General features: G+C 72.5%; 41 protein-coding genes and 1 tRNA gene. 16 read left to right on the top strand and 26 right to left on the bottom strand.

All coding sequences use genetic code 11. The features are described from left to right. Positions 1 to 272 precede the first annotated feature (272 nt). Positions 273 to 788, bottom strand: coding sequence for a DUF3145 domain-containing protein (locus VFJ94_RS16525; RefSeq protein ID WP_414654631.1), 516 nt, complete (start codon positions 786 to 788; stop codon positions 273 to 275). Between the two features lie 201 nt (positions 789 to 989). Continuing rightward, on the bottom strand, positions 990 to 1352 hold the full coding sequence (locus tag VFJ94_RS16520) for a bifunctional 3-phenylpropionate/cinnamic acid dioxygenase ferredoxin subunit (RefSeq protein WP_325005322.1): 363 nt from the start codon (positions 1350 to 1352) through the stop codon (positions 990 to 992). Positions 1353 to 1596: 244 nt separating this feature from the next. On the opposite strand from VFJ94_RS16520, the gene VFJ94_RS16515 reads away from it, so the two are divergent. The 3 genes from VFJ94_RS16515 (at position 1597) to VFJ94_RS16505 (ending at position 4059) form a co-directional block, all read left to right on the top strand. Next, a tRNA-Ile gene (locus VFJ94_RS16515) sits at positions 1597 to 1670 on the top strand. Between the two features lie 266 nt (positions 1671 to 1936). Continuing rightward, complete coding sequence (locus tag VFJ94_RS16510) at positions 1937 to 3397, top strand: FAD-dependent monooxygenase (protein ID WP_325005321.1); 1461 nt, start codon at positions 1937 to 1939, stop codon at positions 3395 to 3397. Positions 3398 to 3612: 215 nt separating this feature from the next. Next, positions 3613 to 4059, top strand: coding sequence for a VOC family protein (locus tag VFJ94_RS16505; RefSeq protein ID WP_325005320.1), 447 nt, complete (start codon positions 3613 to 3615; stop codon positions 4057 to 4059). 91 nt (positions 4060 to 4150) lie between these two features. Here VFJ94_RS16505 and VFJ94_RS16500 read toward each other — a convergent pair whose 3' ends face one another. From VFJ94_RS16500 to VFJ94_RS16475, 6 genes are all read right to left on the bottom strand, one after another. Further along, positions 4151 to 4489, bottom strand: a complete 339-nt coding sequence (locus tag VFJ94_RS16500) for a DUF4760 domain-containing protein (RefSeq protein ID WP_325005319.1) — start codon at positions 4487 to 4489, stop codon at positions 4151 to 4153. 226 nt (positions 4490 to 4715) lie between these two features. Continuing rightward, a complete protein-coding gene (gene katG / locus VFJ94_RS16495) occupies positions 4716 to 6911 on the bottom strand; it encodes a catalase/peroxidase HPI (RefSeq protein ID WP_325005318.1) in 2196 nt (731 codons plus the stop codon). A gap of 46 nt (positions 6912 to 6957) precedes the next feature. Then, positions 6958 to 7365 carry a Fur family transcriptional regulator gene (locus VFJ94_RS16490; RefSeq protein ID WP_325005324.1) on the bottom strand — a complete coding sequence of 136 codons (408 nt, stop codon included), beginning with the start codon at positions 7363 to 7365 and terminating at the stop codon, positions 6958 to 6960. 108 nt (positions 7366 to 7473) lie between these two features. After that, on the bottom strand, positions 7474 to 8289 hold the full coding sequence (locus tag VFJ94_RS16485) for a class I SAM-dependent methyltransferase (RefSeq protein WP_325005317.1): 816 nt from the start codon (positions 8287 to 8289) through the stop codon (positions 7474 to 7476). Next, on the bottom strand, positions 8286 to 9974 hold the full coding sequence (locus VFJ94_RS16480) for a CDP-alcohol phosphatidyltransferase (protein ID WP_325005316.1): 1689 nt from the start codon (positions 9972 to 9974) through the stop codon (positions 8286 to 8288). The genes VFJ94_RS16485 and VFJ94_RS16480 overlap by 4 nt, the downstream gene beginning before the upstream one ends. Before the next feature lie 5 nt (positions 9975 to 9979). After that, positions 9980 to 10726: a CDP-alcohol phosphatidyltransferase family protein gene (locus VFJ94_RS16475; RefSeq protein ID WP_325005323.1), complete on the bottom strand. Its 747-nt coding sequence runs from the start codon at positions 10724 to 10726 to the stop codon at positions 9980 to 9982. A gap of 95 nt (positions 10727 to 10821) precedes the next feature. Here VFJ94_RS16475 and VFJ94_RS16470 point away from each other — a divergent pair, with 95 nt between their 5' ends. Continuing rightward, the gene (locus VFJ94_RS16470) at positions 10822 to 11697 is read left to right on the top strand and encodes a class I SAM-dependent methyltransferase (RefSeq protein ID WP_325005315.1); all 876 of its coding nucleotides are present in this window, start codon (positions 10822 to 10824) and stop codon (positions 11695 to 11697) included. Between the two features lie 181 nt (positions 11698 to 11878). Here VFJ94_RS16470 and VFJ94_RS16465 read toward each other — a convergent pair whose 3' ends face one another. From VFJ94_RS16465 to VFJ94_RS16395, 15 genes are all read right to left on the bottom strand, one after another. Continuing rightward, positions 11879 to 12586 carry a RibD family protein gene (locus tag VFJ94_RS16465; protein WP_325005314.1) on the bottom strand — a complete coding sequence of 236 codons (708 nt, stop codon included), beginning with the start codon at positions 12584 to 12586 and terminating at the stop codon, positions 11879 to 11881. Next, the gene (locus tag VFJ94_RS16460) at positions 12579 to 13601 is read right to left on the bottom strand and encodes a lysylphosphatidylglycerol synthase transmembrane domain-containing protein (RefSeq protein WP_325005313.1); all 1023 of its coding nucleotides are present in this window, start codon (positions 13599 to 13601) and stop codon (positions 12579 to 12581) included. Before VFJ94_RS16460 ends, VFJ94_RS16465 begins: the two co-directional genes overlap by 8 nt. Positions 13602 to 13661: 60 nt before the next feature. After that, positions 13662 to 14726 (bottom strand): glycosyltransferase family 4 protein, encoded by a 1065-nt coding sequence (locus VFJ94_RS16455; protein ID WP_325005312.1) that lies wholly within the window; start codon positions 14724 to 14726, stop codon positions 13662 to 13664. Then, a complete protein-coding gene (locus VFJ94_RS16450) occupies positions 14723 to 15121 on the bottom strand; it encodes a 6-carboxytetrahydropterin synthase (RefSeq protein WP_325005311.1) in 399 nt (132 codons plus the stop codon). The genes VFJ94_RS16455 and VFJ94_RS16450 overlap by 4 nt, the downstream gene beginning before the upstream one ends. A gap of 4 nt (positions 15122 to 15125) precedes the next feature. Then, on the bottom strand, positions 15126 to 16115 hold the full coding sequence (locus VFJ94_RS16445) for a dehydrogenase (protein WP_325005310.1): 990 nt from the start codon (positions 16113 to 16115) through the stop codon (positions 15126 to 15128). A gap of 86 nt (positions 16116 to 16201) precedes the next feature. After that, positions 16202 to 17410 carry a CoA transferase gene (locus VFJ94_RS16440; RefSeq protein WP_325005309.1) on the bottom strand — a complete coding sequence of 403 codons (1209 nt, stop codon included), beginning with the start codon at positions 17408 to 17410 and terminating at the stop codon, positions 16202 to 16204. Further along, positions 17407 to 18894, bottom strand: coding sequence for a dihydroorotase family protein (locus VFJ94_RS16435; RefSeq protein WP_325005308.1), 1488 nt, complete (start codon positions 18892 to 18894; stop codon positions 17407 to 17409). Before VFJ94_RS16435 ends, VFJ94_RS16440 begins: the two co-directional genes overlap by 4 nt. Next, positions 18891 to 20291 (bottom strand): FAD-dependent oxidoreductase, encoded by a 1401-nt coding sequence (locus VFJ94_RS16430; RefSeq protein ID WP_325005307.1) that lies wholly within the window; start codon positions 20289 to 20291, stop codon positions 18891 to 18893. Before VFJ94_RS16430 ends, VFJ94_RS16435 begins: the two co-directional genes overlap by 4 nt. After that, on the bottom strand, positions 20288 to 20917 hold the full coding sequence (locus VFJ94_RS16425) for an aspartate/glutamate racemase family protein (protein WP_325005306.1): 630 nt from the start codon (positions 20915 to 20917) through the stop codon (positions 20288 to 20290). The genes VFJ94_RS16430 and VFJ94_RS16425 overlap by 4 nt, the downstream gene beginning before the upstream one ends. 12 nt (positions 20918 to 20929) lie before the next feature. Then, positions 20930 to 22321, bottom strand: coding sequence for an MmgE/PrpD family protein (locus VFJ94_RS16420; RefSeq protein WP_325005305.1), 1392 nt, complete (start codon positions 22319 to 22321; stop codon positions 20930 to 20932). Positions 22322 to 22326: 5 nt separating this feature from the next. After that, positions 22327 to 23028, bottom strand: coding sequence for an ABC transporter ATP-binding protein (locus tag VFJ94_RS16415; RefSeq protein ID WP_325005304.1), 702 nt, complete (start codon positions 23026 to 23028; stop codon positions 22327 to 22329). Continuing rightward, positions 23015 to 23749, bottom strand: coding sequence for an ABC transporter ATP-binding protein (locus tag VFJ94_RS16410; RefSeq protein WP_325005303.1), 735 nt, complete (start codon positions 23747 to 23749; stop codon positions 23015 to 23017). The genes VFJ94_RS16415 and VFJ94_RS16410 overlap by 14 nt, the downstream gene beginning before the upstream one ends. Continuing rightward, entirely contained in the window at positions 23746 to 24786 is a 1041-nt protein-coding gene (locus tag VFJ94_RS16405; protein WP_325005302.1) for a branched-chain amino acid ABC transporter permease, read from the bottom strand. The genes VFJ94_RS16410 and VFJ94_RS16405 overlap by 4 nt, the downstream gene beginning before the upstream one ends. After that, positions 24783 to 25829: a branched-chain amino acid ABC transporter permease gene (locus VFJ94_RS16400; protein ID WP_325005301.1), complete on the bottom strand. Its 1047-nt coding sequence runs from the start codon at positions 25827 to 25829 to the stop codon at positions 24783 to 24785. Before VFJ94_RS16400 ends, VFJ94_RS16405 begins: the two co-directional genes overlap by 4 nt. A gap of 7 nt (positions 25830 to 25836) precedes the next feature. Further along, positions 25837 to 27075: an ABC transporter substrate-binding protein gene (locus VFJ94_RS16395; protein ID WP_325005300.1), complete on the bottom strand. Its 1239-nt coding sequence runs from the start codon at positions 27073 to 27075 to the stop codon at positions 25837 to 25839. A gap of 281 nt (positions 27076 to 27356) precedes the next feature. On the opposite strand from VFJ94_RS16395, the gene VFJ94_RS16390 reads away from it, so the two are divergent. From VFJ94_RS16390 to VFJ94_RS16345, 10 genes are read left to right on the top strand one after another with little or no spacing between them, the layout of a single operon-like run. Then, complete coding sequence (locus VFJ94_RS16390; protein ID WP_325005299.1) at positions 27357 to 28184, top strand: IclR family transcriptional regulator; 828 nt, start codon at positions 27357 to 27359, stop codon at positions 28182 to 28184. Further along, positions 28181 to 29047 carry a CoA ester lyase gene (locus VFJ94_RS16385; protein WP_325005298.1) on the top strand — a complete coding sequence of 289 codons (867 nt, stop codon included), beginning with the start codon at positions 28181 to 28183 and terminating at the stop codon, positions 29045 to 29047. The genes VFJ94_RS16390 and VFJ94_RS16385 overlap by 4 nt, the downstream gene beginning before the upstream one ends. Then, positions 29044 to 29883, top strand: coding sequence for a cyclase family protein (locus tag VFJ94_RS16380; RefSeq protein WP_325005297.1), 840 nt, complete (start codon positions 29044 to 29046; stop codon positions 29881 to 29883). The genes VFJ94_RS16385 and VFJ94_RS16380 overlap by 4 nt, the downstream gene beginning before the upstream one ends. Then, positions 29880 to 31289, top strand: coding sequence for an MmgE/PrpD family protein (locus VFJ94_RS16375; protein WP_325005296.1), 1410 nt, complete (start codon positions 29880 to 29882; stop codon positions 31287 to 31289). Before VFJ94_RS16380 ends, VFJ94_RS16375 begins: the two co-directional genes overlap by 4 nt. Continuing rightward, the gene (locus tag VFJ94_RS16370; protein ID WP_325005295.1) at positions 31286 to 32779 is read left to right on the top strand and encodes an MmgE/PrpD family protein; all 1494 of its coding nucleotides are present in this window, start codon (positions 31286 to 31288) and stop codon (positions 32777 to 32779) included. The genes VFJ94_RS16375 and VFJ94_RS16370 overlap by 4 nt, the downstream gene beginning before the upstream one ends. Further along, positions 32772 to 33335, top strand: a complete 564-nt coding sequence (locus VFJ94_RS16365) for a hypothetical protein (protein ID WP_325005294.1) — start codon at positions 32772 to 32774, stop codon at positions 33333 to 33335. The genes VFJ94_RS16370 and VFJ94_RS16365 overlap by 8 nt, the downstream gene beginning before the upstream one ends. 22 nt (positions 33336 to 33357) lie before the next feature. Next, positions 33358 to 33732, top strand: a complete 375-nt coding sequence (locus VFJ94_RS16360) for a hypothetical protein (RefSeq protein WP_325005293.1) — start codon at positions 33358 to 33360, stop codon at positions 33730 to 33732. Further along, on the top strand, positions 33729 to 34406 hold the full coding sequence (locus tag VFJ94_RS16355) for a hypothetical protein (RefSeq protein ID WP_325005292.1): 678 nt from the start codon (positions 33729 to 33731) through the stop codon (positions 34404 to 34406). Before VFJ94_RS16360 ends, VFJ94_RS16355 begins: the two co-directional genes overlap by 4 nt. Further along, positions 34403 to 35389, top strand: a complete 987-nt coding sequence (locus VFJ94_RS16350; RefSeq protein ID WP_325005291.1) for an LLM class flavin-dependent oxidoreductase — start codon at positions 34403 to 34405, stop codon at positions 35387 to 35389. Before VFJ94_RS16355 ends, VFJ94_RS16350 begins: the two co-directional genes overlap by 4 nt. Beyond that, positions 35386 to 36837 carry an MmgE/PrpD family protein gene (locus VFJ94_RS16345; RefSeq protein WP_325005290.1) on the top strand — a complete coding sequence of 484 codons (1452 nt, stop codon included), beginning with the start codon at positions 35386 to 35388 and terminating at the stop codon, positions 36835 to 36837. The genes VFJ94_RS16350 and VFJ94_RS16345 overlap by 4 nt, the downstream gene beginning before the upstream one ends. On the opposite strand, the gene VFJ94_RS16340 is transcribed toward VFJ94_RS16345, so the two are convergent. The 3 genes from VFJ94_RS16340 to VFJ94_RS16330 all read right to left on the bottom strand — a co-directional run bounded on the left by VFJ94_RS16340 (position 36809) and on the right by VFJ94_RS16330 (position 39301). Beyond that, positions 36809 to 37612 (bottom strand): sulfite exporter TauE/SafE family protein, encoded by an 804-nt coding sequence (locus VFJ94_RS16340; protein WP_325005289.1) that lies wholly within the window; start codon positions 37610 to 37612, stop codon positions 36809 to 36811. The genes VFJ94_RS16345 and VFJ94_RS16340 overlap by 29 nt on opposite strands. A gap of 75 nt (positions 37613 to 37687) precedes the next feature. Beyond that, positions 37688 to 37867, bottom strand: coding sequence for a hypothetical protein (locus tag VFJ94_RS16335; RefSeq protein ID WP_325005288.1), 180 nt, complete (start codon positions 37865 to 37867; stop codon positions 37688 to 37690). A gap of 48 nt (positions 37868 to 37915) precedes the next feature. Continuing rightward, positions 37916 to 39301 carry an MBL fold metallo-hydrolase gene (locus VFJ94_RS16330; RefSeq protein WP_325005286.1) on the bottom strand — a complete coding sequence of 462 codons (1386 nt, stop codon included), beginning with the start codon at positions 39299 to 39301 and terminating at the stop codon, positions 37916 to 37918. Between the two features lie 343 nt (positions 39302 to 39644). On the opposite strand from VFJ94_RS16330, the gene VFJ94_RS16325 reads away from it, so the two are divergent. Together VFJ94_RS16325 and VFJ94_RS16320 are read left to right on the top strand one after the other, a co-directional pair. Continuing rightward, positions 39645 to 40046, top strand: coding sequence for a DUF302 domain-containing protein (locus tag VFJ94_RS16325; protein ID WP_325005285.1), 402 nt, complete (start codon positions 39645 to 39647; stop codon positions 40044 to 40046). A 55-nt stretch (positions 40047 to 40101) separates the two neighbouring features. Beyond that, positions 40102 to 40368 carry a metal-sensitive transcriptional regulator gene (locus tag VFJ94_RS16320; RefSeq protein WP_325005284.1) on the top strand — a complete coding sequence of 89 codons (267 nt, stop codon included), beginning with the start codon at positions 40102 to 40104 and terminating at the stop codon, positions 40366 to 40368. Positions 40369 to 40648: the final 280 nt, after the last annotated feature.

Here is a 40648-nt window from a genome sequence, read left to right as displayed (position 1 = left end):
CGGCGGCGCCTGGCATCTCCATGGGCCGCAACAAGACGGCAGAGGCCCGAGCGCACGAACCGCCCGGGCCTCTGCCAGTCCGCCGCACAGCGACTCTCAGCCAGCTCCGCTGTCGGCTGGTCTTTCCGCTGAGCCGAACCGGGGCTCCGGTCCTTCCTCGCTGGCGCTCGGTCGATCCTCACGTCTTGGCTCAGCCGAACTAGTTCTCGGCTGCGCCGAACCGGGGCTCCGGTCCTCCCTCGCTGGCGCTCGGTCGATCCTCACGTCTTGGCTCAGCCGACCTTGTGGAGCCAGCGCACCGGTGCCCCCTCACCGGCATACCGGAACGGCTCCAGCTCTTGGTCCCAAGGGACTCCGAGCAGCCGGTCGATCTCCTCCTGAAGCGCCAGCCCGTCGCCCCGCGTGCGCTCGACGGCGTCGCGGAGGCGGTCCTCGTGGATGACGGCGTCACCTGAGACGGACGTCCACGTGTGGTGGATCCCTAGGCGTGGGGTGTGCGCCCAGCGGGAGCCGTCGGATGCCGCGGTCGGCTCCTCGGTGACCTCGTAGCGCAGGTTGTCCCAGCCGCGCAGGGCGGAAGCGAGCTCGGCTCCGGTGCCAGCCGGTCCGGTCCACGACAGTTCCGAGCGCACCAGGCGCGGCGCGGCCGGCTGAGGGGTCCACGCCATCGCCACCCGGCGGTCGAGGACGGCCTCGACTGCCCAGGTGACATGCGGGCACAGCACGGTCGGGGCCCCGTGAATGAACAGGACCCCTCGAGTCATGGTGCGCGACATCACGGCAGACATCCGAGACCTCCTGTGTGCGAGGGACGTCTTCCCCAACGACCTCTGCACCGGCGGACCCGGTCGTGCGACCGCGAACGTTGGTCCATTCTGCACCATCAATCACAACCGCACCAGTGGCGTGGCGGAGAGACCCGGGCCGCGTGGGATGTCGAAGCGGCGGCGTGATCGATCGAGGTCTTCCGGCACCTGGCGCCGGAAGACCTACGTCGTTCGCGCCTCAACCCCCGGCATCACGAAGACGTCGTCCCCCCGGACCTCGACCCGGTGGGCCCGCACCGGCTTCGTCGCCGGAAGGCACAGAGCCTCACCGGTCCGGAGGCAGAAGCGTGCGGAGTGCAGGGGGCACTCGACCTCGCCGGCCTCGATCCAGCCGTCGGCCAGTGATGCCTCCTCGTGCGAGCACGTGTCGTCGAGGGCATACCAGCTGCCGTCGTCGTCTCGGAAGAGGGAGATGGGCTCCGCCGTGCCCGTCAGCTCCGTCGGCAGGACGAGCGCCTCTCCCGGCTCCACGTCGTCGACGGATGCCGCGCGGATGCCGTCCGTCGCGCGGGTGCCCTCGGTCATGCGGATCTCCTCGTGTGAAGCTCTTCAGGTAGCCGTTTCCCCCGACCGGTGGAGGGCCGTTCGCAACCCCTTGCGGGACACAGCCGCCCTCTGGAGGCGCATCGCGTCGCCGCCGTCCCCGCCGTCACCCGGCCCGGCGGTGTTGTCGAGCGTAGACGCCCGGCCACCCGGAGCCATCCACCGGGTGTCATAGACTTCGGGCGGCTACGGTCCCGGGCCGGATCACCGCGGGACCCGGTCGATCGGGGCAGTAGCTCAGCCGGTCAGAGCAGCGGACTCATAATCCGTCGGTCCAGGGTTCAAGCCCCTGCTGCCCCACTCCCGTTTAGGCAGGCGACGGCCCTCATGCCCGAGTTGTGGGCAGGAGCGCAGGGTGTCGGCGCGAACCACTCGCCGCACTTCTGACTGAGGGTCGGGCCCAGCTGACGCGCAGGCCCGGCCAGCGAAAAGCGGACGCCGGACACGAGAAAGGCAAGGAGCCAACATCCCCTTGCCACTCTCAAGATACAGCGCGGCAGGGGGCTTGCGGCAAGGCCCCAGCCATGCCCCAGACTGCTCAGTCGCGCCCACAGAACGGGGATCACATGGACGACGTACTCATCGTCGGAGGCGGGCCGACCGGCATGATGCTCGCCGGAGAGCTCAAGCTGGCGGGGGCCCAGGTCGCGATCCTCGAGCGGCGCACGACCGCAGAACTGGTCGGCTCGCGGGCGGGCGGGTTCCACTCGCGCACGCTCGAGATCCTCGACCAGCGTGGGATCGCAGGGCGGTTCCTCGCTGAGGGGCGGATCGCGCAGGCAGTCGGTTTCGGTGGCATGATGCTCGACCTCAGCGACTTCCCCACGAGGTACCCGCACTCGCTCGCCCTCTTCCAGAACCACATCGAGCGGATCATGCTCGGCTGGGTCGACGAGCTGGGAGTCCCGATCCACCGAGGAGTCGAGGTGACCGGCTTGGCGCAGGACGACACCGGTGTCGACGCCATCGTTGCAGAGGGCAGGCCGCTGCGGGCGCAGTACCTCGTGGGTGCCGACGGGGGCAGCAGCGTGATCCGCCGCGCAGTCGGCATCGACTTCGTCGGCGAGGACGCCACCCGCAGCAACCTGATCGCCGAGGTCGAGGTCACCGAGGACATCCCGACGGGCGTGCGGTTCGACGCCATCGGGATCCACGGCATGCACCTCATGGAGAACGGTCACACCGTCCGCGTCGTCGCCACCGAGCCCGAGATCGGCCCCGCCATCGAGCCGACGCTGGCAGACCTGAGCCGGACGCTGACGACCGTCTACGGCACCGACTTCGGCGTCCACGAGCCGACCTGGATCTCCCGTTTCACCGACGCCACCCGGCAGGCGACCTCCTACCGGGCCGGCCGGGTGCTGCTCGCCGGCGACGCCGCGCACGTCCACGCACCCTCGGGCGGGCAGGGGATCGGCATCGGCGTGCAGGACGCGGTCAACCTCGGCTGGAAGCTCGCGCAGGTGGTCCACGGCAGCTCGCCCGACGACCTCCTGGACACCTACCAGGCCGAACGTCACGCGGCAACGGCCCGCGTTCTCAAGCACACGATGGCGCAGAGCTTCGTGCAGCGCTCCGGCCCCCGCATCGACGCGGTCAAGGACCTCATCACCGAGATGCTCGCCTTCGACGGTCCGCGCAGGCTCGTCGCCGGTTTGCTGTCAGGCCTTGATGTCGCCTACGGCGGCGGCGACCTGGACGGCCCCCACCCCCTCCTCGGCCGACGGATGCCCGACCTCGACGTCACGACGGCCGAGGGCGAGGTCCGCGTCTACACCCTGCTCCACGCCGCCCGTCCGGTGCTGCTCGACCTGCAGGACGGCCTCGACGTCGGCCCGTGGGCGGACCGCGTCAGGCGCGTGGAAGCGGCATACGACGGAACGTGGGAGCTGCCGGTGATCGGTGTGGTCGACGCCCCGACCGCGGTGCTGATCCGCCCGGACGGCCACGTGGCCTGGGTCGGCGCCGGGTCGGACGAGGGCCTCGCCAGGGCGCTCACGCGGTGGTTCGGGACAGCGGGTGACTAGGTCCGTGGGCCCGGAGTCCGTCCAGGTCCGTGGGCGACGGTTCCTGCCACCGCAGCAGGCGAGGGCCGCCCATCGCTGGAGCGGCCACGCGGACGTCTCGTGAGCTTGGCCCGTTGGCCCGTTGGCCCGTTGGCCCGTTGCCCCGTTGCGGCGCCCGACGCCCGGTGGCAGTGTGGCGACCGGTCCCACTGACCCCGACCCGGGAGGAGCCCGTCATGGCCTCGGCCAACCCCTACCTCAACTTCGCCGGCACCTGCATGGAGGCCTTCGACTTCTACAAGTCCGTCTTCGGCGGGGAGTACACCAGCGTCAGCAAGTTCTCCGACATGCCTGCCGAGGCGACTCCCGACGCGTCGCACGAGGCCCCGGCCGACGGCATACTGCACATCTCCCTGCCGCTCGGCGACTCGATCCTCATGGGCTCGGACGTGCCGCCAGGCATGGGCACGGTCATCCCCGGCAACACGTGCTACGTGTGTGTGAGTCCCGACAGCCCCGAGGACGCCAGGCGGATCTTCGACGGCCTCAGCCAGGGCGGCGAGGTCGAGCTGCCGTTCGGCAAGCAGTTCTGGGGTGACTACTTCGGCAGCTTCACCGACAGGTACGGCATCAAGTGGATGGTCGACGTGGCCGCGCCAGAGGCCGAGCAGCCGTCCGCCTGACCCGCGGGATCGGCGCATCGGCCGTGTGGACCTTCCAACCCCGCATCGGCGAGACCATCACCGCCGCCTGACACGAGCCGCGGGATCCCTCTCAGCCGCCCTGTCTGAGCGCCAGCGCCTCGAAGTTCTCGTACAGCTGCGGCACGCCGTGCTTCTCGCGCATCTTCCGGGCGGCCGGCCCGACGCGCGCCCAGGCTCCCGCGACCCACAGCCAGTCAAGGACGAGGTCCGTGTCGATCAGACCGTTCTTGGTCAGCGTGCCCACGGTCTCCCCCCAGGTGAGCACTCGCGACACGAGGACATCGTCGGTCGAGGCCGCGTCGGGGTCGAAGTCGTCGGCCCACACGGCCTGCATCGCCTCCTCGAGGCCCATCGTCGCGCCCCACTGCGCCAGCTGCACGAGCAGCGCACCGTCCTGCCGGTCTGCCACGTCGACCTCCTCGTCCGGGCCTGGCCCGCTGACGGCAACGCTACTCCCGCAGCGCCTGGCGCGGCCATGGCCGTTCGTATGCCGCGGACGTCGGGGTTCTCCTTCTCGAGCCCCTGGGCGGGGGTTCGCTCCTCATGCCTTCCGTGCCTGACCGCCACGGACGCACCCCTGTGGGGACCTCGCCGACGGGCCCCGGCCACCTGGTCGGTGACCGGGGCCAGGGGCCTCAGGCGAGGTCGAACCGGTCCAGCTGCATCACCTTGACCCACGCAGCGACGAAGTCCTGGACGAACTTCGCCTGGCCGTCGGCACTGGCGTAGACCTCCGCGATGGCCCGCAGCTGGGAGTTCGAGCCGAAGACGAGGTCGACGGCCGTGGCGCTCCACCTGAGCTCGCCCGTGGCGCGGTCGCGGCCGTCGTAGACGTTCTCGACCGACACCGACGGCTTCCACTCCGTGCTCATGTCGAGCAGGTTCACGAAGAAGTCGTTGGTCAGCGTCTCCGGCCGGTCGGTGAGCACCCCGTGCTGCGTCCGCCCGGCGTTGGTGCCGAGCGCCCGCATCCCGCCGACCAGCACCGTCATCTCGGGAGCGGTCAGGGTCAGCAGGTTTGCCCGGTCGAGGAGCCGGGTCTCCGGCGGCAGCTTCTCCCCGGCTCGGAGGTAGTTGCGGAAGCCGTCGGCCTTCGGTTCGAGCACGGCGAACGACTCCACGTCGGTCTGCTCCTGCGACGCGTCCGTGCGCCCCGGCACGAAGGGCACCGTGACGTCGTGGCCGGCCTTCTTCGCCGCCTGCTCGACGCCCACGCAGCCGCCCAAGACGATCAGGTCCGCGAGCGAGACCTTCCTCCCGTCGGGCCGAGCGGCGTTGAAGTCGTGCTGGATCTGCTCGAGGGTCTGCAGGACGCCGGCCAGCTCGGCAGGGTCGTTGGCCTCCCAGTTGCGCTGCGGCTCGAGACGGATCCGGGCCCCGTTGGCCCCGCCACGCTTGTCGGTGCCGCGGAAGGTCGCCGCCGACGCCCACGCCGTCGAGACGAGCTGGGAGATGGACATCCCTGACTCGAGGAGCTTGCCCTTGAGGGCCGCGACGTCCTCGTCGGTGATCTGCTCGCCAGCGACGGCGGGCACGGGGTCCTGCCACAGCTGCGGCTCCGGCACCCACGGACCGAGATAGCGCGACACCGGGCCCATGTCGCGGTGCAACAGCTTGTACCACGCCTTGGCGAAGGCGTCCGCGAGCTGGTCCGGGTTCTCGTGGAAGCGCCGGGAGATCTGCTCGTAGACCGGGTCGGCGCGCAGCGCGAGGTCCGTCGTCGCCATCATCGGCGCGTGCCTCACGGCGGGGTCGTGGGCGTCGGGAACGGCATCCGCCGCGGCGCCGTCCTTCGGCCTCCACTGCTTGGCGCCGGCGGGGCTCTCGGTGAGCTCCCACTCGTGGCCGAAGAGGGTGTCGAAGAAGCTGCTGTCCCACGTGATGGGGGTGGGCGTCCACGCACCCTCGAGACCGCTCGTGATCGTGTCCTTGCCCTTGCCGCTGCCGAAGGTGTTCTTCCAGCCGAGGCCCTGGTGCTCGACGGGACAGCCCTCGGGCTCGGGTCCGACGAGGCTCGGGTCGCCCGCGCCATGGGTCTTGCCGAACGTGTGGCCGCCGGCGATCAGCGCGACGGTCTCCTCGTCGTTCATGGCCATCCGGCGGAAGGTCTCCCGGATGTCCCGGGCGGACGCCAGCGGGTCGGGCCTTCCGTTCGGGCCCTCGGGGTTGACGTAGATGAGGCCCATCTGCACGGCGCCGAGGGGACCGGAGAGCTCGCGGTCGCCGCTGTAGCGCTCGTCGCCGAGCCAGGCGTCCTCAGGTCCCCAGAAGATCTCCTCGGGTTCCCAGACGTCCTCGCGCCCGAAGCCGAAGCCGAAGGTCGTAAAGCCCATCGACTCGAGGGCGACGTTGCCCGCGAAGACCAGCAGGTCGGCCCAGGAGATCTTGCGGCCGTACTTCTGCTTGACCGGCCACAGCAGCCGGCGGGCCTTGTCGAGGTTTGCGTTGTCCGGCCAGCTGTTGAGGGGCGCGAAGCGCTGGCCGCCGTCGCCGGCACCGCCGCGACCGTCCTCGATGCGGTACGTGCCGGCGGCGTGCCAGCTCATCCGGATGAAGAGCGGTCCGTAGTGGCCGTAGTCCGCCGGCCACCAGTCCTGCGACTTCGTCATCAGGTCGCGGACGTCCTTCTTCAGCTCCTCGACGTCGAGGGTCTTGAACTCCTCGGCGTAGTCGAAGTCCTCGTCCATCGGGTTGGACTGCGGCGAGTGCTGGTGGAGGACCTGCAGGTTCAGCTGGTTGGGCCACCAGTCCTGGTTGGTGTGCGGTCGGGTCCTCGCCGGACGGGGGGACGGGATTACCGGGTTTTCACTTTCGCTGCCGTGATCAGACACGTCGGTCCATCTCCTATCTCGATGTCTCACTGTGGGTGTCGTTCTGTCACCTGGTCGCTGGGGCCCCGACGCACTCCGGGCAGACGCCCCAGTAGGTGACCTCGGCCTCGTCGATCGAGAAGCCTTGGTCGTCGGACGCGGTCAGGCACGGGGTCTCACCGACGGCGCAGTCGATGTCGGCGATGGCACCGCACGACCTGCACACGACGTGGTGGTGGTTGTCCCCGACTCTGGCCTCGTAGCGGGCCACGGAGCCGGACGGCTGGATGCGTCGCACCAGCCCCGCTGCGGTCAGCGCACGCAGCACGTCGTAGACGGCCTGATGGGACACCGCAGGCAGCTGACCGCGCACGGCACCGAGAATCGAGTCGGTCTCGGCGTGCGGGTGCGCGTGCACCGCGGCCAGCACCGCCAGCCGCGGACGGGTGACCCGGAGGGCGGCCTCGCGCAGCATGCGCTCGAAGTCCGGGGTAGGGGGCACGCTGCGCAGTATGCTCCGCTTTCTGGAATGGATCAAGAACAAGTTTCGGTTCGGCGCGTCGCGATCCGGTCCTCCTGCGACCTACTGCGAGGCCACCGTCCGAGCCGGTGCCGGCACTCGACCACCACCGCGCTGCGCCTGATCCTGCTCGGCGACGAAGGCGAACTTTCGCACCCGTCCGTCGCGCAGCCATTCGCTCCAGCACCCGTGTGCGGCAAGCAGGTCGTCGACCGCACGGTCGCCGAGACGTGCGCGAAGGTGGGCGTCCTCGGCGCGGAACGCCCGGAGGAGGGAGTCGACCGTCGAGCGGTGCGACGCCGTCCAGTCGGCGTGCCAGCGGACCCGCAAGCCCTGCCCCTCCAGAGCGGACAGCAGTTCCGGCAACGGGACGGGCCAGACGGTGTCGGCCGCAGGCATGAGGGCCCGTTCCGTGCTCGTGAGCGCGGGTCCTTCTTCGACCGTGAAGGCGAAGCGTCCGCCCGGCGGGAGGGCGGCGGACACCCCGGCGAGCAGGGACTGCTTGTCGGGGAAGGCGAGCATCGTCTCCAGCAGCAGCACCACGTCGAAGGGCCCCGCGGGAAGCGGTGGGATCCGCCCGACCCGGAACTCGCAGGGGACCTCGGCGCGCTCTCGTGCGATCTCGATGGCGCTGCTGCTCGCGTCCACGCCGAGGTAGGCACATCCCAGCTCTGCCGCGATGAGTCGTCCCGGGCCGGCCACTCCACAGCACACGTCCAGCACGGATACCCCGGGCGCGATGCCGGCCCGGCGCGCCAGGGTGAGGACCTCGCTGGCGGACATGAAGCTCTCCTGCCCCACGAACTCGCCGTGAGGGTATGCCGTCAGCCGTGCACCCAGCAGGGCACGGTCGAGGACGGCGCGCTCGTCCGGGCTCACGGCCGTGGCCGAGAAGCAGGCGTCGAACGGCCTACCAGCCCGGGTTGCTCGAAGACGCCGAGGAAGCGGTCACGGAAGGCGTCCATGCGCCACACCGGTGCGCCGGCGCCAGGCCTCATCCCCTCCTGCCATCCCCAGCTGGAGACACTGTCGACGACCGTCCGATCGCGAGAGATCACGGTGATGGGGACGTCGTGGTTGCCGCCGAAGCCGCTCACGATGGTGGCAGGCTGGTGGTCTCCCAGCAGGACGAGCACGAGGTTGTCGTCGCCGTACCGTTCCACAAACGAGACGAGGGCGGTCAGCGAGTACTCGATGGACGTCAGGTACGCGCGCGGCACGTCCTCGCGACGCCGCCACAGCGCCTCCGCGGTCTGGGCCCGGTCGTGGACCTGCTCGAAGATCGATCCGTCGCCGAGCGTGTCCCAGTCCACCATTCCGGGGAGCGGGGCCCACGGCGCGTGGCTCGACGCGAGGTCGATCTCGGCCATGACCGGGGCTCGCCCGGGCCTGGCCAGCTCCTTCTGGTGGAGCTTCCAGAGCGCGTACTGGTCCGGCATGGTCGAGAAGCCGAAGTCCGGGCCCGCGTAGCCGAGGCTCGAGCCGTCGTAGACCTCGTCGAACTCGTAGAAGGCCTTTCCCTCCGGCCACGGCTGTCGGTCCGCCGGAAGCAGGGCCACCGTGCGCCAGCCTGCTCGTCCGAAGGCACTGCTGAGGGTGGTGCGGTCGCCGGAGAGCAGCCGGTCGTAGCTGCGCTGGTTGTCGACCCACAGGCCGGACTGCAGCGTGGCGTGAGCCAACCAACTGCCACCACCGAAGGTCGGGGACCTGAGGAAGGCGCTCCTGGCCGAGTACCCGCGGGCCTGGAGTCGGCGCGTCCCTGCCTCGAGCACCGCCTGGACCCCGCGTGAGGAGGAACCTTCCACGGCAACGCGGCCGTAGCTCTCGACGAAGGCGACGAGCACGTCCTTGCCGCGCAGGGGGATGAGGTCCGAAGCCGCCGGGACGCGGAACCGGTCGGCCGCCACCGCCGCGTCGAAGGTGGTCTGCTCGCGCAGGTGCGCCGCTGTGGCGCGCACGTGCTCGACCGCGAGCCGACCGGCATCCGCCGAAGCGATCGGCACGTGCGGGACGATCGTGAGGCCCAACCCCGCGGAGGCGGTCCATGCGATGGCCAGGGTCGCCAGGGTCCACGCTGACCTGACGCGGTGCCGTCGCACGACTCGAGCCAGCCGCCCCAGACACAGCGGCAGGCACACGACGAGGGCGAGCGCCAGCAGCGCCCCACCGACGACGGCGAAGCTCGCCGCCGCAGGGCCGACGGACTGCCTCACGAAGTCCACCGCCGAGCCGACCTGACCCGCGTCGGTCAAGGGGTCGAACGGCCGGTCGAGCACCCCGTAGAACCCGAGGTCGAGGAGCCGCACCACGGTGAGCAGCCCGAGGAGCACCCCGGTCACCACCGTCAGCACGCGTCGGGGGCCACGCGGCAGGAGGAGCACGAGTCCGGCCAGGACCAGCACCTCCACGGGGATCCGCAGAAACGCCCCGGGCACGAGGCGGTCCGGGCGGTCCGGCGCCACGAGCGCCAGCCACACGAGGAGCAGCGCCAGCACGGAGGCACAGGCGACGACGACGCGGCGCGACCAGCTGACGGCGCTCCCCGTCCGTCGGCGCATCCCCATGTCGGCTACCGGCTCCCCGTGTCGGCCAGCACAGAGCGCACGACGGGCTCGGCGTCGCCCTGTCCTTCGGGCCGGGGCCGATGGCGCCACAGCCACCACACGTCCCGCCCGAACGACTCGGCCGCCAGCGCAAGTCCGAGGAGCAGGGCCCCGACCGTCAGCGGGCGCGGCAGCACGTCCGCGACGGCGGCGGTCAGGACGATGCCCAGCGTCGCGGTGACCACCTTGCGCCAGTAGCGGTACGTCAGCTGAGCGCGCATCCACGGCAGGACCCAACCGGCCACGGCGAAGCCGTAGCGGAGGAGCCCGGCGGCGAGGACCCACGCACCGACGGTCGGTGCGACGTACACGCTGAGGACGAGGATGAGGAACGCGTCCACCTCACCGTCGAACCGCTTCCCGAACGCCGAGGCCGTCCCCGTCCGCCTCGCAAGCCAGCCGTCCACGGCATCCAGCAGCAGCGCCACAACCGTGATGGGGACGACGACCCGGGCCACCGGGTGATGGAGCAGGGTGTCCGCGGTCAGCGCGGCCAGCCCGCAGGCGATGACGCCCCGAGCCAGCGTGACGAGGTCGGCCGGCCCGGGGCCCACTGCTCCCGCCCGGTCGAGACCCAGAGCCACAGCCGCGTTCAGGATCGCGCCGCAGCCCAGCCCGATGACCCAGCCAACCGCGCCGACTGGTGCGCTCGCGCCGAGTGCGGTGAGCACGGCCACCTGCGCCGTCAGGCCGACCACCACCGAGCTTCGCATCCTGAGCACGGCGCCTCCCGTTTCTCGACGTACAGCCCCTACTACGCGCACTGCTAGCGTTCGGTTCATTCAGGCGCCCCGGTCGCGGAGGTCACATGGTCGAACCTGTCCGGGCCGACGCCGGGTGGTTGAGCTTGCGCGAGCCGGCCGACGCCGCCGCCCGCGCCCCGGGCCTCGTCGAGGAGCTGAAGCCCGACCTGGTCACCGACGAGGTGGCCGTGATCCACGACCTGGGCTGTGGCGCCGGGTCGATGGCTCGCTGGCTGGCTGGGCGGCTGACCGGTCGCCAGCACTGGGTGATGGTCGACCGCGACGTCGAGCTGCTGGCCCGTGCCCAGGCGCACCCGCCCCTCGCGGCAGCGGACGGCGCCCGGGTCACGGTCGAGACCCGCCGGCGTGACATCACCCGGCTGGCGCCCGGAGAGCTCGACGGCGCGGCGCTCGTCACCGCGTCCGCGGTGCTCGACATGATGACCGGCGAGGAGCTCGGACGGTTCGTCGCCACGTGTGCCGCCGCGGGCTGTCCCATCCTCATCGCGCTCAGCGTCACCGGGCACGTCGAGCTCACACCCGCCGACCCGTTCGACCACCGTGTGCAGGAGGCGTTCAACGCGCACCAGCGCCGCGAGGTCGGGGGCCGACGCCTGCTCGGTCCCGACGCCCTCGGCGCGGCGGTCGAGGGACTCACCGAGCGCGGCCTCGAGGTGCTCGTCCGAGCGAGCCCCTGGCGTCTGGGTCCCAGCGAGCGCGCCCTCTCGGCGGCGTGGTTGACCGGCTGGCTGGCGGCAGCGTGCGAGCAGGAGCCCGGTCTGGCCGACGAGGCCCGGTCGTATGCCGGACGCCGGCTCGCTGAGGCAGCCGCGGGCCAGCTGTCCGTCATGGTCCACCACGGGGACCTCCTGGCCCGGCCGAGCCGACGCTCCGGTGGACGCCCTGGTGGGAGGGGTCGAGCGTGTGTGCGCCACGCGTGACCTTTGCCGACAGGTAGCGCGCGTTCGCGTCGCAGAGATGCAGCCCGGTCGGGACACGCTCGGTCACGCTCACCCCGAGCCGCGTGAGCTGCGCGGCCTTGTCGGGGTCTGACCAGTCCGTCGGGGAAGCGCAGGGGCAGGGTCACCTGGGTGCGGACGATCGCGGTGGGCGGGGCGGCCGTCATGTGGGCCGCCCCGAGCCCGCGTCGAACCGTGGCGAGAGGGCGTATTGCAGGAGGGCGACATCGCCGATCTGGCGCACCTGCACGAGCCTCGCGCGCCTCGACGCGGTCCACGGGAAGTGCCCGTCGCGGACGAACCGGGGCGCGCGTGAGTCCCCGACGAAGCACGGCGCCACCACCAGCTGCAGCTCGTCGGCGAGACCCGCGGTGAGCATCTGGGTGTGCACGGCTCCGCCGCCCTCGACCATCAGTCGCCGGACCCCGCGTCCGTAGAGGTCCTCGCTCACCGTCCGCAGCTCGACCGGGTCGCCCGCGTCGATGACGGTCGCCACGGCCGCGAGCCGCTCACGCGCGGCCGCCGCGGTGTCGTGGGCGCAGTAGACGAGCTTCTGCCCGTCGCCGCTCGCGAAGAACTCGGCGTGGGGGTCCAGGCGCGCCTGCGCCGTCACGGTCACCTTGATCGGCGAGGGCGGCCGGCCACGAGAGACCCGGTCGGCCCGCCGCACCGGGGAGCGCACGAGCAGCCGCGGGTTGTCGCTGCGGACCGTCTCCGCGCCGACGAGGATGGCGTCCGAGGCGGCGCGCTCGGCGTCGACGCGGTCGAAGTCGGCGGCGTTGGACAGCTGCAGCCGCTCGTGCGACGCGCTGTCGAGATACCCGTCGATCGACATGCCACAACTGAGGACGGTGTAGGGGCGTTCACTCATGGGGCGTGCCGCCTGCAGCAGGGGCGCGCGCAGGCGTGGACCGCCCCTGGCCGACACGGGGCGCACGGGTCGCGCGCCGGATGCCCGCGGTGACCAGGAGGACTGCGCCCGGGAGGGTGGCGACGAAGACCATGACCCCGTAGACCACCGCCGTCGCAACCCCCTGTTCCGCGCCCCACCCTCCGGCGCCGAAGGCCCAGGCCGCCACGCCCTCCCGGGGCCCCCACCCTGCGAGGTTCGGCAGTCCCGCGGCGACGAGGACGATCAGCGCCCACGGGAGCAGCTGCAGCGCTGGTGCACCCGATCCCGCTGTCCGGGCGGCGACGATGAAGGTGAGCACGTGGCCGCACACAGCCACGGCGGACGCGAGGAGGATGCCCGGCCACGTATGCCGTGCGAGCGCGCCGGCCCGCACTCCCCCGCCCCCCTGCCCGAGCCAGCGCGCCCAAGCGGGGCGCACCCGGGAGCGAACGCCCATCAGCAGCAGCCCGGCGGCGACCGCGCCCCCGACGAGCACCGCGGCGGCCAGGCGCGCGGTCGGACGCACCGGTGAGGGCAGCAGGCACAAGGCGGACCCGGCCATGGCCACCAGCACGAGCTGACCGGCGAGCCGCTCGCCGACGACCGAGCGCAGCGCCACGCCGGTGTCTCCGACGGTTCTGCCGTGGCGCACTGCACGGTCGACGTCACCGAGGATCCCGCCGGGTGTCGCCACGTTGACGAACTGCGACCGGTAGCAGGCCCCGAGGGCGCCGCGGAGCGGCACGTCAACCCCCATGGCCCGGGCGACCAGCGTCCAGCGCCACGCGCAGCACAGCGTGGTCACGACGGCGATGCCGCTCGCCGCGGCCAGCGACCAGAGGTCGACATGGGCGAGGCCGGCGAGGAAGGGCCCGGTCCCGACCCGCCACAGCACGACGGTGAGGATCGTGACGGCAGTGAGGGCACGCAGCCACGCCGGCCGGTGGTGCCGCAAACCGGCCGGCCAGCACACGCGGCTCGGGCTCTCCTGCAAGGGTGCAGCTCTTCCTCATGAGTCGGTCAGCGACTAGTACGGCCAACGCGTCGCGTGGGTTCATCGCAGCAGGGCCTCGGCCACCCGTCGCGCGGTCGTCGACCAGGGCGGCAGCGTGGCCCGGCGGCCGGCCGCAGCGGCGCGCAGCCGGTCGCGCAGTCCCTCCTCGACCAGCCACGACCGCACGGCCCCCGCGAGCGCCTGCGTGTCGCCGCACTCCACCAACAGCCCTGGTCGCGCCCCGGCGGCGTCCCGGCCCAGAGCCTCCGGAAGCCCACCCACCGACGTCATCACGGCGGGGATCCCGCGGGCCAGGGCCTCCGTCACGACCATGCCGTACGTCTCGAACCGGGAGGCCAGGAGCAGCAGGTCCGAGGCGGCATACACGCGGTCGAGCTGGGGTCCGCCCAACGCACCGGTGAAGTGGACCCGGTCGGCGATCCCGCTCTCCCGGGCCCAGCGCACGAGGCCCTCGACGAAGGGCGGGTCGAGGGTGAGCGCGCCCACGCACGTGCAGCGCCAAGCCAGGTCGGCCACTCGGGCGAGGGCAGCCAGGAGCTGGTCGTGCCCCTTACCCGGCGTCACCGCCGCCACGCAGAGCAGCTCGCCGCCCTCGGCTGAGCCGGCCGCGAGGGGGGCCGGCTCCGCTCCGGGCTCGGCGACGACCACGCGACCCGGGTCCAGGGCGTAGCGCTGCAGGAGCCAGCGCCGGGTCCAGCGGCTCGTGGTCACGACGGCGGCCGCGGCGGAGAGCACCTCGCACTCGGCGGCCGCAGCGGGCCCGGCGGGCCCGGCGCCGTCGTCGACCGGCCCGCCCAGTGGCATGTGGACGAGCACCAGGAGGCGCAGCCGACGTGCCTCCGGCACGACCACGTCGGGAGTGCAACACGCGATGAGCCCGTCGAGGAGCGCCACCTCGCCGTCGGGAACCGCCGCCAGCTCCCGCCCCAACGCGGCACGCGCCGTGGAGTCCGGGTGCGGCCACGGTCCGGGCGTCGCGTGCACGTGCACCGACCACCCCATGGCCACGAGCCCGTCGCAGACCCGGCGGTCGTAGACGTTGCCGCCGCTCGGCCGGGCCGGGTCGTCGATGGTGCTCGGGACGACGACGTGCACCGTGGTCACAGGGGGCGCTCGTAGCTGGCCCACGCCACGTGCGACTCACCCAGGGTGACGGCGATCCCCGCCAGCCCGAGCGCGGTCTCCCCCAGGTCGCCGGCCAGGACCCGGGCGGCGAGCCGGTCGGCCACCACCTGGGCGAGCGCCTCCGTCGTGGTGTTGGTGCCGGAGAACGCCGGCTCGTCGTCGAGGTTGCGGTAGTTGAGATCGGCGAGGACGGCGTGCAGCTGCTCTGCCGCCCGGCCGATGTCGATGACGATGTTGTCGGCGTCCAGGGACTCCCTGCGGAACGTCGCATCGACCACGAAGGTGGCGCCGTGCAGCTGCTGCGCCGGGCCGAACACCTCGCCGCGGAAGCTGTGGGCGATCATCATGTGGTCCCTGACGGTGACGCTGAACATGGGTCTAGCCCTCCCCGTAGTCGATGGTGTGGCAGATGGCAGGCACGCTGCCCTTGGCGAGGCCCGCCATGACCTCGGGCAGCTGCTCGAACCGGGACCGACCCGTGATGAGGGCGTCGAAGGCGGGGTCGCGCAGCAGGTCCAGCGCGAGGGCGAGCCGGTCGGACCGGGTCCGCCTCGACCGGCGCGCCGCGGCCACCTCTCCCACCTGGCTGGCATGGATGCGGAGGCGTCCGGAGTGGAAGGAGCCACCCAGCGACAGCCGGACCTCGCCGTCTCCGTACCAGCTGAGCTCCACCACGGTGCCCTCGGCGGCCAGCAGGTCCAGCGACAGCTGGAGGCCCGCAGAGGTCGCGCTCGTGTGCACGACGAGGTCGCAGCCCGCGACGTGGTCAGCGGCCAGTGCGCTCGTGGCGAACCCGACCTCCAGGGCCTCGGCCACCTCGGCCCGCGCGGGGTCGAGGTCGACGAGCGTCACGTGCACGCCCGGCACCCGGCCGACCAGGCGCGCGACGCAGCAGCCGACCATCCCACCGCCGACGACCGCCACCTTGTCCCCCACGAGCGGGGCGGCGTCCCACAGCGCGTTGACGGCGGTCTCCACCGTGCCGGCCAGCACGGCTCGCGCGGAGGGGACGTCGTCGGGCACGACCGCAACCGCCCCGGCGGGCACCACGTATGCGGTCTGGTGCGGAAACAACGAGAACACCCTCCGGCCGACGAGCTGCGCCGGCCCGTCCTCGACGATGCCGACACTGAGGTAGCCGTACTTGACCGGCGCCGGGAAGTCGCCGTCCTGGAACGGCGCCCGCATCGCGGCATACTGGCTGGGAGGAACCCTCCCCTCGAAGACCAGGGTCTCCGTGCCCCGGCTGATGCCGCTGTGCAGTGTGCGGACGAGGACCTCTCCGGGACCCGGCGCCGGCACGTCCACAGGCCGTATCTCGCCCACGGAGGGGGCCACCAGCCAGAAGGCGCGCTCGGCACTGAACACAGGGCACACCCTAGCCGGGGGGCCTCCCGCGGCGAGGGGGTCGGTGAAACCGGCAAGGTCTCGAGGACTGCCCACGGCTCGCGACCTCAGGCGACGACCCCGGCGTCGCGCAGCCGGCTCACCTCCTCGGGCGACAGGCCGACCTCCGTCTGGAGGATCGAGTCGGAGTCGGCCCCGAGGGCCCGCCCCGTGCTGCGAATGCGCCCTGGTGTCCGGCCCATCCGCCACATGACGTTCTGCATCCGGATGGGGCCCAGGTCCTCGTCCTCGACGGTGGTGATGAGCTCGAGCGCCCGCACCTGGGGGTCCTCGAGCAGCTCGCTCGGCTTGTAGACCGGGGCGACCGCGGCGCCGGCCTCCTCGAAGGCGGCCACCACCTCGTCACGGGTCCGTGCCGCGACCCAGCCCCCGACGTAGGCGTCGAGCAGGTCGGCATGCTGCGCTCGCGTGCGGCCGGTGGCGAACCACGGCTCGGACACCACCTCCGGATGGCCCACGAGCCGAAGGACCCGCTCGGCGATGGAGTTGGCGCTGGTCGAGATCGCGAGCCAGTGACCGTCCTTGGTCCGATAGGTGTTGCGGGGCGCGTTGTTGAGCGAACGGTTCCCAGTGCGGTCCTGGTCGATGCCCAGCTGGTCGGCGTAGACGACACCTGGCCCCACGGCGGTCATGATGGGGGTCAGCAGGTCGAGGTCGATCTCCTGGCCCCGGCCGTCCTTCTCTCGCTGGTAGAGCGCCATGGAGACGGCTGCCGCAGCGGCGATCCCGGCAATGGAGTCGGCCAGGCCGAACGCGGGCAGGGTCGGGGGTCCGTCGGGCTGGCCTGTCAGGTGGGCGAATCCGCTCATCGCCTCGACCAGCGTCCCGAAGGCGGGGCGCGCGGCATACGGTCCGCTCTGCCCGAAACCCGTGACCCGCAACAGGATCAGGCCCGGGTTCTCCTGGCTGAGCGCGTCGTAGCCGAGCCCCCAGCGCTCGAGGGTGCCGGGCCGGAAGTTCTCGACGACCACGTCGGCCGTCCTGGCCAGCTCCAGGAAGATGCGCGCGCCCTCGGGGTCCCCGAGGTAGAGCCCCAGGGTGCGCTTGTTGCGGCTGATCATCTTCCACCACAGCGGCTGGCCGTCCTTGTCGAGGCCGTGGCCCCGCATCCCGTCGCCGCGGGAGGGGTGCTCGATCTTGATGACGTCGGCGCCGAAGTCACCGAGGATCTGGGCGGCCAGCGGCCCCGCGAGGATGGTCGACAGGTCGAGCACCCGGACGCCGGTCAGGGGGCCGTCGGTCGCGCTCGTGCTCACGCCTGCCCCTTGGTAGGCGCGCCTCGCCGGACGTACCTGCCGCGGGCCGCGCCGACGATCTTGCCGTCCTGCAGCACGCGCATGCCCCGCACCCAGGTGTCAGTCACCCGGGCGGTCAGCTCGAAGCCCTCGAACGGCGTGTACTCCTGGCTCGACTCGGAGTCGCCCGCGTGGATGGTCCATGTGCTGGCGGGGTCGACGAGGCACAGGTCCGCGTCGTGACCGACCGCGATGCGTCCCTTGGCCGAGCCGAGGCCGTAGCGCTCCGCCGGGTTGAGCGAGGTCAGCTCGGCGATCCTCCGGTAGGACAGGCCACGCCGGGTGCCCTCGCTGACGAGTGCCGGCAGCAGGTACTCCGTGCCACCGAACCCCGACTTGGCCGCGAAGACGTCCTCCCGGTCCGCGCCGAACTTCATCTCCTCCTTGCAGCAGGCGTGGTCGCTGACGACCCAGTCGATGTTGCCCGCGAGGAGGTGCTCCCACAGGCTCTCGACATCCTCGCGCGGACGCAGCGGAGGGTTGACCTTGCCGCCGATTCCCGACGCGGTCTCGATGTCGGCGACGAGGTGCCCGATGGTCACCTCCCGGCGGAAGTTCACGTGCGGGAACGTCTGCTGCATGAGCATGGCTGCCCTGAGGGCCTTGGCCGAGGTCAGGTGCAGGAGGTTGATGTTGGGCAGCTCGGTCTCGTCGGCCAGGTACGACGCGATGGTGATGGCCAGCCCCTCCGAGTGCGGGGGTCGGGAGGCGCTGTATGCCGCCAGGCCGCGCAGCTCCCCGGCGTCCTCGACGAGCTTGGTGTAGGCCGTCATGATCTCGGCCGTCTCGCAGTGCAGCGAGAGCGAGATCTGGTCGGCGAGCTCGGGCAGCTCCTCGCGCGCCTTCTGCACCCCCCGCATCACGAACTCGAAGTGGGCGAGGTCGTACCGCTCCCCCGGCGGGATCATGAGGAACTCGCTCTGGTCGCGGGAGCGGCCGTGCAGGCCGTGGCTGCCGTAGAACATGAAGATCTTGAAGGACGCCACACCGAACTCAGTGACGAGCGAAGGGATCTCGTCGATGTGCTCGCGCATCATGGGCGCGAGGTGGAAGCCGTAGTCGACGTAGGAACGGTTCTCCGAGGCGGCGAGCACCTTGGGGAAGAACTCGCGGTAGGGGCCCCCCTGGTTGAGGTAGTACTGGCCGGTGCGCATGTAGGTGATGCCCGTGGTCACGCCGCCCTGGGCACTGGCGCGGCTCTCCGTCACCGTGTCCTGCTCCAGCGGGTTGTAGATGCCCCAGTGCTGGTGCGCGTCGACGACCCCGGGGAAGGCCACCAGCCCGCGCCCGTCGATCACCTCTGCCGCGTCCGTCTCGGGGATGTCCGCCTCGACGCGGGCGAACCTGCCGTCGACGATGCCGAGGTCCAGTCGCTGCCCTCCGTCGGGCGCGCCCTCCTCCGTGGTGACGACGGTGGCGTTCTTGATCAGCGTGTCGAGCTTCATGTGTCCTCCTTCTGGGACGTGGGGTGGTCCGAGCAGGCGCCGGTGGACGCGATGTGCTCCGCGGCGAGGAACGCGAGGCCGAGGGCTGGCAGGAGGCCGTTGCCGGCGAGGTACCCGGCGGCGCCGTGGCCCGAGATGCCCTCCGCCGCGCCCCCCGAGGCGTAGAGGCCCGGGATGGGGTCCCCGTCGGGGCGCAGCACCCGAGCGTGCCCGTCCACGACGAGGCCACCCTGCGTGTGGAAGAGCGCGGGGACGACTCGGACCGCCGCGAATGGGGCGCGCAGCGGCGCCTCGACGCTCGTGCGGCCGAAGCGGTCGGCGCCCGCTCGTCCGGCGACACCGGCCAGCGCCGCGCACTCCTCGGCCAGCGCCCGGGCGTCGACGCCGATGGCCCGGGCGAGCTGCTCGAGGGTGTCCGCCCATACCAACGCGCCGCTCTCGACGGTCTGCCTGAAGTCGGTGAAGGCGAGACAGGCGTCGTGGATCCGCTGGTCGAGGATGAGCCAGCCCTCGGCGCCGTCCTGGGCGGCGAGCTGGGCGGCATACTCGGAGTAGCCGGTGGTCTCGTCCCCGAAGCGGCGCCCCTTGCGGTCGACGAGGAAACCGCCGTGCATGACCGTCGCCCACCCGACCAGCGTGGCGCCGCGCTTGGCCAGCGCCGCATGTCCCTGGTAGGCGTCGAGGAAGGCGGTCGCCGCGCCGAGGCGTTCCCCGATGCGCAGTGCGTCGCCACGGGAGGTCTCGCTGCCGTGGTACACGGCGCGAGCGATCTCGGGCAGGTGCCGCGCCACGAGCTCGGGGTCGCCGCCGTAGCCGTTGGTGGCCAGCAGCACCGCCCCGGTCTCCACGTGCTCGGCACGTCCGTCCGGCTGGGCGATGACTGCGGTGCAGCCCGCATCGTCGACGTGGACGTCGACGAGCCGGGCCGGGACCAGCATGGTGATCCGGTCGGATTCGCGGACCTTGCGGACGAGATGCCCGAGCAGGACCGAGCCGTGCCGGCCCTCGACCGTGTGACACCGGTCGACGCTGTGTCCGGGGTAGTGGAAGTCGGTGACGAGCTGCAGCGGGATGCCGAGGTCGTCGGCCATCCACTCGACGAGTCGCGCGGAGACCTCGGCGAGCGCCCGCGCCACGCGCAGGTCGGCCTCTCCCTTGGTCTTGCGCGCGACGTCCGCGACGAACTGGTCCGGGGAGTCGGTGATCCCGGCCTCGCGCTGCCAGCGCGACCCTGCCCCGGGAACCATGGCCGTCGACATGGACGTGTTGTTGCCGCGTCGATAGTGCGGGCTCGCCTCGACGACGAGGACCTCGAGGCCCAGCTGGGCCGCGCGCAGGGCGGCGACGAGCCCGCCCCCGGCGCCCGCGACGACGAGCTCGGGTCGGTCCTCGCTCACTGGGGCCCCTCCGCCGCGAGCAGCCGGAGGGCCAGGGCCGTCGGGTCGACGACGCGGGTCCGGCGCGCACCGTGCCCCGTCACCTCGACCGCCGAGCAGCCGTTGATCACGGTCGCGACCTGGTCACCGAAGCCGTCGACCGCCTGGCGCAGCCCGGCCGTCCACTGCTCCTGGTCGGAGATCGCCTCCACCGCCAGGCCGAGGACCCGCACCCCGGCGACGTGCTCTGCCCAGTCGTAGGCCTTGGCGCGGGCCAGGAGCTCGTCGGCGATCGCCTCGTTGCGGGCGACGAGACCGACGCGGCGTCCCCGGACGACCTGCCAGCCGAGGCTGAGCTGCAAGATGCCGACCACGGGCAGCTCGGGGGCGAGCTCGGCGACCCCGGGGTCGAGGACGCAGTCCGGCATGAGCACGTCGTAACCCTGCGGGGCGGCGCGCAGGGCGGCCACGACGGCCGCTTCGCTGGCGCGCACGTCGGCACCGGTGTCGAGGGATCGAGGAGCCTGCGGCCCGATGTCCACGAGGTCGAGCGTGAGGCCCGACGGCAGCAGGGCATCGTACCGCTGCTGCCTGCGGGAGAGCTCCTGCGGACCGACGTGGATGGGGGTGACCGAGAAGATGCGCATGGCGAGGGGCCTTCAGCTCGAAGTGACTGGCAGGGGTGGGATGCGTGGCTGGGGCGGGACTGGATCGGTGAGGGCCCCGAGCACGGCTCCGGCGCCGAGCTGGCCCGCGAAGAGGCGGTCGACAGCCCCCACCACCGCGTCGGCCGCCTGGCGGCTGCCGAGCAGTCGGGCGACCAGGTCTCGGACGTCGTCCTCGTCGAGGGGGTGGAACGAGCTGTCGCCGATCGGGCCCGGCCGCAGAGCGGCCCACGTGCGCTCACCGGACACCACCGACAGGCGCACCGGACGCTCCTGCGGGAGCCGGGCGTCGAGGTCCTCGGCGCCCCGCACGTGCACGCGCCGGGCGAGGCTGCGCACGACGGGGTCCTCGAGCGCCACGCCCTCGGTGACCTCCGGCCCCACCGAGCCGTGCACGACGGCCGCCGCGACGACGAACGGGATCGAGAACATCGCGGACAGGCGGTTGTCCCAGCTCTGGCGGTCGAGTCCCACGGCGAGGGCGTGCGTCTCCACCGTGATCCGGTCGATCGCCTCGGCGGCGGGCAGCCCGCCCGTGGCACGCAGCTCGAGGGCGGCGTCCGCGGCCGGGTGGGTGAACGAGCAGGCTGCGTGCTGCTTGAAGTAGCCGAGCTCGATGTCCCATCGCGACCCGAGCTGCGAGCTCGCCTCGACCGGGTCGAAGGTGCCCAGCAGGTCACCGAGGGTGTATGCCGCCGTCCCCGTGTTCGTCGCCAGCCCCGCGGCCGCCATACGGGCGGCATTGAGGCCCGAGGCGTTCGAGGCGCCGACCCAGGCGTCCCTGACCCGGTTGCCGTCCAGGGCGCTCGAGAAGTGCGCCGCGACCGGCAGACCCGCCGCCGTGTCGACGGCCGCCGCCGTCGCTTCCCCGTCGAGGCCGAGCAGCCGCGAGCAGCCAGCCGCCGCGCCGGTGACTCCCCAGGACCCATGCGGGTGCATCCCGGGACGCAGCGTGGTCGCGCGCCCGAAACGGGAGGCGACCTCGTATGCCGCGAGCAGGGCCGGCAACAGGGTCTCGGCGTCCGCGTCGCGCGCCGCCGCCAGCGCGAGCACCGCCGGGAAGCCGTGGGCGGCCGGATGTCCCTTCGCGAACTTGTTGCCCTCGTCGAGCTCCAGCCGCACGAGCGCGGTGGCGTTGAGCCAGGCCGCCGTCTCGACCGCCGTGCTGACCCCGCTGCCGAACACCGGCGCCGGACCGGGGCTGGGGTCCCACGCCTGCACGAGGCGCCGCTGCTCGGGGTCCCGGGCGCCCACCATGGTGATGCCGAGGACGTCCAGCAGCACGAGGCGCAGCCGCGCACGGACTGCCGTGGGGACGGCGTCCCATGTCAGCCCCGCGACCCACTGCCCCACGGCCGCGGTGTGTCGCATGGTCGCCGCGTCCATGGCGCTCACATCCCGAGGTACGCGCTGCGCACCCGGTCGTCCTGCGCCAGGGCCGGACCTCTTCCCTCGAGCACGACGCTGCCGCTCTCGAGGACGTAGGCGCGGTCGGCCATGGCCAGGGCCTGGCTGGCGTTCTGCTCGACGAGCAGCACGGCGACACCGGTGTCGCGGATCCGCTTGACCGCGTCGAGGACCGCCCAGGTGAGCTTGGGCGAGAGCCCGGTCGACGGCTCGTCCAGCATGAGCAGCTTCGGTCGGGCCATGAGGGCCCGTCCGATGGCGAGCATCTGCTGCTGGCCGCCGCTGAAGGTCTCCGCCACCTGGGTCCGGCGGTCGTAGAGGATCGGGAAGAGCTCGAACACCTCCGCCAGGGAGGCGACGGTCGCAGCCCGGTCCTGGGTCCAGCCGCCCATCTGCAGGTTCTCCTCGACCGTGAGGCTGCCGAACAGGGCGCGCCCCTCGGGCACGAGCACCAGTCCCTCGCGCACGAGGTCGCTCGGGCGCCGACCCGCGGCGGCCTGCCCGGCGAAGGTGATCGTCCCGGAGGACGGCTTGACGAGACCGGCGATCGTGTTGAGGGTGGTCGTCTTGCCGGCGCCGTTGGCGCCGACGATGGAGACGATCTCGCCCGCGTTCACCTCGAGCGAGATCTCGTGCAGGATCTGCAGCCGGTGGTAGCCGGCCGTGACGTTCTCAAGAGTCAGCACGGGTGGGCTCCTCTCCGAGGTAGGCCTCGATGACCCGGGGGTCCTTGGTCACCTCGTCCGGAGGACCGGAGGTGAGCACCCGGCCCAGGTTGAGCACGAGGACCGAGTCGGACAGCCGCATGACGGCGGCCATGATGTGCTCGACGAAGACGAGCGTGACGCCTTCGTCGCGGCGCAGCCGTTCGAGCAGGTCGAGGACCGGAGCCCGCTCGGTGGGCACCAGCCCGGCCAGCACCTCGTCGAGGAGCAGCACCTTGGGGCGCAGGGCCAGCGCCCGCGCGAGCTCGAGGCGCTTCAGCGCCGCCGTGGGCAGCCCTTCGGTCGGCGCGTCGCGCCACGTGCCGAGCCCGACCGTGTCGATGATCTCGGCCGCCTGGTCTCGAGCGGTCCGGCTGCTGGCCCCGCTGGCGAGCACCGCGATGGTCACGTTGTCGAGCACGCTCATCGAGTAGAACGGGCGCATGAGCTGGAAGGTCCGGACCATGCCGGCCCGGGCGATGACGTGCGGTGGCCTGCCGGTCACCTCGGCGCCGTCGAGGAAGGTGCGGCCGGCGTCCGGGGCGATGGCGCCGGCGATGAGGTTGAAGACCGTCGTCTTGCCGGCTCCGTTCGGTCCGATGACGCCGAGGATGCTTCCCTGCTCGACCTCGAAGCTCACGTCGTCGACGGCGGTGACCCCACGGAAGTGCTTCGTGAGGCCCTCCACCCGAAGGATGCTCATAGTCGGAACCACCTCTCGCGGATGGCGCTGTAGATGCCTTGCGGCAGCACGAGGATGATCACGATGAGCAGCAGGCCGTAGATCATGACGTCGAGACCCCCGCGCCCGGCGAGGAAGGCCAGGAACTCGGGCGGGTTGCGCAGCAGCGTCGCCGTGACGTCCGACAGCGGGCCGAGGATCACCGCTCCGACCAGGGGTCCCCAGATGGTGCCGACGCCTCCGATGACGGCCGGCAGGATCGCCTGGATCGACACCGCCGACCCGAAGGCGAGGTCTGGGTCGATGAACAGGTAGTACTGCACGTAGAACCCGCCCGCCACGGAGGTGATCCCGGCCGAGAGGGCCATGGTCGTCAGCTTGTGGCGCGTGACGGCGATGCCGAGTGCCGCAGCGGCATCCTGGTCGTCGCGGACCGCCAGGGTGAACTGCCCCGTCCGGGAACGCAGGAAGGCAACGCTGATGACGAGGGCCAGGACCACGAACGCAAGCGCGATCCAGAAGTAGTTCGGTGATGCCGGCGCGAACTGCAGCAGCCACCAGGACTCGTCGACCTGGAGCGGGACGTGGTAGCCCGCCGCACGGTTGACCAGGTCGCTGTTCGTGGCCAGCAGCCGGAACATCTCCGCGAAGGCGAAGGTCGCGAGGGCGAAGTAGGCCCCCTTGAGCCGGTATCGCAGCGCGAGGAACCCGGACACGACGGCAAAGAGGGAGGCGACGAGTATGCCGCTCGCCATGCCGATCCATGGCGACACGTGGTGTTGGACGAGGAGCCAGGCGGTGGTGTAGGCCCCCAGCCCGAAGTACGACGCGTGCCCGAAGGAGAACATCCCGCCGAAGCCGCTCATGATGTTCCAGCCGATGGACATCAGCGCCAGGATGAGCACGCGCACGGCGATCGCCTGCTGCGACGGTGGGAGCACCAGCGGCACCGGGGCCATGACCACGGCGAGCACGCCGATGGCGACGAGGTGGCGGTTCCAGGGCCGGCGCGGGAGCGGCGTCGGCGCCGCCCGGTCGACCGTTGCCGTCTGGGTCACGATGACCTCCCGAGGAGCCCCTGCGGCCTGAGGAACAGCACGAGGACGAACACGATGAAGATGGACAGCAGCGGGCTCTGACCGGGCAGGAAGACCCCGCCGAGCTGTTCGGCGAGACCGATGACGAGCCCGCCGACCAGGGCGCCCACGACGTTGCCCATCCCGCCGATGACGACGACGACGAAGGCGACGATGTTGAACAGCGCTCCCGTGCTCGGCTCCACCGTGACCAAGGGCGCCACGAGAGTGCCCGCGGCGCCGGCGCACGCCGTGCCGATGGCGAAGGTCAGCGCGTAGATCCGGCGGGTGTCGATGCCGACGAGCTGGGCGCCGGCGTCGTTGGCGGCCACGGCGCGGATCGCGGTGCCGAGGCGGGTGCGCTGCAGGACGAGGAAGAGCAGCCCGGCGAGCACGAGCGCGCCGACGAAGGCGAGGATGCGCGACAGGTCGGCCACGGCCCCGAACACACCGACCGCCTGGTTCCCGGGCAGCCTGACCGCCCGGGGGTTCGCGCCGAAGAACAGCAGCAGGGCGTTCTCGAGGACCAGGGAGATGCCGAGCGTGATGAGCAGCTGGTTCTCCAGCGGCTTGCCCATGGCGCCCGAGAGGATGCCGCGCTGCACGGCATACCCGAGGACGAACATCACCGGCGCGGTCACGAGCATCGTGAGGTAGGGGTGGAGGCCCACGCTGCTGACCAGCCACCAGGTGACGAAGAGCGCGACGGCCAGGAAGGCGCCGTGGGCGAAGTTGACGATGTCGAGGACGCCGAAGATCAGCGTCAGGCCCATGGCGACCAGGCCGTACACCCCGCCGATGAGCAGGCCGGTGACGATCGCCTGGGTCGCGATGACCGGGCTGTCGGCACGCACGTAGGCCAGCAGGACGGCCACCGCGACGACGGCGACGAGCAGCAGCCGGTGGCGGGTGACGCCGCCCCCGAGTCTGCGCAGCTGGCCGGCAGACGGGGCGGAGTCCGGGGAGGCGTCCTCCTCAGGCGCCAGGCCGCCCGAGGAGGTCACGCCCTGCGGGTCGTTCACCATGGGGTCGTCAGCCGCCGACGGCCGGGTAGCTGGGCTTGGCCTGCGCCAGGTTCGAGGGCCAGACCTGGTTGGTCGCGTCCTTCTGGACCTGCATGAGGATCGGGATGGCGCCCTTGTTCTCGCCCTTCTCGTCGAAGGCGATGGGGCCGCTCTGGGCCATCAGCGACTCGAGGCTGGTCTGGGTGATGGCCTCGCGGATCTTCGCCGGCTCGGTGCTCTTGGCGCGCTCCACGGCGTCCGCCAGGACCCGGACCGAGTCGTAGGACAGGACGGCGCCGGTCCGGATGTCGTCGTTGTACTTCTTCTTGTACAGCGCGGCGAGATCCTTGGTGGTCTGCTTGGTGAAGTCCGGGTGGTAGTTGGCGTCGAAGTACCCCTCGCCCGCCGCGCCCGCGTCCTTGGGGAACTGCGGAAGGTCGAAGGCGCCGTCGGCCACGCCGTACACGGCGTTCACCGCCGGCTTGACCGAGCTGACGGCCTTGGCGACCAGCACGCCGTCGCGGTAGTAGCCGGCCACGGCCAGCACGTCGGCTCCCGAGGCCTTGACCTGGGTCACCTGCGTCGTGAGGTCGGCGACGCTGGCGGCGTCGTAGCTGATCGCCGGAGCGACCTCGAACCCCAGCTCTTTCGCCTTCTTCGTGAACGCGTCGCGCACCCCGGAGCCGAACGGACCCTGCTCGTGGAGGAAGGCCACCTTCTTGACCGGCTTGCCGGCGGCCTTCGACACGTCGAAGAGGTACTGCGCGCCCTGCTGGCCGATCACCGACGCGCTCGGCTGGACGCGGAAGGTGTACTTGTAGCCCTGGCTGAGGATGGAGTCCGCCGAGGAGACGTCGATGACGAAGGGCACCTTGTTGCGCTCAGCCACCGTGGCGACGTTGGCGCTCACGGCACTCTGGTAGGTGCCGACGATGCCCACGGCGCCCTCCTGGATCAGCCGCTGCGCCTCGCTCTGGCCGACCTCCGGCTTGCCCTGGGAGTCGGCCGACACGATCTCGAGCTTCGCGCCGCCGAGCGACTTGATGCCGCCGGCCGCGTTGATGGCCTCGGCGGCGAGCTTGGCGCCGTTGTCCATCTGCTGACCGTCGGCGGCCGCGGCGCCACTCAGCGGGTGCAGGGAGGCGATCTTGATCGTACCCCCCGCGCCTGCGCCCGGGGCGGCCGCGCCACCCGTGCCCGAACCGCCGCACGCGGTGAGCCCGAGTGGGGCCACCAGGGCCACACCGATGAACCAGGCCTTCTTCATGGGTTTGCTCCTGAGTCCAGGACGTTCCGTTGATCGGAACAGTCGCCTTGCGGGCAAGGGTGGCATCGAGACGGGGCAAGGTCAAGGGATCGGCCAACATTCGCTACCGGCCTGTTATCCCAGCGAGATGACCGGCGGCGGGTTCTTGCGTGAGGCGTTTCGTCGCTGCCATACTCCGTTCCACTGACAGGAACACTGGCAGTGAGTCGGGCAACACACATCAGCGGCCGGCCCGTGGGACACGGCGCCGGGCGGGCGGGTAGAGGAGCGCCACTGTGGCCATGGAGCCCAAGACAATGGAGCCCAAGGGAACGGAGCGCAGGGGAACCGAGACTGCGACCCGGGTCGCCGACGTCCTGCTGCTCTTCACGGACGGACCCGACTCGCTCGGTGTCTCCGCGATCGCGCGGTCCCTCGGTCTGTCCAAGACCGTCGTCCACCGCACCCTGTCGAGTCTCCTGGAGCGCGGCTTCCTCGTCAGCGATCCGCACACGCGCGAGTACTCCCTCGGGCCGTCGCTGGCATCGCTGGGCGCCCGCGCCCTGCGTGAGTCCAGCCTGCGCACCGCGGCGCTCCCGGTCATGCGGCGCCTGCACGGCGTCACCGGAGAGACCGTCACCATCTCCGCCCGGGTGCCGGGAGGGCGCGCCTACATCGAGCAGATCGAGAGCACGCGCGAGATCAAGATGACCGTCGAGCTCGGACGTCGCTTCCCACTGCACGCCGGGTCGTCGAGCATGTGCATCCTCGCGTTCCTCCCCGAGGCCGAGCGGCGCGACTACCTGACGGACCATCCGCTCGAGGCGCTCACCACGAAGACGGTCACCGACGCCCGCGAGCTGCAGGCTCGCCTCGAGAACGTTCGGGCCAGGGGGGTCGCCGAGTCCGATGGCGAGCGTCAGCAGGGAGCCGGGTCGGTGGCCGCACCGATCTTCGGCTTCGACGGCCAGGTCGTCGGCGCGCTGTCGGTGTGCGGACCGGCATACCGGATGCACGGCGAGGCCCGGGCGGCCCTGATCCCGCACGTGCGGGCCGCCGCGGACGAGGTGTCGCGCGGACTCGGCTGGCGCGGTGGACCTCCGCACGAGATGACGCAGGACGCCTCGTGAGCGCCGTCCTGCGCACCTGGCTCTACGTCCCGGCATACCACGCCGAACGAGCGCGCAAGGCTCTCACGTCGGGCGCGGATGCCGTCGTGCTCGATCTCGAGGACTCGGTGCCCGCCGAGCGCAAGGACGAGGCGCGGCAGGGAGCGCTGTCCATCCTGCGGGACCTTCCCGCCGAACGGCCCCAGGTGTGGGTGCGGGTCAACCCCCTCACCTCGCCCTGGGGGGAGGCGGACGCCTCGGCGCTTGCCGGGTCGGCGGCGGACGGGGTCCGGGTGCCCCGGGCCGAGGATCCAGAGGAGGTGGCCGTGCTGGCCGGGACGCTGGGCTGTCCGCTGCAGCTGCTCGTGGAGACGGCCCGCGGCCTGAGGGCTGCGCGTGAGCTTGCCGAGGCGCATCCGCAGGTGGCGGGCATCGCCCTGGGCGAGGCCGACCTGGCAGCAGACCTGAGGGTCGCCGAGCGGGGTCTCGACTGGGCGCGAGGGTGGATCGTCGTCGTCGCCCGGGCGGCGGGGCTGCCCTCCCCGGTGCAGAGCGTCTACACCGACGTGGCCGACCTCGAGGGGCTGCGCGCCACCACCGCCGACGGACGCGACCGGGGCTTCCTCGGCCGATCCGTCATCCATCCCCGGCAGGTCTCGCCGGTCCACGAGGTCTACCGCCCCGCCGGGGAGGCGCTCGCGCGCGCCCGAGAGCTGCTCTCGGCCTACGACCGGGCCCGCGAGCGGGGGGACGCCGCCGTCCTCACGCCGGACGGGCGCTTCGTCGACCCGGCGGTCGTCGCCCAGGCCCAGCTCGTGCTCACCCTGGCCAGCCTTGACCCGTCGAGCCCACCAGCACCGTCCCCCACCGAGGAGAACCGATGACCACCGAGGCAAGCAGCCGTGCGGCCGCCACCCGGAGCCTGATCGAGGCAGCCCGCACCACGAGCACGGTGGAGCTCGGGCAGCCCCACTTCACCGGTATGCCGTGCTCCCCCAACCACCCCGGGTTCCGGATGACCCTCATGCGGCGCCACGGCGACATGGTCCGTCCCGACGGCGGCTCGGCGTCCAACGAGATCATCGTCACCGGCGGCCACGTGGGGACGCATGTCGACGCCCTCTCCCACGTGAGCCACGACGGGAGGCTGCACGGCGGTGTCGACGCCGCGGCCGCGCAGGCCGGTGGCAGCTTCTCGGCGCTCGGGGCGGAGCACACCCCCTTCCTGTTCACCCGCGGGGTGCTGCTCGACGTCGCCGCCACCAAGGGCGTCGACGTCCTCCCCGCCGGCTACGGCATCACCGCGGACGACCTGCGTCAGAGCGCGGACCGGGCCGGCGTCCGGCTCGGCGCCGGTGACGTCGCCCTGGTCCGCACGGGATGGGCCCGCCACTTCGGGACCGCCGCCACCTACCTGGGCCAGAGCGACGGCGTCCCGGGCGCCACGACGGAGGCCGCGGAGTACCTTGCCTCGGCCGGGGTTGCGACCACCGGAGCCGACACCACGGCCTACGAGCAGATCAAGCCGGGGGCCGGCCACTCGGTCCTGCCGGTGCATCGGGTCCTCCTCGTGGAGGCCGGCATCCACATCATCGAGCACCTCAACCTCGAGGCGGCCTCCGAGCTGGGCCTGACCGAGTTTCTCTTCGTCATGGCGCCGCTGCGCATCGTCGGCGGCACGGGCTCGCCGATCCGTCCCGTCGCGGTGCTGGCGGCATGACCGCCGGGCAGACCGTCTCGGGGCGGCTGGCCTCCGCCGCCGCCGCGGTGGCCCGCGACGGCCTCTCCGGGGAGCTTCGGCACGACGTCGCACGACGGGTGCTCGATGTGCTCGGCAACTCGCTCGCTGCGGTGGACCAGCCCGCCGCCCGCGCGGTCTCCACGGTCGTCGCCGCGTGGGGCGGGGCCGGCCAGGCCACCGTGATCGGTGGCGGACCACGGCTGCCCGCCGCCACGGCCGCCCTGGTGGGCGGCACCCTCGCGCACTCCCTCGACTTCGACGACACCCACCTGCCCTCCGTGCTGCATCCCTCGTCGTCGGTGGTCCCGGCCGCGCTGGCGGTCGCAGAGGCCACCGGCGGCACGGGGCATGCCCTCCTCGACGCGGCCGGAATGGGCATCGAGGTGACCGTGCGCCTCGGGATGGGCGGGTACGACCGCCGGCTCGGCAACTCCGTCTTCTTCGACCGAGGTCAGCACGCGACGTCGATCTGTGGCGCGGTCGGCTCGGCGGTCGCCGCCGCCATGCTCATGGGGCTGGACGAGAAGGGGATCGCGGACGCCATCGGGATCGCCGCCAGCATGGGCGCCGGGCTGCTCGAGGCCAACCGGACCGGGGGGACGGTCAAGCGGATGCACTGCGGCTGGGCGGCGCACTCGGGCGTCGTGGCGGCCGAGCTGGCCAGGAGCGGCCTGACCGGCCCACCGACCGTCATCGAGGGCCGGTTCGGCTTCCTGCACGCCTTCTGCGGCGACCAGGCCGACGTGGACGCCGTCGTCGCCGGCCTGGGCGTCGAGTGGGAGCTGCCGGGCATCTTCTTCAAGCCCTACCCGTGCAACCACTTCACGCATGCCGGGATCGACGCGGCCCTGCGGCTGCGCGCCGACGGCGTCACCCCGGATGACGTCGTCGAGCTCGAGCTGGGCGTCCCGACGCCCGTGCTGCGGACCATCGCGGAGCCGCCGGAGGCCAAGGCACGCCCGGAGTCCGGCTACCACGCGGCCTTCAGCGGGCCCTTCACCGTGGCCTCCGCCCTCGTCGGCGGCGGCGGACTCGGCGTCGGCCACGAGGACTTCACGGACGAGGCGTCGCGCGACGAGCGGCGCCTCGCCCTGGCGGCCAAGGTGCGCTGCGTGCCGGACGCCCGATGCGACGAGATCTTCCCGAACCAGTTCCCGGCCGTGGTCCGGGCGCTGCTTCGTGACGGCAGCCGCCGCGAGGTGCGCGTGGACGTCAACCGGGGTGGCCCGGGCAACCCGCTGTCCGCCGACGAGCTGGCGCAGAAGTTCCGCACCAATGCCAGCCACCGGCTGGACGGCGCGGACGCCGCCAAGGTGGCCGAGGCGGCCTACGCGCTGCCGACCGGCGGCTCCGTCTCGCGCCTGATGAGCCTGGTCGGGTCATGAGCGCCGGGACCGCGGGCCCAGGGCGGCCAGGCTCGGGACCGGCTGCCGGAGGCGCTCGGCTCGAGCACCTCGCCGCCGCGGCCGCCGGCACGACCTGCGCCCATGCACCGGCCGAGGTGCGCCAGCGTGTCCGCGACCTCGTCGTGGACACCCTGGCCGTCACGGCGTGGGGCAGCCGGCGGGGCGAGCTGCGCGCGCTGCGCGAGCTGGTGGCGGACACTGAGTCACACGGTCGCGCAACGGTGCTCGGCACCTCGATCACTCGGGAGGCGGCGCTCGCCTGTGCCCTCAACGGCTCGGCAGCCGCGGCTGACCAGCTGCAGGACGGCCACCGCGTGGCTCGCGGTCACCCGGGGTCCCACGTCGTCCTCGCGGTGTTCGCCCTGGCGGAGGAGCGGGACTGCTCGGCCCAGGCCATGCTCTCCGCCGTGCTCGCCGCCTATGAGGTCGGTGCCCGGATCGGCACGGCCATGCGGGGCACCCCGCCGGGAGTCCACGACATCGGCACGTGGGGAGCCGTGGCTGCAGCCGCCGGCACGGCGCACCTGCTCGCTCCGGGCGACGCCTCTGCCATGGCCGCCGCCATCGAGCTCGGGTCCTCCGCCATCCTGCTGACCGACGCCGAGACGGTCTTCGGTGGGCACCCGGGCGGCCACGCCTTCCTCGGTGCCTCCGTGGCGCACGGCCTGTGGCTCGGCCAGGCCGCGGCCTCGGGCCTGCGTGCGGCCCCCGGCACCCTGGACCGTCTCCTGGGCCGCCACGCCGCCGCCGACTGGGCCGGCCTGCCGGTCGGGGACGCCGACGGCTGGCAGGCCTACGAGGTGATGCGCGGATATCTCAAGCTGCACCCGGCGTGCGCGCACCTGCACGGCGTCCTCGACGCCCTCGACGACATCCTGTCGACACATCGGGCATCTCACAGCGCGGCCGACGTCGAGCACGTGCTGGTCCGCACGTATGCCGCCGCCAGCGCCTTCGCGGCCCCGGCCGACAACGAGCTCCAGGCCCGTTTCAGCATCCCGACCGCGGTCGCCCTGGCCCTGCGCCATGGTCGCCTCACGGAGGACGTGCTGACCGACTCGGAGGTTCGCAGCCGGGCTGTGCGCGAGCTGGCCGCGCGCGTCGAGGTCACCCACGCGCCCGAGCTGGACGCCGGGTATCCCGATGGCCGGCCATCCTCGGTCGAGCTGACCCTGAGCGACGGCACCTCCGTCTCCGCCCACAGCGCCCGTCCCCGCGGATACGCCGACGGAGCCGCCTCCCGCCCGGCGCTCCGCGCCAAGGCGGAGAGGCTCCTGCGCGGCTCCTTCGGGGACAGCGCCGCGCCGCTGCAGCAGGTGCTGGCCGAGTGGCCCGAGCGGCACTCGCCACGACAGCTCGGCCTCGCCTTCCGCCGCGCCGCCGCCGGTGCCGAGGGCGGGCGGCCGCCCGCGCCCCGGGCCGCCGGCGGCACCGGGCCCGAGGCGGCGACGAGGACCGCCCATGTCTGACACCACCCCTGGCAGCACCCCTGGCACCACCCCTGGCACCACTGCGGACGCCACCGAGGCGACGGCCCGAGCGCTCGCCCAGCGGTTCGTGCGAGACGAGGCGGGATTCGCCCAGCTGACGACCCTCGACGCGCGCGGCTACCCCGTGACCCGCACCATGACGGCATTCCTCCTCGACGAGTGGAGCGTGGCCACCGTGCAGCGCCGCGGGCACCGCAGGATCGAGCAGTGGAGGCGCCGTCCGCAGACGGAAGTCACGTGGGTGGGCTCCCCGCGACCGGGAGCGACCAACGAGCGTCCGCACGTCTTCGACCTCGGACGGCTGCCTCCCCGCGTGGTGGCAGTCCGCGGCGAGGCGGTCCTGATGCCCCCGGGGTGGACCGAGCAGGTCTACCGCGCGGCGGTGACCGCCCAGCGGGCCCGCGGCAACACGCGGGCGCCGCTGCGCTCCCCCGAGGAGGTCGCCGCCGACCTCGTCGGCGTCCTCATCCGCCCCGTCCGGGTGCGCCTCGAGGGCTTCGGCGACGGCGCCCAGTCGTTCACCTTCGTCCCGTAGCCGCACACCAAGGAGACACCTGATGTTCAAGACCATTCTCGGCTACGACATCGAGGACGGCATCACGCAGCAGGACTACGAGAAGTGGCTCTTCGAGGTGCACGCTCCCGACCTGCTCGCCAACCCATACCTCGAGCGCATCGTCTTCAACAAGGTCGAGGGCCGCGTGACGTCGGCCTCCGGCGGAACCGCGCAGATCGCGGCAGGTGAGACCTTCTACCGCATCGCGGAGATGCACTTCGCCGACGAGGCGGCCTACCGTGCCTACCGGGACTGGTTCACCGAGCACCCGATCCCTCTCGACCGCGGGCCGGCCGGACGCACGCGGTTCAAGTTCTACGTCACCGCCACGCCCACCGAGGTCACCCGCGAGTCCCTCGCCGACTCCAGCCGGTGACCGTGTCCGCACCGCTCGCCGAGGCCCTCGACGCCGCACTCACCGTGGCCCCGCCCGCGGCCGAGGCCATCCTCGCCGATGCGCAGGCGCAGCTGGCGCACCTGGGCAGGCTCGGCCCCGACCCGGACCTGTCCGAGCTCGCCCCGCAGCAGGACCCGGGCGACACCCCGCTGCTGAGCACGCCGCACACGGCATCGACCTATCCGGCCCTGCTCTGGAACGGCGAGCGGTTCGAGCGGCTTTCTGCCCCATGGGCGGCCCGGCTGGCCTTCCTCGCGCGGGTCGCCGCCGGCGACGCCGCCGAGCCGGTCCGCCTGGCGCGTGCGGTGTGGGCGGGTGAGGTCGTGCGCCGGCTCTGGCCGCCCGCCCCGGAGGGTCCCGCCCGCGCCGGCCTCACGACCGACTCCGTCGCCGCCGGTGCGTGCGCCGCCGTCGCCTCCGGCATCGAGGGAGACGAGCTCGCGGCCGTGGCCGAGCTGGCCGCCGGCCTGATGCTCGTGACCCCGGTCGATGTCGGGGCCGGCGCCCCGGCCGGCGCCACGCCGCACCTCGCCGGCCTCGCTGCTGGCCACTGCCTGGCCGCCGGGTGGCTGGCGGTGCAGCTCTTCCGGTGCGGGGTGCTCGCCGCGCCCGGCACGGCCCTGGAGGTCCTGGCCACCCGGGAGGCACCGTGAGCGGCATACCCGTCCTGCTCAACCTTGCCCGTCCGCGCCGCGAGATCGATCCCGTGACGATCGCGCGACAGGCGCGTGCGGCGGGCCTCAGCGGCCTGGGGTTCGCCGACAGCCCGCGCCTCTTCCCCGATCCACTCGTGGAGACGGCGAGGGTGCTCTCGGCCGAGCCCGAGGTCATGGCAGGTCCCTGCGTGCTGTCCCTGCCGCTCGTCCATCCCGCGCGCGCGGCCAGCGCGCTCTCCACGCTCGCCGGCGACTTCCCCGGCCGGGTGGCCGCGGTCGTCGGACGAGGGGAGAGCTCGCTCGCCAACGAGGGACTGCGCCCGCCGGCCCTCAGGGAGTATGCCGCTCTGCTCGCCGCGCTCCGCTCTCGCCTCGACGAGACCCAGACCCAGCTGCCCCTGATGGGGGCCGCCTCCGGGCCGCGGACGATCGAGGTGACCGCCCGCGAACTCGGCGGAGTCCTGCTCGACGTCGGTGTCCACCCGAGCGCCGTCGCCGCTGCGGCCGAGCACGCCCGGGCCGCACACGGCGAGGCCAGAGTGTGGGCGTTCCTGCGCGTCGTCATCGCCGAGGACGCGTCAGGGGCGGCCACGGCCGGTGCCTCCTTGCTCGGGTCGTGCGCCTCCCGCGTCGTGGCGGCCCCGGACTGGTACGGGGTCGGAGCCGACCTGGCCCGCGAGGTGGCCGACCTCGCGGCATCCCATGACTACCGGCGCCACGGCACCAGCCCGGCCCACCGCGTCGAGGACACCGGCGGCTCGCCGCACGTCCGAGCCGCGCAGCTGGTCCGGGACCGGTTCATCCTGGCCGCCACGACCGAGGCGGTCGCGCTGCGCCTCGGCGAGCTCGTCACGGCCGGTATCTCCGGCGTCATCCTCGCCGGCGGGCTGCCTGGAGTCCTCACCGACCTCGTTGAGCTGGGCCTCGCCGCGCGCGCCGTGGTCCGCACCGGCACCCCCACGCGGGAGGACTCGCCGTGACGCCCGACAGCCTGCCGTTCCCGGCCCGCCTCGAAGCACTGGCCGCCTTCGCCGCGGCCGGACACCGCACCCGGCTGCCCGCGGAGGTCGACGCGTTCGCGCGGGTGCTGCTGCTCGACACGCTCGGAGCGCTCGTCGGGGGCACCCGCTACCCCGAGGTCAGGCGGATGCGAGAGTGTCTGGGCGCAGGGGACCTGAGGGGCGAGGACCTGCCCTTCGCCGCGCTCTTCAGGCTGGGCGCGGCGGCCACGTGGCTGGATGCCGACTCCGGGGGCTCGTTCCACCCCCAGGGGCACCGCCTGCCGCCCGTGCCCACCGCCCACCCTGCCCCGCACGTCCTTCCCGTGGTCCTCCAGGGCGCGGCCCGGGGCGCCTCGGACGACGAGCTCGTCCGGGCCTTCGCCGTGGCCACGGAGGTCGGGCTCCGCTTCGGCACCGCCACGTCGCTGCGGCCCGGCATGCACCCGCACGGGCTTCACGGGCCGGTGGCCGCCGCGGTCGCCTCGAGCCTGCTGCGCGGCCACTCACCCGCCCAGCTGGCCACAGCCATGGGACAGTCGCTGCGCCTCCTCGCGGCCGCTCGGCTGTGGCAGCCCATGCAGGGCGGGACCGTGCGCAACGCCTGGACGGGCCTCGGCGCCTACTACGGCGCCCGCGCCGCCGCCGAGGCCGGCCTCCGCGGCGGGCTCGACCCGACCTCGGCCGGCGCCGTGCTCCAGGCCTCGGTCATGGAGGACGTCGGTGACCTGCCGGGACTCACTGCCGGGCTGGGCTCACGGTGGACGTTCCTCGACAGCTACCTGAAGCCGTATGCCTGCGCCCGGTGGATTCATCCCGCGCTCGACGCCCTCTCAGGCGCGCTGGCAGACGGTGGAGGCGAACCGTCGAGCCGGGTCGCACCCGGTGATGTCGACCACGTCCTCGTGGACACCTTCGCGTATGCCGCCGGCCTGGACGCGGTGGACGCGCGCTCCGACCTGCACGCGCGGTTCTCGATGCCCTTGTGTCTGGCCACCCTCCTGCGCGACGGTGAGCTCCATGCGGCGGGCTTCCTGCCGGAGCGGCTGGCCCGTCCCGAGGTCCGCGAGCTCGCGCGGCGGATCACGTTGCGGGAGAACGCGAAGTTCAGCGCCGCCCTGCCTCGGGAACGGCCCACGACCGTGACCGTCACGTGGCGGGACGGCCGCACGGCCTCCTGCCACGTCCGCAACGCGCGCGGCAACCCGGCCGACCCGCTGTCGGCCGACGAGGTGGCGGCCAAGTTCGCGTCGAACGTCGAGACGGTCCTGTCCGAGGGCGCGCTCGAGCGGTGCCTCGACGCCTTCCTCGTCGGGCGGAGCGGTGCGGGCTCCGCCCTCGCCGTCGTCGCCGACGAGGTCGTGGTGGGGACTGGTGCGCCGGCGCTCAGGCAGGTCTGGTTCAGAACAGGTCGGTCACGCTGCGGGTAGCCGTGTAGAGGCCCACGGCGATGAGCAACACGGCGAAGGAGCGCGCCAGGTGCTGAGGGTTGGCGCGTGAGGTGATGCGCCCGCCCACCAGGCTGCCCGTGACGGCGGCGGCGGTGAAGCCGACGATGAGCGCCCAGTCGAGGTGGTTGTCCTCGCCGGACAGGCGGGCCAGGAGCGCAGTCCCGCTGTTGACGGCGATGACGAGCAGGGACGTGCCCACCGCGGTCGGCATGTCGTAGCCGAGAGCGAGGACCAGGGCGGGGACGAGGGCGAAGCCACCTCCGACGCCGAAGAAGCCGGTCAGCAGGCCGACGGCGGTAGCCGTGAGCACCAGCCTGGCCACCCAGGCACAGGCGCAGGTGAAAGGGTGCAGCGTCATCTGGCGCTGGGCACTGACGTCTGGGCCCTCCTCCTGCTGGTCGCCCGAGCGGCGGAGCATCAGGGTGGCCACGACGAGCATGAGCGCGGCGAACGTGCCGAGCAGCACCTCGCGTGGAACACGAGCCGACAGCGCGGAGCCGCCGAAGGATCCCGCCGTGCCGAGGATCCCGAAGAGGAGCCCCTGTCCGGCGCGCACGCGGCGGGCTCGGGCGTGCGGGACCAGCGCGAGGAGGGAGCTGGTGCCGACGATCAGCAGTGAGCTTGTCGTGGCGGTCCTGGGCGCCTGTCCCAACGCATAGACCAGCGCGGGGACGGTGAGGATGGAGCCGCCACCACCGAGGGCCCCGAGGGCCAGCCCGATGAGCAGCCCCATGGGGATCGTCAGGAGCGGCACGGCACGTCCTCTCACGGGCCGGGATGGGCAGGGAGGCCGCCAAAGGGTGGCGCCGCCCCGATCGGGGGTGTGGCCTCAGCCGCGGCCGAAGAGCCCGCGCAGGATCGAGCCGCTCCCGGCGTCGGAGCCGCGGTCCACCGGGTGGCCGGGGCAGCGCTCCGCGGGTCTGACGTTGGCCATGACCTGCTCGACGTGCTGACCGCACCCCGCCCAGGTGGTCTTGCCGCAGGTCCTGCAGGTGGCGGGCCGACACATGATGGCGCTCCTTGAGGGTTGTCGTCGCTGCAGTGGTGGCGGGCGTGGTCAGCCCTTGGCGGGGACCACAGGAAGGCCGGAGGCGGCGGCGTGCTCGTCGAAGCTGTCGTCGACGACGACGACGTTCTCGGCGCTGTGGCCGCGGGCGGCGAGGACCGAGGCCGCGACGGAGGCGCGGTAGCCGCTTCCGCAGTGCACCCACACCTCGCCGTCCGGGACGTCCTCCAGGCGGTCGAGCAGGTCACCGAGGGGCACGTGCACGGCCCCCTCGATGTGGCCTGCGGTGAACTCGGAGACCTGCCGGACGTCGAGGATGCTGATGCCGCGGTGGTGGCGGACCTGGGTCAGGTCGGCGAACGTGGCGCGCCGGAGGCGCTCGACCGGCGCGTCGGTCCAGTCCTCGGGGGTGCCGGTGGCCGCGCCGGCAAGGCGGTCGATGCCGATCCGCACGAGCTCGCGCTGCGCCTCGGTGATCTGGTCCGGGCTCTCGCCGAGCAGGGTGAGCGGGGTGCCCCATGGGATCAACCAGCCCAGGTAGGTGGAGAGCTCACCGTCCAGGCCGAAGTTGAGAGTGCCGGCGGCGTGCCCGGCCGCGAATGCGGTGCGGGTGCGCAGGTCCACGACCCACTCCCCGCCGGCGATGCGCCTGGCCAGCGTCGCCGCGTCCGCCGTGGCGGGCAGTGACAGGTCAGCCGCACGCGGCCCGGCAGCGTTGGCCGCGCTCATGTGCACGTAGTAGGCCGGGTAGGCGTCCAGGCCCGCGAGGGTCTCGGCGACCCAGCGTTCCTCGTCCTGGGTGAGCGCTGGGTTGGCCCGCTTCTCCTCACCGACCGTCGAGGCGCTCGCGCCGCTGGTGGAGCCGGTGGAGCCGGTGGAGCAGAAGCTGCCGAAACCGTGGGTCGGCAGGACCTGGGCCTGCTCTGGCAGCTCCCCGGCCAGCCGGTGGGCCGAGGCGTACTGGCGGTGGACCAGGTCGAAGGTGTGTTCCTGCCCCAGGAGGTCAGGCCGTCCGGTGGCGCCGAACAGCAGCGACCCGCCGGTGAAGACACCGACCGGCTCGCCACCGTCCTCGAGAGCGTAGGACAGGTGGGTGTAGGTGTGCCCGGGAGTGGCGATGGCACGTATCCGCAAGGACGACGAGATGTCCACGACCTCGCTGTCCCGGATCGGGGTGCGCTCGAAGGAGACCTTATCGGCGGCGTTGATGCAGTAGGCCGCGCCGGTCGCCTGGGCGAGCGCGAGGCCGCCGGTGACGTAGTCGTTGTGGATGTGGGTCTCGAAGACGTGCGTGATCCGGACGCCGGCGTTCTCCGCGAGGGCGAGGACGCGGTCGATGTCTCGCTGCGGGTCGACGACGAGGGCCACGCGCCCGTCGTGGGCAAGGTAGCTGCGGTCGCCGAGGGTGGGCGTCTCGATCGGGACGATGGTGGCCATCGGTGCGGTGGTCCTTCCGGAGAGGCAGGCAGGCAGGGGGGCACGCAGGCGATCCGCATGCCGGTGGACATACCCAGCGGGGTATGCCTCGGGACCCGAGCCTAATACCCGCCGGGGCATGCACGTCAAGTGCGGGCGCGGAACGCCGCCGGCAGAGCGCTGCAGCCGGAGCGCTGTGTCGGCCCACCGTGAAGGCACGACCGGCACGCGGCACGGCATACCCCGGTCGGTATACTTGCCACGAGCACCCCCACCTGCTCGCGAAGCCGTCGAGGCACCGCCGGGCGGCGCCGGACCGGCCCAGGACCTCTCCGTCTTCACCCCGACAGAAAGGAGCACCGACATGGGATACGCCCTAGGCACCATCCTCGCCCGCGGCTTCGACGAAACCCTCGAGGGGACCCGCACGGCCCTCTCGGAGCAGGGGTTCGGCGTCCTGACCGAGATCGACCTGCGGGCCACCTTGAAGGCCAAGCTGGACGCCGACATCGAGCCACAGGTCATCCTCGGCGCCTGTCGTCCGCCGCTGGCGCTGGCCGCTCTCGAGGCAGAGCCGTCCGTTGGCCTGCTCCTGCCCTGCAACGTCGTCGTTCGCTCACTCGGAGCAAACCGCACGGCCGTCGAGGCGATGGACCCGGGCATTCTGGTGCAGCTCACGGACAACCCGGCACTGGCGGACGTCGCCGCAGACGCCCGGGCCAGGCTCACCGCCGCACTCGACAGCCTCGCACCAGCCCCCGCCTGACCCGCGGCCCACCACGCCACCTCCAACCGCCCCCCCCGTATCCGAAGGACGTCTCATGGTCTCTCTCAACGCCGCCGACATGACCCCCGTGATCAACCGCCTGCGTCGGGCCCAGGGCCAGCTCGGCGGTGTCATCCGCCTGATCGAGGAGGGCCGGGACTGCAAGGACGTCGTCACGCAGCTCGCCGCGGTGGGCCGCGCTCTGGACCGCGCCGGCTTCGCCATCGTCTCCTCCGGCATGCGGCAGTGCCTCTCCAGCCCGGAGGGCATCAGTGCCGAGGACCAGGCCACCATGGAAAAGCTCTTCCTCACCCTCGCCTGAGATGCCGCCGAGGGGCCACCCCAACGGAGCAGGCGTGGCCCCCTGCGCTCGGTGGACTCGCGCGACTTCGGCCCCGTGGACCTCGGGAGGATCGATGGCCGCGTGCTGCTGCGGATGTGGCCACCGGACCGATAGCCGCCGTCGTCTCGCTTGGGCTCGGTCACGTCCTCGCCGCGGTGAACCGGCGTCCGGTGACCGACGTCGGGTCGATCCGCACGTAGTGCGACTTGGGCCCCGGCTGCCACGGGAACAGGGGCAGCATCATCGCGTCGAGCACGTC

Origin of the sequence: Intrasporangium sp. (assembly GCF_035688975.1) — a bacterium.
GTDB lineage: Bacteria > Actinomycetota > Actinomycetes > Actinomycetales > Dermatophilaceae > CALMNV01.
This window is presented reverse-complemented; position numbering and strand designations above follow the sequence as displayed.

What these genes read in the sequence shown, in the direction of transcription:
- VFJ94_RS16525 (WP_414654631.1), bottom strand. Translation starts at nt 788, where the DNA reads ATGTCTGCCGTGATGTCGCGCACCATGACTCGAGGGGTCCTGTTCATT.
- VFJ94_RS16520 (WP_325005322.1), bottom strand. Translation starts at nt 1,352, where the DNA reads ATGACCGAGGGCACCCGCGCGACGGACGGCATCCGCGCGGCATCCGTC.
- VFJ94_RS16510 (WP_325005321.1), top strand. Translation starts at nt 1,937, where the DNA reads ATGGACGACGTACTCATCGTCGGAGGCGGGCCGACCGGCATGATGCTC.
- VFJ94_RS16505 (WP_325005320.1), top strand. Translation starts at nt 3,613, where the DNA reads ATGGCCTCGGCCAACCCCTACCTCAACTTCGCCGGCACCTGCATGGAG.
- VFJ94_RS16490 (WP_325005324.1), bottom strand. Translation starts at nt 7,365, where the DNA reads ATGCTGCGCGAGGCCGCCCTCCGGGTCACCCGTCCGCGGCTGGCGGTG.
- VFJ94_RS16480 (WP_325005316.1), bottom strand. Translation starts at nt 9,974, where the DNA reads ATGGGGATGCGCCGACGGACGGGGAGCGCCGTCAGCTGGTCGCGCCGC.
- VFJ94_RS16475 (WP_325005323.1), bottom strand. Translation starts at nt 10,726, where the DNA reads ATGCGAAGCTCGGTGGTGGTCGGCCTGACGGCGCAGGTGGCCGTGCTC.
- VFJ94_RS16470 (WP_325005315.1), top strand. Translation starts at nt 10,822, where the DNA reads ATGGTCGAACCTGTCCGGGCCGACGCCGGGTGGTTGAGCTTGCGCGAG.
- VFJ94_RS16465 (WP_325005314.1), bottom strand. Translation starts at nt 12,586, where the DNA reads ATGAGTGAACGCCCCTACACCGTCCTCAGTTGTGGCATGTCGATCGAC.
- VFJ94_RS16450 (WP_325005311.1), bottom strand. Translation starts at nt 15,121, where the DNA reads ATGTTCAGCGTCACCGTCAGGGACCACATGATGATCGCCCACAGCTTC.
- VFJ94_RS16435 (WP_325005308.1), bottom strand. Translation starts at nt 18,894, where the DNA reads ATGAAGCTCGACACGCTGATCAAGAACGCCACCGTCGTCACCACGGAG.
- VFJ94_RS16425 (WP_325005306.1), bottom strand. Translation starts at nt 20,917, where the DNA reads ATGCGCATCTTCTCGGTCACCCCCATCCACGTCGGTCCGCAGGAGCTC.
- VFJ94_RS16420 (WP_325005305.1), bottom strand. Translation starts at nt 22,321, where the DNA reads ATGGACGCGGCGACCATGCGACACACCGCGGCCGTGGGGCAGTGGGTC.
- VFJ94_RS16410 (WP_325005303.1), bottom strand. Translation starts at nt 23,749, where the DNA reads ATGAGCATCCTTCGGGTGGAGGGCCTCACGAAGCACTTCCGTGGGGTC.
- VFJ94_RS16400 (WP_325005301.1), bottom strand. Translation starts at nt 25,829, where the DNA reads ATGGTGAACGACCCGCAGGGCGTGACCTCCTCGGGCGGCCTGGCGCCT.
- VFJ94_RS16395 (WP_325005300.1), bottom strand. Translation starts at nt 27,075, where the DNA reads ATGAAGAAGGCCTGGTTCATCGGTGTGGCCCTGGTGGCCCCACTCGGG.
- VFJ94_RS16390 (WP_325005299.1), top strand. Translation starts at nt 27,357, where the DNA reads ATGGAGCCCAAGACAATGGAGCCCAAGGGAACGGAGCGCAGGGGAACC.
- VFJ94_RS16380 (WP_325005297.1), top strand. Translation starts at nt 29,044, where the DNA reads ATGACCACCGAGGCAAGCAGCCGTGCGGCCGCCACCCGGAGCCTGATC.
- VFJ94_RS16375 (WP_325005296.1), top strand. Translation starts at nt 29,880, where the DNA reads ATGACCGCCGGGCAGACCGTCTCGGGGCGGCTGGCCTCCGCCGCCGCC.
- VFJ94_RS16370 (WP_325005295.1), top strand. Translation starts at nt 31,286, where the DNA reads ATGAGCGCCGGGACCGCGGGCCCAGGGCGGCCAGGCTCGGGACCGGCT.
- VFJ94_RS16365 (WP_325005294.1), top strand. Translation starts at nt 32,772, where the DNA reads ATGTCTGACACCACCCCTGGCAGCACCCCTGGCACCACCCCTGGCACC.
- VFJ94_RS16360 (WP_325005293.1), top strand. Translation starts at nt 33,358, where the DNA reads ATGTTCAAGACCATTCTCGGCTACGACATCGAGGACGGCATCACGCAG.
- VFJ94_RS16335 (WP_325005288.1), bottom strand. Translation starts at nt 37,867, where the DNA reads ATGTGTCGGCCCGCCACCTGCAGGACCTGCGGCAAGACCACCTGGGCG.
- VFJ94_RS16330 (WP_325005286.1), bottom strand. Translation starts at nt 39,301, where the DNA reads ATGGCCACCATCGTCCCGATCGAGACGCCCACCCTCGGCGACCGCAGC.
- VFJ94_RS16325 (WP_325005285.1), top strand. Translation starts at nt 39,645, where the DNA reads ATGGGATACGCCCTAGGCACCATCCTCGCCCGCGGCTTCGACGAAACC.
- VFJ94_RS16320 (WP_325005284.1), top strand. Translation starts at nt 40,102, where the DNA reads ATGGTCTCTCTCAACGCCGCCGACATGACCCCCGTGATCAACCGCCTG.